The 55,190-nt window shown below is 67.8% G+C and carries 53 protein-coding genes (2 of these 53 cut by a window edge); 18 read left to right on the top strand and 35 right to left on the bottom strand.

The genetic code is table 11. The annotated features are described in order from the left end of the window. From G4D77_RS15400 to G4D77_RS15415, 4 genes are all read right to left on the bottom strand, one after another. A protein-coding gene (locus G4D77_RS15400) for an alpha/beta hydrolase domain-containing protein (protein ID WP_154836259.1) crosses the window boundary here: on the bottom strand, positions 1-1,282 show its 5' portion. It extends 839 nt beyond the left edge of the window; 1,282 of the gene's 2,121 nt are visible here — the first part of the coding sequence; its start codon is at positions 1,280-1,282; its stop codon lies beyond the left edge, outside the window. Positions 1,283-1,390: 108 nt separating this feature from the next. Further along, complete coding sequence (locus G4D77_RS15405) at positions 1,391-2,374, bottom strand: Bug family tripartite tricarboxylate transporter substrate binding protein (RefSeq protein ID WP_154836261.1); 984 nt, start codon at positions 2,372-2,374, stop codon at positions 1,391-1,393. Positions 2,375-2,422: 48 nt separating this feature from the next. Then, complete coding sequence (locus G4D77_RS15410) at positions 2,423-2,794, bottom strand: AtuA-related protein (protein WP_013804720.1); 372 nt, start codon at positions 2,792-2,794, stop codon at positions 2,423-2,425. Then, on the bottom strand, positions 2,791-4,239 hold the full coding sequence (locus G4D77_RS15415; protein WP_154836263.1) for an acyclic terpene utilization AtuA family protein: 1,449 nt from the start codon (positions 4,237-4,239) through the stop codon (positions 2,791-2,793). The genes G4D77_RS15410 and G4D77_RS15415 overlap by 4 nt, the downstream gene beginning before the upstream one ends. 70 nt (positions 4,240-4,309) lie before the next feature. On the opposite strand from G4D77_RS15415, the gene G4D77_RS15420 reads away from it, so the two are divergent. The 5 genes from G4D77_RS15420 (at position 4,310) to G4D77_RS15440 (ending at position 9,073) form a co-directional block, all read left to right on the top strand. After that, positions 4,310-5,209 carry a LysR family transcriptional regulator gene (locus G4D77_RS15420; protein WP_096914574.1) on the top strand — a complete coding sequence of 300 codons (900 nt, stop codon included), beginning with the start codon at positions 4,310-4,312 and terminating at the stop codon, positions 5,207-5,209. A gap of 65 nt (positions 5,210-5,274) precedes the next feature. Then, positions 5,275-6,240 (top strand): thiamine-phosphate kinase, encoded by a 966-nt coding sequence (gene thiL / locus G4D77_RS15425; protein ID WP_154836265.1) that lies wholly within the window; start codon positions 5,275-5,277, stop codon positions 6,238-6,240. Between the two features lie 38 nt (positions 6,241-6,278). Beyond that, positions 6,279-7,940 carry a DUF4139 domain-containing protein gene (locus G4D77_RS15430; RefSeq protein ID WP_016450526.1) on the top strand — a complete coding sequence of 554 codons (1,662 nt, stop codon included), beginning with the start codon at positions 6,279-6,281 and terminating at the stop codon, positions 7,938-7,940. A gap of 130 nt (positions 7,941-8,070) precedes the next feature. Beyond that, the gene (locus G4D77_RS15435; RefSeq protein ID WP_026062211.1) at positions 8,071-8,571 is read left to right on the top strand and encodes a phosphatidylglycerophosphatase A family protein; all 501 of its coding nucleotides are present in this window, start codon (positions 8,071-8,073) and stop codon (positions 8,569-8,571) included. A 10-nt stretch (positions 8,572-8,581) separates the two neighbouring features. Further along, on the top strand, positions 8,582-9,073 hold the full coding sequence (locus G4D77_RS15440) for a CinA family protein (RefSeq protein ID WP_017404770.1): 492 nt from the start codon (positions 8,582-8,584) through the stop codon (positions 9,071-9,073). Here G4D77_RS15440 and G4D77_RS15445 read toward each other — a convergent pair. The 12 genes from G4D77_RS15445 to G4D77_RS15500 form a co-directional block, all read right to left on the bottom strand. After that, positions 9,054-9,368 (bottom strand): helix-turn-helix domain-containing protein, encoded by a 315-nt coding sequence (locus G4D77_RS15445; RefSeq protein WP_012202639.1) that lies wholly within the window; start codon positions 9,366-9,368, stop codon positions 9,054-9,056. The two genes, G4D77_RS15440 and G4D77_RS15445, sit on opposite strands and share 20 nt — an antisense overlap. A 33-nt stretch (positions 9,369-9,401) precedes the next feature. Then, entirely contained in the window at positions 9,402-10,226 is an 825-nt protein-coding gene (locus G4D77_RS15450) for a YecA/YgfB family protein (protein ID WP_013804727.1), read from the bottom strand. 159 nt (positions 10,227-10,385) lie between these two features. Further along, a complete protein-coding gene (locus G4D77_RS15455; protein WP_227740864.1) occupies positions 10,386-10,907 on the bottom strand; it encodes a hypothetical protein in 522 nt (173 codons plus the stop codon). A gap of 12 nt (positions 10,908-10,919) precedes the next feature. Next, a complete protein-coding gene (locus G4D77_RS15460; protein ID WP_227740865.1) occupies positions 10,920-12,014 on the bottom strand; it encodes a type VI immunity family protein in 1,095 nt (364 codons plus the stop codon). A gap of 33 nt (positions 12,015-12,047) precedes the next feature. Next, positions 12,048-13,136: a type VI immunity family protein gene (locus G4D77_RS15465; RefSeq protein WP_193726182.1), complete on the bottom strand. Its 1,089-nt coding sequence runs from the start codon at positions 13,134-13,136 to the stop codon at positions 12,048-12,050. A gap of 38 nt (positions 13,137-13,174) precedes the next feature. After that, positions 13,175-13,930 carry a hypothetical protein gene (locus G4D77_RS15470; RefSeq protein WP_154836269.1) on the bottom strand — a complete coding sequence of 252 codons (756 nt, stop codon included), beginning with the start codon at positions 13,928-13,930 and terminating at the stop codon, positions 13,175-13,177. Continuing rightward, positions 13,927-14,331 carry a hypothetical protein gene (locus G4D77_RS15475; RefSeq protein WP_047219829.1) on the bottom strand — a complete coding sequence of 135 codons (405 nt, stop codon included), beginning with the start codon at positions 14,329-14,331 and terminating at the stop codon, positions 13,927-13,929. Before G4D77_RS15475 ends, G4D77_RS15470 begins: the two co-directional genes overlap by 4 nt. Beyond that, positions 14,328-14,936, bottom strand: coding sequence for a DUF4123 domain-containing protein (locus tag G4D77_RS15480; RefSeq protein WP_017405334.1), 609 nt, complete (start codon positions 14,934-14,936; stop codon positions 14,328-14,330). The genes G4D77_RS15475 and G4D77_RS15480 overlap by 4 nt, the downstream gene beginning before the upstream one ends. Positions 14,937-14,942: 6 nt before the next feature. Continuing rightward, entirely contained in the window at positions 14,943-15,284 is a 342-nt protein-coding gene (locus tag G4D77_RS15485; RefSeq protein ID WP_026062371.1) for a PAAR domain-containing protein, read from the bottom strand. Positions 15,285-15,299: 15 nt separating this feature from the next. Next, positions 15,300-17,678, bottom strand: coding sequence for a type VI secretion system Vgr family protein (locus G4D77_RS15490; protein WP_154836271.1), 2,379 nt, complete (start codon positions 17,676-17,678; stop codon positions 15,300-15,302). A 270-nt stretch (positions 17,679-17,948) separates the two neighbouring features. Then, entirely contained in the window at positions 17,949-19,091 is a 1,143-nt protein-coding gene (locus G4D77_RS15495; RefSeq protein ID WP_016450523.1) for an acyl-CoA dehydrogenase family protein, read from the bottom strand. Between the two features lie 48 nt (positions 19,092-19,139). Continuing rightward, entirely contained in the window at positions 19,140-20,705 is a 1,566-nt protein-coding gene (locus tag G4D77_RS15500) for an AMP-binding protein (protein ID WP_154836273.1), read from the bottom strand. A gap of 161 nt (positions 20,706-20,866) precedes the next feature. Between G4D77_RS15500 and G4D77_RS15505 the strand changes: the two genes are divergently transcribed. The 4 genes from G4D77_RS15505 to G4D77_RS15520 are packed head-to-tail and all read left to right on the top strand — an operon-like array spanning position 20,867 to position 25,005. Continuing rightward, on the top strand, positions 20,867-22,054 hold the full coding sequence (locus G4D77_RS15505) for a thiolase family protein (protein WP_154836274.1): 1,188 nt from the start codon (positions 20,867-20,869) through the stop codon (positions 22,052-22,054). A gap of 22 nt (positions 22,055-22,076) precedes the next feature. Continuing rightward, the gene (locus tag G4D77_RS15510; RefSeq protein WP_154836275.1) at positions 22,077-22,856 is read left to right on the top strand and encodes an SDR family NAD(P)-dependent oxidoreductase; all 780 of its coding nucleotides are present in this window, start codon (positions 22,077-22,079) and stop codon (positions 22,854-22,856) included. Positions 22,857-22,896: 40 nt separating this feature from the next. Next, positions 22,897-23,859 carry a Bug family tripartite tricarboxylate transporter substrate binding protein gene (locus G4D77_RS15515; protein ID WP_154836276.1) on the top strand — a complete coding sequence of 321 codons (963 nt, stop codon included), beginning with the start codon at positions 22,897-22,899 and terminating at the stop codon, positions 23,857-23,859. A 21-nt stretch (positions 23,860-23,880) separates the two neighbouring features. Next, a complete protein-coding gene (locus tag G4D77_RS15520; protein WP_154836277.1) occupies positions 23,881-25,005 on the top strand; it encodes a CaiB/BaiF CoA transferase family protein in 1,125 nt (374 codons plus the stop codon). Between the two features lies 1 nt (position 25,006). Here the strand turns inward: G4D77_RS15520 and G4D77_RS15525 are convergent, their stop codons facing one another. Next, entirely contained in the window at positions 25,007-25,789 is a 783-nt protein-coding gene (locus G4D77_RS15525) for an IclR family transcriptional regulator (protein WP_016450517.1), read from the bottom strand. Between the two features lie 140 nt (positions 25,790-25,929). Here G4D77_RS15525 and G4D77_RS15530 point away from each other — a divergent pair, with 140 nt between their 5' ends. After that, positions 25,930-26,793, top strand: a complete 864-nt coding sequence (locus G4D77_RS15530) for a BUD32 family EKC/KEOPS complex subunit (RefSeq protein WP_126312932.1) — start codon at positions 25,930-25,932, stop codon at positions 26,791-26,793. 30 nt (positions 26,794-26,823) lie between these two features. On the opposite strand, the gene G4D77_RS15535 is transcribed toward G4D77_RS15530, so the two are convergent. Continuing rightward, positions 26,824-27,669 carry an IclR family transcriptional regulator gene (locus G4D77_RS15535; protein ID WP_016450515.1) on the bottom strand — a complete coding sequence of 282 codons (846 nt, stop codon included), beginning with the start codon at positions 27,667-27,669 and terminating at the stop codon, positions 26,824-26,826. Between the two features lie 160 nt (positions 27,670-27,829). On the opposite strand from G4D77_RS15535, the gene G4D77_RS15540 reads away from it, so the two are divergent. The 3 genes from G4D77_RS15540 (at position 27,830) to G4D77_RS15550 (ending at position 32,195) form a co-directional block, all read left to right on the top strand. Further along, positions 27,830-28,810 (top strand): Bug family tripartite tricarboxylate transporter substrate binding protein, encoded by a 981-nt coding sequence (locus G4D77_RS15540; protein ID WP_154836278.1) that lies wholly within the window; start codon positions 27,830-27,832, stop codon positions 28,808-28,810. Positions 28,811-28,844: 34 nt separating this feature from the next. Next, positions 28,845-31,229 (top strand): cytochrome P450/oxidoreductase, encoded by a 2,385-nt coding sequence (locus G4D77_RS15545; RefSeq protein WP_154836279.1) that lies wholly within the window; start codon positions 28,845-28,847, stop codon positions 31,227-31,229. A gap of 414 nt (positions 31,230-31,643) precedes the next feature. Beyond that, positions 31,644-32,195: a GNAT family N-acetyltransferase gene (locus tag G4D77_RS15550; protein ID WP_017406990.1), complete on the top strand. Its 552-nt coding sequence runs from the start codon at positions 31,644-31,646 to the stop codon at positions 32,193-32,195. Positions 32,196-32,208: 13 nt separating this feature from the next. On the opposite strand, the gene sugE is transcribed toward G4D77_RS15550, so the two are convergent. The 3 genes from sugE to G4D77_RS15565 all read right to left on the bottom strand — a co-directional run bounded on the left by sugE (position 32,209) and on the right by G4D77_RS15565 (position 34,482). Beyond that, the gene (sugE, locus tag G4D77_RS15555) at positions 32,209-32,526 is read right to left on the bottom strand and encodes a quaternary ammonium compound efflux SMR transporter SugE (protein WP_013804742.1); all 318 of its coding nucleotides are present in this window, start codon (positions 32,524-32,526) and stop codon (positions 32,209-32,211) included. Positions 32,527-32,716: 190 nt separating this feature from the next. Next, positions 32,717-33,205, bottom strand: coding sequence for a putative toxin-antitoxin system toxin component, PIN family (locus G4D77_RS15560; protein ID WP_016454612.1), 489 nt, complete (start codon positions 33,203-33,205; stop codon positions 32,717-32,719). Then, the gene (locus tag G4D77_RS15565) at positions 33,202-34,482 is read right to left on the bottom strand and encodes a THUMP domain-containing class I SAM-dependent RNA methyltransferase (protein ID WP_126312927.1); all 1,281 of its coding nucleotides are present in this window, start codon (positions 34,480-34,482) and stop codon (positions 33,202-33,204) included. Before G4D77_RS15565 ends, G4D77_RS15560 begins: the two co-directional genes overlap by 4 nt. A gap of 115 nt (positions 34,483-34,597) precedes the next feature. Between G4D77_RS15565 and ocd the strand changes: the two genes are divergently transcribed. Both ocd and rocF read left to right on the top strand, forming a co-directional pair. Continuing rightward, positions 34,598-35,671: an ornithine cyclodeaminase gene (ocd, locus tag G4D77_RS15570; protein WP_154836280.1), complete on the top strand. Its 1,074-nt coding sequence runs from the start codon at positions 34,598-34,600 to the stop codon at positions 35,669-35,671. 17 nt (positions 35,672-35,688) lie between these two features. Then, positions 35,689-36,654, top strand: a complete 966-nt coding sequence (gene rocF, locus G4D77_RS15575; RefSeq protein ID WP_154836281.1) for an arginase — start codon at positions 35,689-35,691, stop codon at positions 36,652-36,654. Positions 36,655-36,660: 6 nt separating this feature from the next. On the opposite strand, the gene rtcA is transcribed toward rocF, so the two are convergent. From rtcA to G4D77_RS15600, 5 genes are read right to left on the bottom strand one after another with little or no spacing between them, the layout of a single operon-like run. Next, a complete protein-coding gene (gene rtcA / locus G4D77_RS15580; protein ID WP_154836282.1) occupies positions 36,661-37,704 on the bottom strand; it encodes an RNA 3'-terminal phosphate cyclase in 1,044 nt (347 codons plus the stop codon). Positions 37,705-37,713: 9 nt separating this feature from the next. Beyond that, the gene (locus G4D77_RS15585) at positions 37,714-38,529 is read right to left on the bottom strand and encodes a nucleotidyltransferase domain-containing protein (protein ID WP_016450506.1); all 816 of its coding nucleotides are present in this window, start codon (positions 38,527-38,529) and stop codon (positions 37,714-37,716) included. 53 nt (positions 38,530-38,582) lie between these two features. Then, a complete protein-coding gene (locus tag G4D77_RS15590) occupies positions 38,583-39,800 on the bottom strand; it encodes an RtcB family protein (RefSeq protein WP_193726183.1) in 1,218 nt (405 codons plus the stop codon). 59 nt (positions 39,801-39,859) lie between these two features. Further along, complete coding sequence (locus tag G4D77_RS15595) at positions 39,860-40,357, bottom strand: hypothetical protein (RefSeq protein WP_154836283.1); 498 nt, start codon at positions 40,355-40,357, stop codon at positions 39,860-39,862. Between the two features lie 56 nt (positions 40,358-40,413). Next, the gene (locus G4D77_RS15600) at positions 40,414-41,553 is read right to left on the bottom strand and encodes a slipin family protein (protein WP_154836284.1); all 1,140 of its coding nucleotides are present in this window, start codon (positions 41,551-41,553) and stop codon (positions 40,414-40,416) included. A gap of 697 nt (positions 41,554-42,250) precedes the next feature. Here G4D77_RS15600 and rtcR point away from each other — a divergent pair. Next, positions 42,251-43,876 (top strand): RNA repair transcriptional activator RtcR, encoded by a 1,626-nt coding sequence (rtcR, locus tag G4D77_RS15605; protein ID WP_213757686.1) that lies wholly within the window; start codon positions 42,251-42,253, stop codon positions 43,874-43,876. Positions 43,877-43,897: 21 nt separating this feature from the next. Here rtcR and G4D77_RS15610 read toward each other — a convergent pair whose 3' ends face one another. The 9 genes from G4D77_RS15610 to G4D77_RS15650 all read right to left on the bottom strand — a co-directional run bounded on the left by G4D77_RS15610 (position 43,898) and on the right by G4D77_RS15650 (position 52,528). Next, positions 43,898-45,514, bottom strand: a complete 1,617-nt coding sequence (locus G4D77_RS15610) for an RNA polymerase factor sigma-54 (RefSeq protein WP_016454603.1) — start codon at positions 45,512-45,514, stop codon at positions 43,898-43,900. A gap of 54 nt (positions 45,515-45,568) precedes the next feature. Further along, positions 45,569-46,366, bottom strand: coding sequence for an LPS export ABC transporter ATP-binding protein (lptB, locus tag G4D77_RS15615; protein ID WP_016450697.1), 798 nt, complete (start codon positions 46,364-46,366; stop codon positions 45,569-45,571). Continuing rightward, a complete protein-coding gene (gene lptA / locus G4D77_RS15620; RefSeq protein ID WP_016454602.1) occupies positions 46,363-47,025 on the bottom strand; it encodes a lipopolysaccharide transport periplasmic protein LptA in 663 nt (220 codons plus the stop codon). Before lptA ends, lptB begins: the two co-directional genes overlap by 4 nt. A gap of 172 nt (positions 47,026-47,197) precedes the next feature. Then, positions 47,198-47,848, bottom strand: a complete 651-nt coding sequence (locus G4D77_RS15625; protein ID WP_016450695.1) for a thiol:disulfide interchange protein DsbA/DsbL — start codon at positions 47,846-47,848, stop codon at positions 47,198-47,200. 81 nt (positions 47,849-47,929) lie between these two features. Further along, positions 47,930-48,610 (bottom strand): SPOR domain-containing protein, encoded by a 681-nt coding sequence (locus G4D77_RS15630; protein ID WP_070080759.1) that lies wholly within the window; start codon positions 48,608-48,610, stop codon positions 47,930-47,932. 20 nt (positions 48,611-48,630) lie between these two features. Beyond that, positions 48,631-50,328 (bottom strand): arginine--tRNA ligase, encoded by a 1,698-nt coding sequence (argS, locus tag G4D77_RS15635; RefSeq protein ID WP_016450693.1) that lies wholly within the window; start codon positions 50,326-50,328, stop codon positions 48,631-48,633. Between the two features lie 54 nt (positions 50,329-50,382). Next, positions 50,383-50,829, bottom strand: coding sequence for a DUF2214 family protein (locus G4D77_RS15640; protein ID WP_154836286.1), 447 nt, complete (start codon positions 50,827-50,829; stop codon positions 50,383-50,385). A gap of 129 nt (positions 50,830-50,958) precedes the next feature. Next, on the bottom strand, positions 50,959-51,564 hold the full coding sequence (locus G4D77_RS15645) for a DUF3016 domain-containing protein (protein WP_154836287.1): 606 nt from the start codon (positions 51,562-51,564) through the stop codon (positions 50,959-50,961). Positions 51,565-51,592: 28 nt separating this feature from the next. Further along, positions 51,593-52,528 carry a LysR family transcriptional regulator gene (locus G4D77_RS15650; protein ID WP_026062476.1) on the bottom strand — a complete coding sequence of 312 codons (936 nt, stop codon included), beginning with the start codon at positions 52,526-52,528 and terminating at the stop codon, positions 51,593-51,595. 304 nt (positions 52,529-52,832) lie between these two features. Between G4D77_RS15650 and G4D77_RS15655 the strand changes: the two genes are divergently transcribed. Together G4D77_RS15655 and G4D77_RS15660 are read left to right on the top strand one after the other, a co-directional pair. Continuing rightward, positions 52,833-55,025, top strand: coding sequence for a malate synthase G (locus G4D77_RS15655; protein ID WP_154836288.1), 2,193 nt, complete (start codon positions 52,833-52,835; stop codon positions 55,023-55,025). Between the two features lie 80 nt (positions 55,026-55,105). Then, positions 55,106-55,190: the 5' portion of a cysteine-rich CWC family protein gene (locus G4D77_RS15660; RefSeq protein ID WP_154836289.1), read on the top strand. 170 nt of this gene lie beyond the right edge of the window; the window shows 85 of its 255 coding nt (coding positions 1-85); it begins with the start codon at positions 55,106-55,108; its stop codon lies beyond the right edge, outside the window.

The raw sequence follows: 55,190 nt of genomic DNA on the forward strand, positions 1-55,190 counted from the left end.
ACTCCGTGCCCGAAAGGCCCAGGAAGAACTTGGGGCAGGTGTTGCTGGCTTCGCAGCGCTTCATCACTCCGCCCTGGCGGCCGCTGACCTCATCGCTGTAGTCCTTGTCCAGGCCGCGCGGCGCGGTCTGGCCGAAGGCCGTGTGGTCGGTGCGCAGGCCGCCGCCGCCGCCGGGCACGGCAAAGCGCGTGTTGATGTTGGTCTGGCGCGCGGCCACGTGGGCATACATGCCGTCGAAGACCTTGCCGCCATCGAGCGCCTGGTTGAAGCCCAGGTGCAGGAAAGTCTTCATGGCATTGCCCGACTGCGAGGTGCCCTGGCCGATGGTGTGCGTGATGCGCCCGGCCAGCGGATTGGCCTTGCCGTCGGCATCGGCCGCCTTGGCGCGGAAGAAGCTCACCGTATCGCGCAGCGCCGCCAGGCCCACGCCCATGACCTTGGGGTCCTTGGCCACATAGACCAGCTCGTAGAGGTACTGCGGATCGAACCCGCCCTTCAGGCAGACATTGGTGGCGCTGGGTGTGCCGGGGAAGGGATTGGCGGCGGCATCGCAGCTGGCGAACTTCCAGTCGCCCGCAGGCACGGTCTGGCGCGCATCGGTTTCGTTGATGCGGCGCGTGAGCGAGTAGCCGGCCTGCGTGTTGTCCAGGCTGGCGGGCTCGTAGGGGATCATGGTCCCGTTGAACACGCCGCCGGGCAGGGTCATGGAGGGCACGGCGGCGGCCGGGACCAGCTCGGTGCGGTAGCTCCCCGTGATGCTGCTGCCGTCCTTGTTGCGGGCCACGGGCACGGTGACCGTCAGGCGCGCTGGCGTGGACTTGGGCACATCGCCCTGCCAGGCCGAGTACAGCAGCACATAGCCGCGCTCCAGGTAGACCGCATCGCCGGGCGTGGCCGTGGGGTTGGGCATGGTCAGGATGTTGCCGCGGTTGGGCGCGTCATAGCGCAGCACGCCGCTGGCCTTGGACATGTCCTTGGGCTTGAGCATGACGAAGTCGGTGCTGTACTCGACCATGCCGCGCGCATTGACGGGCGCCAGCGCCAGGTCCTGGATCACGGCGTTCTTCGGGTCGGCCGGGTCCAGCTCGCCGCGCAGCACGCCGGTGACTTTTTCGTAGGCGCCGACACTGCCGTAGCTGCCGGCAAAGTCCTCGGTGGCGCTGATGCTCAGCTGCATGCGCGGCGCCTGCGAACCGGCGGGCGAGTCACTGCCGCCGCAGGCGGTCAGCAGCCCGGATGCGGCCAGGGCAAGGGCCAGTGGATGGGTGGATCTGATGTGCATGTTGTCTCCTTGGGGTCATGGCACAGGCAAGGCTGCGCCCTGGCCGCCGTGCATTGCGGCGGCCTAGGACGGTTCGGAAAAAAAGGGAACGGGAGAGCGGGGAGCGGCCTACTCGGGCTGGATGCCGGCGGCCTTGATCACCTGGCCCCACTTCTGGGTCTCGGCGGCCTGGAAGGCGGCCAGTTCCTGCGGTGTGGCCGTCCAGCCCTGGGAGCCGGACATGTCGAAGAAGGACTTGGCGCCCGCGCTGTGCACGGCGTCGGACAGAAGGCGGTTCAGGCGGGCCACCACGGCCTCGGGCGTGCCGGCCGGCGCATAGGCGGCGAACCAGTAGCCCATGTCATAGCCCTTGACGCCGGCTTCCTCCAGCGTGGGCACCTCGGGCAGCTGCGGGCTGCGCTGGGTGGTGGAGTAGCCCAGGGCGCGCAGCTTGCCCGACTTGACCTGGGGCACGCCGGTGGAGGTGTCGGTGATCATCAGGTCGATCTGGCCGCCCAGCAGGTCGGTGATGGCCAGCGGATTGCTCTTGTAGGGCACGTGCATCAGGTCCACGCCGGCCAGCTGCTTGAGCATTTCACCGGCCACGCGGCTGGAGGAGCTGCCGCTGCCGAACGACAGCTTGCCCGGCTGCTTCTTCGCCGCCGCCAGCAGATCGCCCACGTTCCTGTACGGCGCATCGGCGCGCACCACCAGCACCTGGCCGCCCTTGCCCAGCCCGGCCACGGGCGCGAAGTCCTTGACCGCGTCATAGGGCAGCTTCTTGTACAGATGCTGGTTGGCCGCATGCGTGGTGTTGGTGGTGATCAGCACCGTGTAGCCATCGGCCGCCGAGCGCGCCACCTGCTGGGCCGCGATCATGCCGCTGGCGCCGCCCTTGTTCTCGACCACCACGGCCTGCTTGGTCGCCGTGGTCACGGCCTGGCCCAGCGCCCGTGCCAGCTGGTCGGTGGCGCTGCCGGCCGCAAACGGCACGACGAAGGTGATGGGCTTGGACGGATAGTCCTGTGCCAGGGCCGGTGCGGCGGCGGCTGCCAGCGCGCAGGCGGCCAGCGCGAGCACATGGCGGCGGGGGAAGTTGTGCGAAAAGTGCATGTCTGTCTCCTTTGTTGTGATGAATGTGTGACGGGCGGGTGCTGCCGGCTACTCCGGCGCCAGGTGGGGCAGCAGCGAAGCCGGTATGTGGACCTGCATCTGCAGCAGCCAGTACGACAGGGCCTTGCCGTGGCTGTCGAGGTTGAGCGCATCGTTGACGCCGCCGTCCAGCACCGCGTCCAGCACCCAGTTCATGGCCTGCAGGCGCTGCAGCACGAAGCGCTGCACGCGCGCCGGGCGCCGGGCGGCGAAGTGCGCGGCCACGCGCTCTTCGGTGATCTGCTCCACCAGCACGGGCCAGCAGGCGGCATTCCAGGCGATGAGGCTGATGTTGGAGCGGTTGCCCTTGTCCCCCGTGCGCCCGTGCGCCAGGCGGTACAGCGGCACGGTGACGGGCATCGTGGTTGGCAGTGTGTTCATGCGGCGTGCTCCCCGGCTTCTTTCTCGACCCCTTTGTCGACCCCTTTATCGATCTCTCCCTCGGCCCACTTCCACCCGGTGGCGATGCTCTGCTGCGCCAGCAGGCAGGACACCGTGCCCAGCCGCGCGCGCAGCGCCGTGCGCACGCCGCCGCCGCCGGCCGGCCCGCAGGTGTACAGCGCATTGACCTCGCGCGGCAGGCGCCGCGCCTGGGCCTGCGTGGGGCGCAGCCAGGCGGCGCGCAGGCGCACGTCCTGGGGGGCGGCTGCGCCGGCCGGCTGCGCGTCGCGCCAGCGGCCGGCGTCGTCGCCCAGCACGCTGGCCACGCCGATCCAGTCCAGGCGCAGGTCGCCGGCGGCCTCGCCGCCCAGGCGCTCGCGCAGCACCTCGCCAGCCAGCCGGGCGCGCTCCAGGGCGCGCGGGCCGGCATAGGAGATCTCGCCCTCGGCCAGCCAGCCCGAGGCATGGCAGACATTGACCTTATAGTGGCCGTTGTGCGCATGGCCGCGCACGCCGCTCAGGCGCACGGCGTCAGGCCCCACCTGGTGCACCTCGGCCTCGGACAGGTCGGCCACCACGTCGGGCGTCAGGTAGGCGGCCGGGTCGTGCACCTCGTACAGCAGCTGTTCCTTGACCGTGCGTTCGCTGACCAGGCCGCCCGTGCCTTCGGGCTTGGTGATGGTGCAGTCGCCCGAGGGCTCGATGATGGCGATGGGATAGCCCAGCCGCGCCAGGCCCTGCACGTCCTTGAAGCCCGGGTCGGCGAAGTAGCCGCCCGTGACCTGCGCGCCGCATTCCAGCAGGTGGCCTGCCATGGTGGCGCGCGCCAGGCGGTCCCAGTCGTCCCAGGCCCAGCCGAAATGCGCCATGGCCGGCCCCAGGGTCAGCGAGGGGTCGGACACGCGGCCGGCCACCACGATCTCGGCGCCGGCCTGCAGGGCCTCGGCAATCGCGCGGGCACCGATGTAGGCGTTGGCACTGACCAGCGAATCCTCGGGAAACTCCGCGCCCAGCGCGGCCCGCAGCGCCCCGCGGTACGCCGGGCCGCTGACATCGTCGCCATGCACCACGGCGATGCGCGGCACGCGCAGGCCCAGGCGCTGCGCCAGCCGCTGGATGCAGCGCGCCGCGCCTTCGGGGTTGGCGGCACCGAAATTGCTGACGATGCGTATGCCATGCGCCAGGCAGTCGGCCAGCACGGGCTCCAGCAGGTCCTCCAGCAGGGGTTCATAGCCCGCGTCGGGCTGCTCGCGCCGCGCGAGCTGGGCCAGCGCCAGCGTGCGCTCGGCCAGGGTCTCGAAGATCAGGCAGGCGCTCTGGCCGCTGGCCGCCAGGGCGCGCACCACGGGCGCGGCGGCATCGGTGCGGTCGCCCGAGAAGCCGGCTGCGCAGCCCACCCACAGCGGGGGCCTGTCCGGGGCAAGAGAGGGTTCCAGGTTGTCCATGAGAGCCAATGTAGGCAGCCGCTGCTAATCTGTGAAATCGATTGTTCGGATCGACTTATCCAAAAACCCGATGAATATCTCCTCCCGCCAGCTCGATGCCTTCATCGCCCTGGCCCAGCTCAGCAGCTTCACCCTGGCCGCACAGCGCTGCCATCTGTCGCAGCCGGCCTTCAGCGCCCTGATCAAGGGTCTGGAAGACGGCGTGGGCGTGCGCCTGTTCGACCGCAGCACGCGCCACGTGGCGCTGACGCAGGAGGGGGCGCAGTTCCTCGATGCCGCGCAGCGCATTCGCGCCGACCTGGGCGATGCCGTGCAGGGCCTGCGCGAGGCGGCGGCGCTGCAGCGCGGGCGCGTGTCCATCGCCCTGCTGCCTTCGCTGGCGGCGGCCTGGCTGCCGCCCGTGCTGGCGCTGTTCCATGCGCGCCATCCGGGCATACAGCTGCAGGTGTCGGACCTGCTGTCCGAATCGTGCATCGCCCAGGTGGCCTCGGGCCAGGCCGACCTGGCGCTGGCCGCCATCCGCGCCGACACCGAGGAGCTGCAGGCCGAATGGTTCTGCGCCGACAGGCTGCACCTGGTCTGCCGCGCCGACCATGCGCTGGCGGCCCTGCCCGCGCCAACCATGGCCGACCTGCGGGACCAGCCCTTCATCCAGCTCGCGCGCCACAGCAGCGTGCGCCAGTACCTGGAATCGCAGGAGCAGGCCCCGCCCCTCAACACCTTGCTGGAGGTGGAGCACCTGGCCACCGTGATGGGCATGGTGCGCGCGGGCCTGGGCATCAGCGTGGTGCCGGCCCTGGCGCTGTTCCACTTCGTGCAGCCTGGCCTGGTGACGCGCCCGCTGGCCGATGCCGACCGCCGGCGCGACCTGTACCTGGTGCGCAGGCGCCAGCGCAGCCTGTCGCCGGCCGCCCAGGCCTTCCACGCGCTGGCGCTGGAGCATCGGCCCGGTGCGGGCGAGACCACCTGATACGGCGCAGCACGAACCTCGCAGCACAATAGCCTGATCGCCAAACGCATCCGAAAGCCGCCACCGTGGGTGAATTCGACCTGATCCGCCGCTTCTTCCAGCGCCCCGTGCGCCGCGCCGCCCTGGGCGTGGGCGATGACTGCGCCCTGCTCGCCCCGGCGCCGGGCATGCAGCTGGCCGTCTCCAGCGACATGCTGGTCGAGGGCCGGCATTTCTTCGCCGACGTGGACCCGCGCCTGCTGGGCCACAAATCCCTGGCCGTGAACCTGTCCGACCTGGCGGCCTGCGGCGCGCGTCCGCTGGCCTTCACCCTGGCCCTGTCCCTGCCGCGCGCCGATGCGGCCTGGACCGAGGCGTTTGCGGCCGGCCTGCTGGCCCTGGCCGACGCCCACGGCTGCGAGCTGGTCGGCGGCGACACCACCCAGGGGCCCTTGAACATCTGCATCACCGTCTTCGGCGAAGTGCCGCCCGGCCAGGCCCTGCTGCGCAGCGGCGCGCGCGCGGGCGACGACATCTGGGTCAGCGGCAGCCTGGGCGATGCCCGCCTGGCGCTGGAAGCCCTGCTGGGCCACACCACCCTGCCACCCGGCACGCTGGCCGCCGCGCGCCAGCGCCTGGAAGCGCCCACGCCGCGCGTGGCCCTGGGCCAGGCGCTGCGCGGCATTGCCAGCAGCGCGCTGGATGTGAGCGACGGCCTGCTGGGCGACCTGGGCCACATCCTCGAGCAATCCCGCGTGGGAGCCAGCCTGGACACGCGCCTGATCACGCCGCTGCTCGATGCCGGCCGGCACACGCCCCTGGCCATCGACCTGCTGCACCAGTGCACCCTGTCCGGCGGCGACGACTACGAGCTGTGCTTCACGGCCCCGGCCGACCGGCGCGATGCCGTGCAGTTCGCAGGCCGCGACAGCGCCACGCGCGTCACGCGCATCGGCTGCATCGAGGAGCAGCCCGGCCTGCGGCTGATCGGCCCGGACGGAACGGCCATGGCGCCCCGGTGGACCTCATTCGACCACTTCGCTGCGGCCTGACGCCGCGCCAAACCACTTTCATCCGAGAAGGACTGCCCATGGTTCAACGCTCCGCCCTGCCCGCCCTGCCCGCCCTCTCGGCCCTGGCCGCCGCCTGCTTCCTGCTGGCAGGCACCCCGGTCCAGGCCCAGGCACAAGCCCAGGAAGCCACCATCGCCCGCGCCCCCATCGCGCGCGTCACCCTGTATGCGGGCGTGGCCTCGGTGGAGCGCACGGCGCGCATCACGGCCGCCACGCGCCAGCTGGTGTTCGAGTGCCTGCCGGGCTCCATCGACCCGCAGAGCCTGCAGGTCAGCGCCGATGCCGGCGTGCGCCTGGGCGACTACAAGCTGCAGTCGCAGCCGCGCGAACTGGCCTCCAAGGCCTGCGCCAGCCCGCTGGAGCAGCAGATCCGCACGTTGGAAGACCAGCTGGCCGCGCTGGAGGCCGACGAGTCCGCCGCCAAGCTCGTGGGCGACTACCTGCAGGGCCTGGCCAAGCCCGGCGATGACGCCAAAGCCCCCGCCCTGCCCGCCGCCAGCCAGCTGGGCGCCGCCACCGAGGCGCTGCGCAGCACCAGCCGCGGCAACACGCTGCGCGCCCACCAGATCCTGCGGCAAAAGCAGGCGCTGCAGGAGCAGCTCAGGCCGCTGCAGCTCGAACGCGACCGCACGGGCGCAGGCAACGCCCAGGTGATGAAGGTCACCGTGCAACTGGCCAGCCCGGCCGATGCCAATGTGCAGCTCACCTACCAGGTGCGCGGCCCGAGCTGGCAGCCCACCTACCGCGCCCAGCTGGACCCGGCCAAGGGCACGGTGGCCATCGAACGCCTGGCCCTGGTGGCCCAGAACAGCGGCGAGGACTGGAGCCAGGTGCAGCTGCTGCTATCCACCGGCCAGCCTTCGCGCAGCACGCAGGCACGCCTGCCCAATCCCTGGACGCTGGATGTGGAACGGCCCCGCCCCGTGGCCGCCATGGCCCCTGCGCCAGCGCCGGCCCCGGCGGCCCCTGCGATGATGCTGGAGCGCGCCCGCAAGCCCGGGGCGGCCGGCGAGGCCGCCGAACTGCCGGTGCTCGATGTCGCCAGCCTCAACACCGCCTACGCCACGCAGTTCTCCGTGCCCTACCGCATCAGCGTGCCCTCCAGCAGCGAGCGCGTGACCCTGGCCCTGGGCTCGCAGAACCTGCCGGCCACCCTGCTCACGCGCACGGCGCCCGCCGTGGAAGAGGCAGCCTACCTGGTGGCCCAGCTGGCCGTGCCGGCCGGTGTCTGGCCCGCAGGCCCCGTGGCCCTGTTCCGCGACGGCGCCTTCGCCGGCCAGGGCCGGCTGGACTTCGGCAACGCCGCCGCGCTGGCCCAGGGCCTGTCCTTCGGCCGTGACGACAAGGTGGTGGTGCGCAACCTGCCCGTGGACTCGGCCACGGGCAGCGGCGGCCTGCTCAGCAGCAGCACCGAACGCCAGGTCACGCGGCGCTTCCAGGTGGACAACCGCCATGACCGCGCCATCGAGCTGCAGGTGGTGGACGCCGCACCCGTCTCGCGCAACGAGCAGATCCGCGTGCAGTCCCAATACAACCCGCAGCCGTCCACCACGCGCTGGAACGACCGCAACGGCATGATCGCCTGGCAGCAGCCGCTGGCCGCTGGCGCCAGCGCCAGCTTCGAGGCCCGCCACCAGATCCGCCATCCGCAGGATCTGGCGGTCGAAGAGCGTCAGTGAAGCACCAGGGCCGCGCTTATGATCTCGCCCCATGAGTGACGCGCCGCTGCGGCCGGAGGTTTCCGGCGATCCTGCTACCCCCACCTTTGCCTCTGCGGCGCGCCCACCGGAAGGCCCGCCGCAGGGCGGCATGGCACGCCCCACGCTGGAATTCATGATGTCCCACCCGGCCCACTTCATAGCCATGGGGCTGGGCTCGGGGCTGGGGCGCATCGCGCCCGGCACCGTGGGCACGCTGTGGGCCTGGCTGTCCTTCCTGCTGCTGCAGCACTGGTTCACGCCCCAGCAGATCGGCCTGCTGATCGCGGGCAGCATTCCCCTGGGCTGGTGGGCCTGCACGGTCACGGCGCGCCACATGCGTGTGGCCGATCCCGGCAACCTGGTCTGGGACGAGATCGTGGCCTTCTGGCTGGTGCTGTGGCTGGTCATGCCCACGGGCTTCTGGGGCCAGCTCATCGCCTTTGGGCTGTTTCGCTTCTTCGACGCCGCCAAGCCCCAGCCCGTCAAATGGGCGGACCGGTGCTTCAAGGGCTTCGGCTGGCGCGGCGGCTGGGGGATCATGTTCGATGACCTGGTGGCCGCCTTCTGCACGCTGCTGGTCATCGCCCTGTGGCGCCATTTCATCGGCTGAAGGAGCTGGCATGAGCGCATCCAACGAACTCGTCGAAACCCTGGCAGGCCTGCTGCTGCAGCGCGGCTGGATGCTGGCCACGGCCGAGAGCTGCACGGGCGGCATGATCGCTGCGGCCTGCACGGACCGCGCCGGCTCCAGCGAATGGTTCGAGCGCGGCCTTGTCAGCTACTCCAACGCGGCCAAGCACGACCTGCTGGGCGTGCCCGAGGCGCTGATCGCCGAACACGGCGCAGTGAGCGAGCCCGTGGCGCGCGCCATGGCCGAAGGCGCCATCGCCCACTCACGCGCGCAGTGCAGCGTGGCCGTGACAGGCGTGGCCGGGCCGGGCGGCGGCAGCGCCGCCAAGCCCGTGGGCACGGTCTGGTTCGGCTGGAACGTATACGGCACCACGCACAGCGAATGCCTGCGCTTTGACGGCGACCGCGCCGCCGTGCGCCAGGCCACCGCGGTCCATGCCTTGCAGCGCCTCAATGCGCTGATCAGCGCAAGGCTTTTATGAGCCTGTGCGCGATCTCCTGCAGCGGTGCAGGCAGGGCGCGGTAGCTTTCCAGCAGGCGCTGCTCGTCCACGGGCAGCGGCGCGTTGTCGTCTTCAAGCCCCGCCGTCAGCTCCAGCGCCGTGGTCTGCAGCGCCAGGGCCACGCGGGCCAGGGTGTCGTTCTTGAGGGTGCGGATGGCCCCCGATTCGATCTGCGACACGGCCGAGGCCGTGATGCCTGCGGCCTCGGCCAGCCGGCCCTGGGTCATGCCCAGTTCGGCGCGGCGGGCGCGTATGCGTTCACCGATATGTCTCATGGCCCGTGCATCCAAAGCCTGTGGCGCGGGCGCTCAGGCGCCGTGGCACTTCTTGAACTTCTTGCCGCTGCCGCAGGGGCAGGGGTCGTTGCGGCCCGGCTGCTCGCCCTTGACGATGGTTTCCTGGCGCGGACCCATGCTCTTCCAGATCTGGCGCAGGTCGTACAGCGCCCAGATGGCCTCGCCGAACTGCTCCACGCGCTCCTGGCTGGTGCTGGCGGGGCCGTCCTCGTCGTACATGCAGACTTCGGGCTTGCCGGTGTCGTCCTCGGTCAGGGCCACGACGGCGTTGAGCGCCTCGTTGAGCCAGCCGGCGGCTTCCTTGTCGCGCGGGGCGGCCCATTCCTCGGCCCAGTTCTCGACCACGAACATGAAGCCCAGCGCCCAGATCTGGCCGAACGAAGGAATCTCGCCGTCATCGGGACGCTCTTCCTCGGGCAGCGACAGGATGGCGCCGCGCATGTCCATGGCCTCGGGCTGGAAGGTGCGGTCGTCTTCCAGCGTCTTCACGTCGGCGTCCAGCTGGGTGCGGATCTCGTCCATGCGCAGGCCCACCAGCTCCAGAAAGCGCGCCTGCTGCGCCGCGTCCTTGAACACTTCCATCAGCGGCAGCGGCTGGCCCTCGGCCACCTCCAGCGTGCCGCCGTCGCCTAGCAGCATGGGCAGCCACTCGGCGGCCGGCACCTCGCGGCGCGTGCAGATCAGCGCCGTCAGGAAACCGTCGCAGAACTCCCACTGCGGAATCTCCTCGCCGCGCGTGCGCAGCTCGTCGAGCAGATCGTCAAGCTCCTCCAGCGCCTCGGGCGTCAGGGCAGGCTCGTCGGGCAGGGCGGTGGCTTCGTGGGCGTCGTTGGACATGGCGGAAATCTCTAGGGAAAACAGGGAGAAGGAACCGGCCACGGCCAGCCCCTCGAATGAATGGCCCGCAGTGTAGCCGCGCCGCCATGTCCGTGGCGCCCGGTCGGAACTGGCGCCCACGGGGCCCTATCGCCCCACATGGCCCACGTGGCCCACCCGCTACCCGGCTCCCTGCCAGGCCGGGAGCATGGAAAGCCCCACCCATTCCCCGACCCGGCTCATCGTCAAATTCTGCAAAGCGCCGCTGGCGCCGCCAAAGACTGCCACCAGTGCCCATGTCTGCTCGTCGAAACCGCGGGTCGTGCAGCAGGCCATCTGGGGCAGGCACAGCGCCTCGGACTGGTCCTGGGCCAGCAGGCTGACGAATTCCTGCGCGGTCACGGTCTCCGGATCCAGGCCCATGGGCCAAGTCCCCTTCCAGCGCTGCGCATCCAGGGTCACGCTGTGCACGCCCCATGTCGGAGCGCCTGGCATGTCGCCCCAGGCCAGGCGTTGAAGGACCAGGCCCAGCCCCGTCTCCGCCCATGTCACCGGGTAAGGCGGGGCGTGATCGATCTTCAGCAGCTGCGTATCGCTCAATCCCGCCTGGCGCAGGGCCAGGCGCAGGTAGTCCTGCCGGCTGTGCCGTCCCAGCGTGCGCAACACGGCATCCATCAACGGGGCGATGGGCTGTGGCTTCATGGTGCTTTCCATTCAGAATTCATCAAAGCGACGCATATAGGCGTCGCATGCCAATTGCCACGCGTCTTCGTCGTCGGATCCGGAAGGCGGCGGTCCGATGAAGTTGTTGAGCCGGGATTTGGCACGAATCGGCTTGAGCAGGCGCGCTGCCTCGCCAAAGGCTGGCAGTGTCAGTCCCTTATCCATGTCCCCCAACCCCGGAAAATCTCCTGCCCGAATCCCCAGGCAGTTGCCCACATCCCCGGCGGAAAGGTATTGGCTGGCCTGCACCTGCTTGCGCACCGCTTCCCGCCCGCCCAGTTTTTCCAGCAAGGCATCGCTGACAAAACTCAGCCAGTTGATGCTGTACATGGCGTTGTTGAAGTCATGGCTCATCAACGCAAGGCTGCCCAGGGCATTCAAGCCTGGAAAACGCTGCAGGTAGGGATACAGTATTTGCTGCCCTTTACCATCGGGTCCGATATTGCGTTCTTCCACTGCGGGCATGACACCCCAGCCTGCAATGGCCCAGAAGGGCTGCATCAACTCCACCATCTGGGTGGTGAGGCGGCCCACATTGCGCTCGGGCGGTTGATCCAGAATCCACCATGCGGGAAATGCCATGCGAATGAAAGACATGGAAGGCCCTATTCCAGGTGTTGTATGGCGATCATGCAGCCAGATGCCTTCATTGTTTTTTATCCGGCAATAAATTCGAAATTCTTGTGCATTTTCCACCCAATCATCTGGAGGTTTTGGACTTCCCGAAGCCAGATCAAACATCATTGCAAAGCCCTTCGGATTATTGAGCGTACTCGGCTTGTGCTTTTCCATTCTCGCTTTCCCTTTCTCGCTGACCATAGCAACAGGAGCCATCCCCCACCATATTGCAAGCTTCTCAGCACCAACGGTTTCAATGAATAGATCTATCACCTTCCAAGCGCGCTCGCGTACAGCCAATGAATCCCCTTCATGGAATACCATCTCGACGGTCCAGCCAGCTCTTGCGCAAATATTGCCAAAACCATTCCGCAATACCAGTGCCTTGAGAATATCCAATGTCGCCGCCATGGCAGCATCCGCTTCCCGATTGCCTGAGGGCCAATTGAAATCATGTTCCGCAGCCATCGTCATCTCCCTGTACCTTCAGAATCCCATAAATCAGAACAGATCAAACCGGCTCATATAGGCATCGCATGCCAGTAGCCACGCATGTTCATCATTCGAGCCAGAAGGCGGCGGTCCGATGAAGCTGTTGAGCCGGGATCTGGCGCGCAAAGGCTTGAGCAGGCGTGCCACCTCGCCAAAGGCGGGCAGCGTCAGCCCCTGGTCCATATCCCCCAGTCCTGGGAAATCTCCTGCACGGATTCCCAGGCAGTTGCCGACATCACCGGCCGAAAGATACTGGCTGGCCTCCACCTGCTTGCGCACCGCTTCCCGCCCACCCAGTTTTTCCAGCAATGCATCGCTGACAAAACTCAGCCAGTTGATGCTGTACATAGCGTTGTTGAAGTCATGACTCTGCAAGGCGTGGCTACCTAAAGCATTCAATCCTGGAAATCGCTGAAGATAAGGATAGAGTATTTGCTGACCTTTTCCGTCGGGATCGATATTGCGCTCTTCCACAGCAGACATGATGCCCCAACCCGCCGTAGCCCAGAAAGGCTGCATCAATTCCACCACTTGAGAGGTGATCCAACCGACATTGCGCTCGGACGGTTGATTCAAAACCCACCATGCAGGAAATGCCATGCGGATGAAAGACATGGCAGGCCCTATTCCAGGTGATTGATAGCGATCCTTCATCCAAAGCCCTTCGTCGTTGTTGATACAACAGTAAAGGCGAAAGTCTTGTGCATTGTTTTCCCACAGTTCAGGCGGCTTTGGCTTTCCGGAAGCCATATGAAAAATCAGTGCATAACCTTTAGGATTGTCTAGGCTCTTCTGCTTCTTCGCGGTCAACTTCTTTTGTGCCATTGCGCTGGTCAGCATGGCAGGCATTCCGTCATACCAATAAACCAATTTCTCCTTCCCTACGGCCTCACAAAAAAGATCAACCACTTTCCATGCACGTTCACGCACAGCCAAGGAATCTCCCTCATGGAACACCATTTCAATGGTCCAGCCGGCTCTTGCACAGACATCACCGAACTGATTGCACAGTACCAGCGCCTTGAGAATATCCATCGTCGCCACGGTGGCTTTTTGCAGCTCTCTGGTGCTCAAAGGTTTTTTGAAATCTTTTGCCATATTCATCCTCCATATCTCACCGTACCGAAGCCATCGTTTCAGAATGACAACCCAAGGACTCTTGCCAGTGCAGTCCCTACCGCGCCTACACCTCGAAGTACCCGCCCCAGTGCGGACGCACCGGCCGCAGCCCCCACCGCAGCCGACGTATCCGCATTCACCCGCTCTGCCAAAGAGATGGCCTTTTCCCTGTTGGCCTGCCATCGCGCTGCCTGGTTCAACACACTTTCGTTCGACTTTTCTCCATCGCTGTCGCAAGCGCAGCTTCCGGCGTCCAAGGCCTTCTGGAGAAACTTGTCTTCGAAAATTTCTCGGTACGCATGAAACTGACTCTTGCCGTCTGGCCCTTCAGCATTGGAAAAGCCATCCCCCGGAAACTTCATCTCATAGACCCGCTGCACGTTGTCCAGCACAGGCGGAAGGCGCGGGTTCTTCACCACGACCACATCCGGGATGCGCGAGCCCGCAGGCCGGCTGCGCGTGGGTCGTACGGGCTCCCTGCGCGACATGACGGGGGCCTTGTTCAGGTACGGCACTTCCTGCTTGTAGTAGCCCCGGTAGCCTTCAAACCCGTCGGCCTGCATGACCACGCCGGCCACGCAGCGCTGGCCCAGGCCGCCGGTCATGCAGCAGCAAAACAGCTCGCACAGCGCCCTGCGGTCCAGTTCGTTGTCGAAGTCCCGGGTGCCGCATACCTTGTTGAAGCCCACAAGCACGACGGCCTTGCACAGGTCCCTGGACCGCTTCAGGCGATTGAGGGCAATGAAGGCGGGGACCAGTTGTTCGCAGCTCATGCGCCAGGCCCGCCGAGGGGCGAGGAGGACTCGCCCACAGGCGTGCGCCGCCGCACCACGTCCCAGATGCCCATCGGCAGTTCAAGCATCATCAACTGGATGCGTCCGTCAGGCGGCAGGTCGGTGCGCGAGAGAAACTTGCGCACGGCGGGAAATTCGTCGAAGCGCTCGCCAAACTGGTGGCGCAAGGCCAGGAAGCCGATGACATCGTCCGGCGTCGACAGGCCCCAGCCCACCGCGCGGTCAAGGCCTCGCCGGGTATGGGCCAGCAGCCTGTCATGCGGCCAATCCTGCTCGCTGAGATGGCAGGTCTGCCGCACGATGGCGGCAATCCCTTCTTCGCTGGGCACGAGGTTGCGGCGCAGCGTGCGCTGCATTTCCAGGGTTGAAATTTCCATCATGGCGAAGACACCTCCCATTGCCTGTTGTCCAGGCGCGCCAGGCCTGTGACGTGGTCCAGAAACTTGCGTTGCGCCATGCCGACCCAGATCCCCTCGGGATGCGGTGCCAGGCAGGCGAGGATGCTGTGGCCGCGGAACCAGTCCCCCAGATGCGCCGGGTCGAACTGCGCCAGCAGGCGAGGCAGCACGCGCGGGTCGTAAAAGCGCAGCCACAGCCGCTGGCCGCCGTCTCCCCTGGCCTGCAGAAACCGCTTGAGATGGCGCTTGAGCGCAGGGGCCGGCAACCGGCTGATCAGGAAAATGCCCCAGTGCGCCTGCCAGCCTTCATGCGGCCAGCGCTGGAACAGCGGACTGCCTGCATGCACCCGCATGAGATAGGGCGCGTAGCGCGCATAGCGGGCGGCGGGCATGCCGTCATACAGGCAGGTGATGCCGGACTGCGGCGGCTCGGCCAGGATGGCGTCATGCAGGTGCTCATCCGCCGCCGCGTCCACGATGGCGTAGAGCAGGCCGTCATAGGTCGCCGCCACCTTTTCGAGCACGGCCTGGCGTGCCATCTGGAGTTCGTCCGGCGTGCCGGGGCCTGGGGGGATCAAGGTGGACATGGCGATTCAGTCCTCCATGGCCGACACGAAGGCGGCCCCCGATTGCGCGGCTTCGGCCAGGCACCGGCCCGCATTCGCACCGATCCAGACGGTGGTGCAGCCCGAGACGACCACGCCGCCGTGCACGGTCCTGTCCCCCATGCGGGCTGCGGGCCTGCCGCCGATCAGTACCGTGGCTTCGCCTTCGGCAATGGCGTCGGGCGGCGAACGGGGGCACAGCGCCTGGTCCGTGACCCTGGCCGCCGGCATGCCGCCGATGAGCACATCGGCCTGGCCGGAGAGAATGGCGCCGCCCCCGTGGGCGGGGCAGGCATGCATGTCGCCCACTCTTGCTGCAGGTTGTCCCATGCGAGTGTCCCGGGTTCAGCAGTTGATCTTCACCAGCGGCGACTTGATCTCGACCATGGCCGGAGAGATCTCGATGGAGCTCGCCCCCGATTGCAGCCGGATGCTTCGGGTGCCGGTGACGATGACCTGTTGCCCATCGACCGTCAGCGTGGTGCCCGCCGCCAGGGCCAGCTGTCCGCCCGCATCGACCAGGCTGTTGGCGCCCACCCGCAGCGCGTGGTCGTTGCCGACGTTGACCGCCTGGTCCTGCCCTACCTCGGTGCTGTCGTTGTTCTGGATGGTGCTGCAGCGGTTGTTGCCCACGATGAGGCCTTCATCGCTTCCAACCTGCGCGCTGCGGTTGCGCCCCACGGTCCGGCTCCAGTCCATCCCCACGCTGTCGCTTCGCAGGACACCCACGTTGCTCATCAGCACCGCGCCTACGTTGAGGTTGTAGGCACACCCCACGGTGACCATCTTGAACAGGCCCGTGCCCTGGGTGTAGCCGATGCCCACGGTTTCGGATTTCATGCGCCCCGTGGCCAGGGTCCAGTTGCGGCCGATGCTGTCGCGTCCATTGGCATCCACGGTTTTCGTGCGGTTCTTGCAGATGCGGATGCTTTCATCCAGGTCCACCGTGCGCGTGCGGTTCTGGTGGACGGTGAGGGTCTCGTCCAGGTCCACCACCTCCGTGCGCCAGCCGTGGACATCGATCTTCTCATTGCGGTCCACGGTCTCGGTGCGGTCGCGGTGGATGACGCTGGTCTCGTCCCGGTCGATGGTCTTGCGCCGGTCGTTGCCCACCCATTTGTCCTCGTCGTTCTCGACCTCGGTGAGCTGGTCCTTTTGCGCATGCAGCCACAGCTGTTCTTGCCCGGCCTTGTCCTCGAAGCGGATGGCGTTGGCGTCGCCCGGGCCGTTCTTCATGCCCGCGCCTGCGGCACCGCCCTTGCTCGACCGGGTCTTGATGCCCGATTGCGTGGCGTTGGCCGGCAGCGCCCAGGGCGGCATGTTGGCCGCGTTGTAGACGCAGCCCGTGACGATGGGATAGTCCGGGTCGCCGTTGAGGAAGTCCACCACCACCTCGTGCCCTATGCGTGGGATCGAGATGGCGCCAAAGCCCGGGCCTGCCCAGTTGGTGGCCACGCGGATCCAGCAGCTGGAGTTCTGGTCCTTCTTGCCCAGCCGGTCCCAGTGGAACTGCACCTTGATGCGGCCGTATTCGTCGGTCCAGATTTCCTGCCTGGCCGGGCCCACGACAATGGCCGTCTGCGGCCCCGTGGTGCGCGGCTTGGGCGTGGTGCGCGGTGGCTTGAAGGCAAGATCCGTGGGCTGGGCCTGCAGCTCGTAGCGCTGGAAGGAGCCTTCTTCCTTGGCGCCGTCCCGGGTACTCGGTGCGGATGGGACGCCACGTACGCTGGAGATCGCGCTGACGCGAGGGTTTTCTTTCAGGTGGTAGCTCAGGCCCGTGATCAGGTACTGCCGGTTCTGGTCACCACGCGGGTAGTTGTAGAGGCTGAAGGTGTAGCCCGTGGCCAGCGCCCGGTGGCACGACTGGCCCCGCACCCGGCTGTGGCCCGTGAGGCCTTGCTTCAGGCGCACGCGGATGTAGGCATCTCCGTCGCCGTACTCCGTGTAGCCGCCCGGCCATTCGTAGGTTTCATGGCCGTCGTGCGCATGGCCCGGTGGATCGCGGCGCATGTGGGACAGTTCGGCCCGGGGCTTTTTGAAGTCGTAGTCGTCGATGTAATGGCGGCCCGGCTTGATTTCCTGCTCCAGCTGCCAGGCGTGGATGTTTTCCTGATCGCCTGCGGCGGCTTTTTCCGGGGGATAGAAGGGAATGGATTCACCACCGGGCAATGCGCCGTGCGAGGCAATGATGTCGTCGCACAGCACCAGGGTGTGCTGGCCCGATGCGTGCTCGAAGAAATAGTAGATGCCTTCGTGTTCCATCAATCGCGAGACGAAGTCGCAATCGCTTTCGTTGTATTGCACGCAGTAATCCCAACTGCGATAGGCGCGCGTGAGTTTCCTTTGCATTGGATGGCCATAGACGCCCAATACCTGCTCAATGATGTCGGGCACGTTGAGGTTCTGGAAGATGCGAAAGTCGCTCTTGCGCGTGGCCAGCCACAGCCAGGGGCTCAGGCGCGCCTTGTAGGCGTAGTGGCGGTGGTCCTGGCCCTGCATGCCAAAGCGGGTGACGATGCCGTCGATGAAGCGCCTGCCGCCGCCCTGGGTTTCAATTTCTATGGTGGCGTTTTTTCCCAATAGGGCCTTGGGATCGATGCTTTCGTTTTCGCTGAGCATTTCCACATCGAGGCTGAAGAGCTGGCTGATGTTTTCCTGGCCGCGCAATTCACGGAAATGCAGTTCATCGCCCAATGGCGTATGGATGGTGACTCGGCGTGTCATTGGTGCTCTCGCCCTGTGGGGGCGCCCTCCCGATCTTTCGATACGGAAAGATCATGGAAGAATGAGCCGCTCTATGGAAATTCCAATTTCTGCCAAAAAATAGGATTGCCAAAAGGAAAATTGCCGCTTCTCCCACTCGGATCGGGCTTGGGAAAAGCCTAGGACAAGCGGCCGGAGCAAGGGCCTTCATGATGTGCAGCCGCTACACATCGCCCCGCTTGGCCGTCCCCCGGATCAGGGCGCCGCACGCCCGCGCAGCCGCTCAGGGGTTCAAAGAGTCCTTCCGATGATCTCCTTCATGATCTCGTCGCTGCCCCCGTAGATCCGCCCTATGCGCGCATCGGTCCAGGCGCGGCCGATCTGGTATTCGGTCATGTAGCCGTAGCCGCCGTGCAGTTGCAGGAATTCGTCGAGCAGGCGGTTTTGCAGCGCCGTGGCATTGAGCTTGACCATGGCCGCCCGGTCGGGCGCGAGCGCGCGGCGCAGGTGCAGGGCGATGCAGTCGTCCACGAAGACGCGCAGCATGGTGGCCTGGGCCTTGGCCTCGGCCAGCTTGAAGCGCGTGTTCTGGAAGTCGAACACCGGCTGGCCGAAGGCCTTGCGCTCGCGCGTGTAGGCAATGGTCTTGTGCAAAAAGGCCTCGATGGAGGCGGCGGCGCGCACGGCCACCACCAGGCGTTCCTGGGCCAGTTCGTGCATGAGGTACCTGAAGCCCGCGTTCTCCTCGCCCAGCAGGTGGTCGGCCGGCACGCGCACGTTGTCGAAGAACAGCTCCGAGGTGTCCTGCGCCATGAGGCCGATCTTCTCGAGCTTGCGGCCCTTGGAGAAGCCGGGCATGCCGTCCTCGACCACGATCAGGGACACGCCCTTGGCACCCATCTCGGGCGCGGTCTTGGCGACGACGATGACCAGTTCCGAGTTGATGCCGTTGGTGATGAAGGTCTTCTGGCCGTTGAGCACGTAGTGGTCGCCCTCGCGCCGCGCCGTGGTGCGCACGGACTTGAGGTCGCTGCCCGCGCCGGGCTCGGTCATGGCGATGGCGCCGATCAGCTCGCCCGCGGCCATGCGCGGCAGCCAGCGGTCCTTCTGCACCTTGCTGCCATAGGCATGGATGTAGGGCGCGACGATGTCCGAATGCAGCGGAAAGCCCAACCCGCTGGCGCCCGTGCGCGCGATCTCCTCCAGCAGCACGGCCGCATGGCCGAAGTCGCCGCCGCCGCCATAGGGCTCGGGCAGCATGGGGTTGAGCAGGCCTTCGCGCCCGGCCTTGCGCCAGACCTCCTTGGGCACGATGCCCTGGCGCTCCCATTCGGCATGGTGGGGCACGATCTCGCGCTCGAAGAAGCGGCGGGCCTGCTCGCGGAACTGTTCATGGTCTTCGCGGTAGACGGAGCGCTCGGTCAGGTCTTGCATGGGTCGGTATCCGGTGGTTGTCGGTGAGGAAAGACGGGGAAGGGCCGTTCAGGCGCTGCGCAGGTTGAAGCCCGCGTGCGGCTGCTCGCGCAGCCTGTCCTTGAGCACGCGGCGCAGCAGCTTGCCCGTGGGCAGGCGCGGCAGCTCGTCCACGAACTGCAGGCGCTGCGGGCGCTTGAGGCGCGACAGCGTGGCGCCGGCCTCGGCGACGATGGCGCGTGCCATCTCGGCGCTGGCCGCGTGGCCCTGGCGCAGCACGACCACGGCCATGGGCTGCTCGCCGAAGTCGGGCTCGGGCACGCCGACCACGGCCACCTCCTGCACGGCCGGGTGCGTGGCCAGCGCGTTCTCTATCTCCTGCGGATAGAGGTTGACGCCGCCCGACAGGATGAGGTCGGCCCGCCGGTCGCTGAGAAAGAGGTAGCCCTCCTCGTCCACATGGCCCAGGTCGCCATAGGTGGCCCAGCCGCGCTCGTCGATGGCCTCGCGGGTCTTGGCGGGGTCGTTGAGGTAGGCGAAGGGCGCCACGTCCGAGAAGAACACGCGGCCGATCTGGCCCGCAGGCAGCTCCTGCCCGTCGTCGCCCACGATGCGCAGCCGACCGTAGCTGGCGCGGCCCACGGAGCCTGGACGCCGGCGCCATTCGGCGGAGTTGATCAGGGTGATGCCGCAGCCTTCGGAGCCTGCGTAGTACTCCAGCAGGATGTCGCCCCACCAGTCCAGCAGCGCCTGCTTGACGGCCACCGGGCAGGGCGCGGCCGCATGGATGGCGCAGCGGTGGCTGGACAGGTCATAGCCGTGCCGCACCTCCTCGGGCAGCTGCAGCAGGCGGCCCAGCATGGTCGGCACCCATTGGCTGTGGGTGATGCGGTAGCGCTCGATCATCGCCAGCGCCTGCTGTGCGTCGAAGCGCGCCGTGATCACCACCGCGCCGCCGCCGTCCAGCGTGCGCAGGCAGTAGCGCAGCGGCGCTGCGTGGTACAGCGGTGCGGGCGAGAGGTAGACCGTGTCGGCGTCAAAGCCCATGTTGCGCTGCCAGGCCAGGAATTCGGGGTCGGCCTGCGTGCGGTAGAGCGCCGCCGGCAGCGCCTTCTTGATCCCCTTGGGCCGGCCCGTGGTGCCCGAGGAGTACAGCAGGTCGCGCCCCAGCGGACGGCCCGACAGGTCGATGGGCGCGGGCGCCTGCGCACGCCAGGCGGCCAGGGCATCGGCCAGCGACGGCAGGCCCGTGGATGCGCAGTCTCCGTCCACCGAATGCACGGAGGCGGCCAGTTCGGCCGGCAGCTGCGCCGCCGTGGCGGCCGAGGCAAAGACATGGCGCGCCCCGCTGTCGCCCAGGATGTAGGCCACCTCGGGCGCCGTCAGGTGGGTGCTGATGACCACCGTGTACAGGCCCGCCAGGCGCGCGGCCAGCACCAGCTCCAGGATCTCCACGCGGTTTTCCATCAGCACGGCCACCGTGTCCCCGGCCGCCAGGCCCTGCCCCGCCATCCACTGCGCCACTTCGCGCGAGCGCTGCGCCAGCGCGCCCGCCGTGTGTTGCTGGCCGCTGTCGCCCATGGTCAGCGCAACGCGGTCGGGCCGGGCATCGGCCCAGCTGTGAAAGTCATGCACGCCTGTCTCCTTTGCTTTTTTGAATCCGTCGTCTCGAATTCACCGGGTTTCAGCAAGTATTTTTGTTTGCGCGCGGTTTTTCATCCGGGAAAACGCTTTGTTCAATGCAAATTTCGAGACTTATCATTCATTTCGTGAACCTCCAGTCTCATTAAATCAGCATGAACACTCCCGTCATCGTCGATGCCATCCGCAGTCCCATGGCCCGGGCCAAGCCCGATGGCGCCCTGGCCCAACTCCACCCCGTCGATCTGCTCAGCCAGGTGCTGGAGCAGCTCGTGCAGCGCAACCGCATCGACCCCGGCGCGGTGGACGATGTGATCACCGGCTGCGTGAGCCAGGCCGGCGAGCAGGCCGGCACGCCGGGCCGCCTGGCCTGGCTGGCCGCAGGCCTGCCGGCCCATGTGCCGTCCACCACCATCGACCGCAAGTGCGGCTCCAGCCAGCAGGCCGTGCACTTTGCCGTGCAGGCCATCATGTCGGGCACGCAGGACATGGTGATCGCCTGCGGCGTGGAGTCCATGAGCCGCGTGCCCATGGGCAGCTCGCGCATGGGGCAGAACACCACGGGCGCACGCTTCGATGCGCGCTTTGCGCCGGGGCTGGTGGGCCAGGGCGTGTCGGCCGACCTCGTGGCCGCGCGCTGGGGCCTGGGCCGCGAGGAACTGGATGCCTATGCCGCGCGATCGCACCAGCGCGCCCATGCGGCCCAGTCGGCCGGGCACTTCGAGCGCGAGATCGTGGGCATCACCACGCCTGCCGGCCTCGTCAAGGCCGACGAGACCATCCGCCCGGGCACCACGGCGCAGAAGCTGGGCGCGCTCAAGGCCGTGTTCCAGAACGACGAGCTGTCGGCGCGCTTTCCGCAGATCCGCTGGCACACCACGGCGGGCAATGCCTCGCAGATGACCGACGGCGCCAGCGCCATGCTGCTGATGAGCGAGAAGCGCGCCCAGCAGCTGGGCCTGCGCCCGCGAGCGCGCTTCGTGGCGCTGGACGTGGTGGGCGACGATCCGCTGTACATGCTCACGGCCCCCATTCCCGCCACGCGGCGCGTGCTGGCCAAGGCCGGCATGCGGCTGGAGCAGATGGACCACTGCGAGATCAACGAGGCCTTTGCCTCCGTGCCGCTGGCCTGGCTGAAAGAGCTGAGGGAACTGGGCGCCGACCCCGAGCGGCTGAATCCGCGCGGCGGCGCCATCGCCCTGGGCCATCCGCTGGGGGCCTCGGGCATCCGCCTGATGACCACCATGCTGCACGCGCTGGAGGACAGCGGCGCGCGCTACGGCCTGCAATCCATGTGCGAGGCCGGCGGCATGGCCAATGCCACCATCATCGAACGCCTGTGAGCCAGGCACGGGAGACACATCCATGCAACTGCAAGAGAACATGACGGCCCTGGTGACGGGCGGCGTATCGGGCCTGGGCGAGGCATCGGCCCTGGCGCTGCTGGAGCGCGGCCTGAACGTGGTGGTGGTGGACCTGAACGAGGACCGCGGCGCGGCCATGGTGGACGCAGCCCGCCAGCGCTACGGCAGCCGCCTGCGCTTCGTGAAGGCCGACGTGGCCGACGCCGACCAGATGGCCGCCGCCATTGCCGCCGCCGAGGACTTCGGCGAGTTCCGCGCCCTGGTGCACTGTGCGGGCGTGGGCGGGCCGCTGCGGCTGGTGGAAAAGGACGGCAGCCCGGGCTCGCTGGACAAATACACGGGCATCGTGCGCGTGAACCTGATCGGCACCTTCAACACGCTGCGCCTGGCCGCCGCCAGCATGGCGCGCAACGAGCCCGTGCAAGGCGAGCGCGGCGCCTGCGTGCTCACGGCCTCGGTGGCGGGCTACGAGGGGCAGATCGGCCAGATTCCCTACGCCTCGGCCAAGGCCGGCATCATCGGCATGACCATCGTCGCCGCGCGCGACCTGGCCACGCGCATGATCCGCGTGTGCACCATTGCGCCGGGCCTGTTCGACACGCCCATCCTGGCCAAGCTGCCCGACAACATCCGCCAATCGCTGGCCGCCTCCGTGCCCAACCCCGCACGCCTGGGCCACCCGTCCGAGTACGCGCTGACCGCGCTGCACATTCTTGAAAATCCCATGCTCAATGGCGAGACGATTCGCCTGGACGGTGCCATTCGGATGAGTCCTCGCTGAGAAGCGCCCCGGCCCAGCACACGCGCGGAGAAGAAACACCATGTTCAAACGTCTCACGCTGGCGGCGGCTGCCTTGCTGTGCGCCACGGCCGCCATTGCAGCCGATGCCTGGCCCACCCGGCCCATCACCCTGGTCGTGCCGGGCGCGGCCGGGGGCTCCACCGACATTCCCGCGCGGCTGCTGGCGCTCAAGCTGGGCGAGCGGCTGGGCCAGCCCGTCATCGTGGACAACAAGCCGGGCGCGGGCGGCTCCATCGGTGCCAGCCAGGTGGCACGCGCGCAGCCGGACGGCTATACGGTGCTGGTGGGCAACACGGGCTCCAACGCCATCAACTACACGGCCTACAAGAAGCTGCCCTACAGGCCCGAGGACTTCGTGGCGCTGACGGACATGATCTCGTTTTCCAACGTGCTGGTCGTGCCGCAGGCATCGCCGGTGCGCTCGCTGGAGGACCTGCTCAAGGCCGCGCGGCAGGCGCCGGGCAAGTTGTCGTTCTCCTCGGCCGGCGTGGGCCAGACCACGCACCTCATGGGCGAGCTGCTGCGCGAGCGCACAGGCGTGGACGTGGTGCATGTGCCCTACCGCGGCTCGGCACCGGCGACGGCGGCCATCGTCTCGGGAGAGACGCAGTTCATGTTCGACAACCTCACGGCCTCGCTGGTGCACATCAAGGCGGGCAAGCTGCATCCCATCGCCGTGACGGGCGCGCAGCGCGAGCCCGAGCTGCCCAACGTGCCCACCACCACCGAGCTGGGCCTGCAGGACTTCGACAAGGTCGGCTGGATGGGTTTCTTCCTGCCCGCGCAGACGCCGCCCGCCGTGGTGCGCAAGCTCACCGACGGCCTGGTCGCCGTGCTCCGGGACCCCGAGGTGGCGCGCCGCTACCGCGAGCTCGGCGGCCGCCCGGGCGGCATGCCGCAGGCGCAGTTCACCCAGCTGGTGGACAACGACCGCAAGAGTTGGGGCGCGCTGATCACCAGCCGCCAACTGCAACTCGACTGAACCGATTTCGACGGAGACGCCATGAAGGTGCTGGACAGCGTGCGCGTGCTGGAGATTGGCGGCATCGGCCCGGGGCCGTTCTGCGCCATGCATCTGGCGGACCTGGGAGCCGATGTGGTGTCCATCGTGCGGCCCGAGGCGGAACCCGCCGCCACCTCAGCCGCCTCCGCGCTGTCGCGCGGCAAGCGCTCGGTGTTCGCCGATCTCAAGTCACCCGAAGGGCGTGACCTGGTGCTGGCCCTGATGCGCGATGCCGATGCGCTGATCGAGGGCATGCGGCCCGGCGCCATGGAGCGCCTGGGCCTGGGACCCGAGGCCTGCCAGGCCCTCAACCCGCGCCTGGTCTATGGCCGCATGACGGGCTGGGGCCAGGACGGCCCGCTGGCCCAGGCAGCCGGCCACGACAACAACTATGCGGCCGTCTCAGGCGCGCTGTGGGGATGCGCGCCGGCCGATGCCCGGCCGGTCTCGCCGTTTGCCACGCTGGGCGACATCGGCGGCGGCGCCATGTACCTGATGACGGGGCTGCTGGCCGGCATCGTGCAGGCGCGCGCCACGGGGCGCGGCACGGTGGTGGACGCGGCCATCGTCGATGGTGCGGCGCACATGCTCAACCTCATGCTGCACGCGCGCCAGCGCGGTCTGGTGGCCGACGAGCGCGGCCACAGCATCCACGACAGTGCACCGTTCTACGAAACCTATGCCTGTGCCGATGGCGGCTTCATCACCGTGGGCGCCATCGAGCCGCAGTTCCATGCCCTGCTGCTGGACAGGCTGGGCCTGGCCGGTGCCGCAGCGTTCCAGGGCCCCCAGTGGGACCGCGCCGCCTGGCCCGCGCGGCGCGCGCAGCTGCAGGTGCTGTTCGCCTCCCGGCCCCGCGCGCACTGGCAGCAATTGCTGGAGGGCAGCGATGCCTGCTTCGGCGCCGTGCTCAGCCCTGTGGAAGCCGCCAGCCACCCGCACCTGCAGGCGCGTGGCGTCTATCTGCAGCCCGAAGGCGGCGCCCTGCAGGCCAGCCCCGCGCCACGCTTTGACGGCCAGGCCTATGCGCCGGGTCCTGCAAATGCTGCAGGCTCAGACACCGCCAGCGTGCGGGAGAAGGTGAGCGCAGGCCGCGCGCAGGAAGTCTGGCGCAGCGCCCGCTGATTCACGAGAGGCTGGAGGCGCCCAGCATGCCTTCGACCAGGCGCACCAGCGTGATCAGGCGCGGCCCGGCATCGCTTTCCAGCGCGCGGCTTTGCGGGCTGTAGATGGGCAGGGAGACCGAGAACACCCAGTACTCGCCGTCCTGGGCCGTGGACATGGGCACGGCAATGGACTGGATCTCGCGGTGCAGGTCGCCGTGGCTGCGGCAAAAGCCGTGCTCGGCCAGGTCGCGCCGCGCATCGTCGAGCCGCTCGCGCAGTTGCTGGGCGCGTGCGGGATCGTCGGCCTGCAGCTCGGCGATGAAGGCCTCGCGCTCGGCCTCGGGCAGGCTCAGCAGGTAGGCGCGGCCCGTGGCGGTGCGCGACAGCGAGATGTGCACGCCGATCTCGGGCAGGAAGACCTTGTTGGTCAGGCCGTTGGCCAGCTCCACCAGGCACAGCTGGCGGCCGTGGCCCACGGCCAGCTGGATCTGGCCCTCCAGGTGATTGGCCAGCTCCTGCATGTGCGGCCGCGCGAACTGGCGCATGTGCATGCGCGCCAGCACGGGTGAGGACAGGTTCAGCAGCCCCACGCCCGGCACGTACTTGGACAGGCGCTCGGAGTAGCGCATCAGGTTCAGTTCGCACAGGGTGTCGATCAGGCGGAACAGCGTGGGCTTGGGCAGGCCCGTCATGTCCATCAGTTCACGGGCGCTGAGTTCCTGGTGCTTGTTGGAAAAGCACTGCAGTACGGAGATGCCGCGCACCAGGGCGGCCACCAGCTTGCCACTGTCTTCGGAATTCATGGATTGATGAGGGCTGAAAAGATGAAACGATTGTCTCAATTTTCAGGGTGCCGCCGCACAGATTTCCAGCGCCATGCGCAGTGCAAACCCGTAAACAGGCCTTGCCCCGCGCAACGGACATGACACGGCACAATCGGTCCATGCTTGGCGCCCTGCGCCTCCCACCAGAAAAGCCTGCCGTGTCCGAACCGTTTGCCGCCGTCCCGCCTTCCGAATCGCCAGACTACGACGCCTTCCTGCGCGCCCATGTGCTGAGCCAGCCTTTGAGCATCCAGCGCTATGACCGCGGCGACGAAACCATCTGGGTCAAGCGCGCGGGCGCGAGCAACCCGGCGTGGCGCTATCGCGCCCTGGCCCTGCTGGCCGCCGGCCTGCGCCTGCCCGTGCTGCGGCCCGTGCCCAACCCCGGCGGACACGAAGCCATCCGCACCGAGGTACGCCGCCTGCGCCAGCTCGCGCAGCGCGGCCTGCGTGTGCCTGCCGTGCTGGCCGAGTGCGAGGACGGCTTTGCCATGCGCCACCTGGGCAGCCCCGGCGTGGAGGCGCCCTCGCTGGGCAATGCCATGGAAGCCGCCCTGCCCCGGGGGGATGGCAGCACGCTGGCGCTGTGGCTGCAGGGCCTGCAGACCCTGCAGCAGGTGCATGGCAGCGGCGACTGCCTGAGCCAGGCCTTTGCGCGCAACATGGTCTGCTGTGCCGACGGCGTGATCGGCTTCATCGACTTCGAGGACGACCCCGCCGCCCACCTGCCCCTGGCGCTGTGCCGCGTGCGCGATGCCCTGTGCTACGCCCACTCCACGGCCTGGATACTGGAGCAGGCCGGCGCCATGCCGGCCGCACGCGCGGCCTGGCGGGACTTCGTGCAGTCCATGGAGCCCGAGACCCGCGCCCTGATGGCGCGCACCGTGAAACAGCTGGCCTGGGTGCGCCGCCTGCCTGAGAGCCGCCGCCTGGGCCGCGACATGCAGCGCGTGCGCATGGCCTACACGCTGGTGACGCCGTAGCGGCAGCGGGCTGCACGCCTCAACCGGGCCTCAGCCGGGCTTCAGCCGGGCCTCACCGGGCAGATGGCCCAGCGAGGCGCTGACGCGCGCCGCTTCGGCGCGCAGGGCCCGGGCCACAGCGCCCTGCGGGTCCGGGTCGAAGCCGCCGCTGGCGCCCAGCGCGCACAGCACGCCCACCACATGGCCCGTGTAGTCGTGCAGCGGCGCCGCCACGGCGCTGATGCCCGGCAGGTTGACATCGCGCACCGAGGCGCAGCCCGCAGCGCGGATCTCGCGGCGCAGCGTGCCCAGCGGGTCCGCGCCATCGAGCAGCGCGCGCCGCGCGGCCGGCGCCTCGGCCAGCTCCCGGGCCAGCAGCGCATCCACGCGGGCATCGTCGTCCATGAAGGCGAAGAAGGCGCGTCCCGTGGCCGACCACAGCAGCGACATCACCGAGCCCACGCGCACATTGACGGTGACCGGCAGGCCCGGCTCCTCGAAGCGCACGATGGTCGGCCCCAGGTTGCCCATCACGGCCACGAAGCTGGTGACCTGCAAGGCCTCGCGCAGGTGCAGCAGGGCCGGCTCGGCCAGGCGGATGGGGTCGGACTGCCGCATGGCGGCCAGGCCCACGCGCATGGCCTCGGCCGCCAGCGCGTACTGCGTGCCGCCACGGTCCTGCTCCACCAGCCCCTCGGCCATCAGGCTGGCCAGGTAGCGGTGGACCTTGGCCGGGCTTTCCTCCACCGCGCCCGCGATGGCCGTGAGGCTGGCGCGTCCGCCCAGCGTGGCCAGGGCCTTGAGCACGGCCAGGCAGGTCTCGGCGGCCTGCACGCGCTGGCGCCTTTCGCGCGGCGGCGCGGGCTCGTCAATCTCGGAGGCAACAGTGGAAGTCATGGCGGCAGGACGGGTCTGGAAAGGCCTGTTTTAAGGGCTGGCGGGGCATTGTGCCGCAGCTTGCGGGTAATCCCGGGCGGTGTTTTTACGCAATGCGTAGAAAAATTACGCAAAACAAGATTCCATGGATTCCACCCAGGCCTCACCGGAGACAAGCCCCATGCACAAGCGCCTCTTTCTCACCACACTGGCCGCAGGCCTGCTATCGGCCACCGCCCTGCCCGGCGCGCTGGCCCAGGACGGATTCCCCAGCAGGAACGTGCGCTGGATCGTTCCCTACGCGGCCGGCGGCGGCTCGGACTTCCTGGCCCGCACCATAGGCCAGGCCTGGGGCGGCCAGGTGCACCAGCCCATCGTGGTGGACAACCGCCCGGGCGGCAACACGGCCATAGGCGCCTCGGAAACCGCGCGCGCCGCCGCCGATGGCTACACCGTGCTGTCGGCCGACAACGGCACCCTGGTCTTCAATCCCGTGCTCTACAAGAGCCTCAGCTACAACCCCGCCAGGGACCTCGCGCCGGTCACGCTGATGGGCCGCTTCCCGATGATCCTGGTGGCCGGCCCCGGCATGGCAGCGGCCACGGCCAAAGACTTCCTGGCCCAGGCGCGCACCAGCAAGGACGGCGTGAACTACGCCTCGGCCGGTGCCGGCAGTCCGCACCACCTGGCCATGGAACTGCTCAGGGTGGAGGCCGGCCTGAAGCTGGTGCACGCGCCCTACAAGGGCGCGGCGCCGGCCCTGGGCGACGTGGCTGGCGGCCAGGTGCCCGTGATGATGGTGGACCTGGCCGCGGGCGCAGGCTTCATCAAGGCCGGCAAGGTCCGCCCGCTGGCCGTGGCCAACGCCACGCGCCTGCCCCAGTTGCCCGACGTGCCCACCTTCGCCGAGCTGGGCCTGCCCAAGGTGCAGGCCGCCGCCCTGGTAGGACTGGTGGCGCCCGCCAGGACCCCGGCCCCGGTCATCGCGGCCCTGCACAGGCAGGTCGTGGCCGCGATCAACGAGCCCGCCGTGCGCCAGAAGCTCGTGGATTTCGGCGTGGAGCCCGTGGGCAACACGCCCGAGCAGTTCGCCGCGCTGCTGGCCAGCGAAAGCACGCGCTGGCACCAGCTGATCCGCGACCAGAACATCACTTTGGATTGACCCTCCGCGCCTACTGTCTGCCTGCGAACCTGCCATGACTGCCTCCGCCGCCTCTGACACCGCCCCGTCCGCCTCTGCGCCAGCATTTGCGCCCGCCTCCGCGCGCTGCCCCTTCGACCACCGCCAGCCCAGCGGCCAGACCGGCCCCACGGGCTGCCCCGTCAGCGCGGGTGCCGCAGCCTTCGACCCGTTCAGCGACGGCTACCAGCAGGACCCGCCCGAATATGTGCGCTGGGCGCGCGAGCAGGAGCCGGTGTTCTACAGCCCGCAACTGGGCTACTGGGTGGTCACGCGCTTCGACGACATCAAGGCGGTGTTCCGCGACAACATCGCCTTCAGTCCCTCGATCGCGCTGGAGAAGATCACGCCCACGGGCGAGGAGGCCAATGCCGTGCTGGCCTCCTACGGCTTCGCGCTGAACCGCACCCTGGTCAACGAAGACGAGCCCGCCCACATGCCGCGCCGCCGCGCGCTGATGGACCCGTTCACGCCCGAGGAGCTGCGCCACCACGAGCCCATGGTGCGCGAGCTGGCGCGCGCCTATGTGGACCGCTTCATCGACGACGGCCGCGCCGACCTTGTGGACCAGATGCTGTGGGAGGTGCCGCTGACCGTGGCCCTGCACTTCCTCGGCGTGCCCGAGGAGGACATGGACAGGCTGCGCGAGTACTCCATCGCCCACACCGTCAACACCTGGGGCCGGCCCCGGCCCGAGCAGCAGGTGGCCGTGGCCCATGCGGTGGGCAACTTCTGGCAGCTGGCCGGCAAGGTGCTGGCCAAGATGCGCGAGAACCCCGATGCGCCGGGCTGGATGCAATACGGCATACGCAAGCAAAAGGAGCTTCCCGAGGTCGTCACCGACTCCTACCTGCACTCCATGATGATGGCCGGCATCGTGGCCGCGCACGAGACCACGGCCAATGCCACGGCCAACGCCGTCAAGCTGCTGCTGCAGCATCCCGGCGCCTGGAAGCAGATCTGCGAGAACCCCGCGCTGATCCCCAATGCCGTGGAGGAATGCCTGCGCCACAACGGCTCGGTGGCCGCCTGGCGGCGCCTGGCCACGCGCGACGTGGTGATCGGCGGCGTGGCCGTGCCGGCGGGCTCGAAGCTGCTCATCGTGACCTCGTCGGCCAACCACGACGAGCGGCATTTCGCCGATGCCGACTTCTTCGACATCCACCGCGACAACGCTGGCGACCACCTGACCTTCGGCTATGGCTCGCACCAGTGCATGGGCAAGAACCTGGCGCGCATGGAGATACAGATCTTCCTGGAGGAGTTCACGCGCCGCCTTCCCCACATGCGGCTGGCCGAGCAGCGGTTCACCTACGTGCCCAACACCTCGTTCCGGGGCCCCGAGCACCTGTGGGTGGAGTGGGACCCGGCCCTCAACCCCGAGCGCGCCCGTCCCGCCCTGCTGCAGGCGCGCCAGCCCGTGCGCATTGGCGAATCCCTGCAGGGCGGCGCCAGCCGGCCCATGGTCGTGGCCGAGGCCGAGGCTGCCGCCGAAGGCGTGCTGCGCCTGCGCCTGAAGGCCGCCGATGGACATGCCCTGCCGCGCTGGACGCCGGGCTCGCACATCGACCTGCAATGCGGCGACACGGGCCTGTCACGCCAGTACTCGCTGTGCGGCGACCCGCAGGACACCGGCAGCTACGAGATTGCCGTGCTGCGCGAGGCCAACGGCCGTGGCGGCTCGGCCTGGGTGCATGAGCATCTGCACCGCGGCGCCACCGTACAGGTGCGGGGCCCGCGCAACCATTTCCCGCTGGACGAAGGCGCCAGCCACCTGATCCTGGTGGCCGGCGGCATCGGCATCACGCCCATCTCGGCCATGGCACGGCGCGCCAGGGCGCTGGGCTTGTCCTATGAAATCCACTACAGCGGCCGGCGCCGCGCGGGCATGGCGCTGCTGGCGCCGCTGCTGGCCGAGCATGGCGCCCGGCTGCACCTGTACGTGGCGGAGGAAGGCCGGCGCGCCGACTACGCCGCCCTGCTGGCCACGCCGCGCGCCGGAGCCCGCATCCATGCCTGCGGACCGGCGCGCCTGCTGGACGGCCTGGAGGCCGCCAGCCGCCACTGGCCCGAGGACAGCCTGCGCGTGGAGCATTTCGTCTCCACCGTGGGGGCGCTGGACCCTGCCAGGGAGCAGGGCTTCGAGGTGGAACTGCGCGCCTCGGGCCTTGTGCTGCAGGTGCGCAACGACCAGACGCTGCTGGACGCCCTGCGCAGCGCGAAGATCGAAGTGCAAAGCGACTGCCGGGAAGGGCTGTGCGGGTCCTGCGAAGTGCCCGTGCTCGACGGCGAGGTGGACCACCGAGACATGGTGCTCACGCGCGGCGAGCGTGCGGCCTGCACCAAGATGATGAGCTGCTGCTCGCGCGCCAGGAGCGGCAGGCTGGTGCTGGGCCTGTAGTCAGGACTCCGCTGCCCTGTGCCCGCAAGCCCGGCGCCCAGAAACACAAAAGCCCCAAGGCCATCATCGGCAATGGGGCGATCGCATCGGTGGGCGCGCTTCAGGGCGCACCTGCCTCCAACCGGATTACTGGTTGGCGATTTCGAGCTCGGCGTTGCGGGCTTGCTGGATGAAATCGATCAGGGAATAGATTGCTTGGCGCATGGTGAACTTCCTTACTGAGACGCTCAACAATCACTGGCGGCATGCATCTCAAGTGCCGCGAATGCCGGGAAAACCCTCTAAGAGTTTACCCTAGGAATAAGTATAAACCACTAGATCTCGGCATGCAAACGCACAGTTGTAAGCGCACGTCAAGATTCCGCAGAGGCGCCCAACTGCGTCCCAATGTCAGGCATGGGATGATTCAGGCTTATGACCGCGCCTTCCGTTTCCCTCGCACCCTGGCACATAGAGCCGCTGAACCCGGCCGAGGCGCCATGGCCGCTGCTGCTGTCGGCGGACCCGTCGCGGGAAAAGGTGCGCGGCTATCTGGCGGGCTCCACCTGTTTTGCCGCGCGCGAGTCCTTCCAGCGCGAAGGCCAGCCGCCGCGTCCCGGCGGGCGCGGCGAGGTATTGGGCATGTGCGTGCTGGTGCCGCTGCGCGCCAGCGGCGACGAGGCCTCAGGCCCACCCGCCTGGGAGCTGATGAACATCGCGGTCGCGGAATCGCTGCACCACCGGGGCCTGGGCACCGCCCTGCTGCGCCAGGCCATCGCCTGGGCGCGCTCGCAAGGTGCTCCCCGCATCGAGGTCGGCACCGGCAGCTTCGGCGACCAGCTGGTCTTCTACCAGCGCGCGGGTTTTCGCGTGACGGGCATCGTGCGTGACTTCTTCCTGAAGCACTACACCACCCAGCTGTGGGAGCGCGGCGTGCAGCACCGCGACATGCTGCGCCTGACGCTGGAGCTGGGCACGGGCCGCTGAACGGCCGCCCCGCTCAGTCCGAAGACATCTTCATCAGCACCAGGCCCGAGACGATGAGCACGGCCGCGCCGATGCGCATGGCGCTGACCTGCTCGCCCAGGACCGTGATGCCGACCAGGAAGGCGCCCACGGCGCCGATGCCGGTCCAGATCGTGTAGGCCGTGCCCAGCGGCAGGCTGCGCATGGCCACGGCCAGCAGGCCGAAGCTGGCGATCATGGTGACGATGGTGATGGCGCTGGGCACCAGCCGCGTGAAGCCGTGCGATTGCTTCATCGAAAACGCCCAGACCACTTCGAGCAGCCCCGCCACCAACAGATAGACCCATGCCATGGAAAACTCCTTGTGAAGCCGGGTCGTCCCGGCGCATGCATGTCCCGATGTGGGGGAGGCCGTCCTCCTGGCAGAAGGGCTTGTGCCTCCTGCATGGCCGCCAGTTTAGGAGAAAGCCTTCAAGCCGGCCGCACCCAGCCTGTTGCCCCATTGCCGCCTGGGTGGTTGCTGCACAACAGCATCCAGGGCGTCAGGCGGCCAGTGCCTCTTCCTGTTCAGCCAGCAGGATGTTGCCCACGGTGGCGCCCAGGCCGGCCACGCGCTTGCGCAGCTTGAGCACGGCCTTGTCCTTGCTGATCAGCAGCGCCTGGTGCTGGCTGGCCAGGTCCAGGAAATGCTGGTCGTCGGGGTCGGTGCAGGCAAAGCGGATGCGCGGCGCATCGGCCACGTATTCGACGGCTCCGTCGAAGGCCGAGAGCACGCCTTCGGCCGTCTTGCCGTAGAAGGCCACGCGCGGCGCGATCTGGCTGTAGTGCAGCACGCGTTCGAGCTCGATGCGCTGGGCCTGGTCGGCGATCCAGCGCATCTGCCCCTGCTCCACCAGCTCGCGGATCGGCGGAACATGCGGATCGTCGAAGATCAGCATGTCAAGGACCACATTGGTATCGAGCACCACGGGCCGGGGCAGGGGACCTTCGTAGCCGTCGTTGCACTGCGGCCAGCGCAGCACGATCTTCATGGCGCGGCGCCCTCTGCCGGGCCTTCGGCGGCCTTTCTGGGCTTGACAGCGCCACGGACCATGTCGAAGCGGAACAGCCGGCATTCGATGGGGCCGTTCCACATGGGCGTGCGGCGCGCCTCTTTCAGGCGCATCTTGCCGGGCAGCTTGAGGTCGGGCGTGAGCATCCAGGCGCTCCAGCCGCTGTAGTTCTTCTTCCAGTGGGTGGCCAGCTGGCTGAAGAATTCCACACCGTCCTCGGTCTGGGCCGTCTCGCGGCCCGCGCGCTCGACCACGGCCATGCGCTCGCCGGCGCTGCGGCCGGCCGAGCCGGCTGCGGCAATGCGCTCGCCATAGGGCGGATTCAGCAGCATCAGGCCGGGCTGCTCGCAAGGCGGCATGCGCTGCAGCGCGTCACCGCCGCGCAACTGCACGGTCTGGCCCACGCCCGCGCGCTCGGCGTTGCGCTGGGCGAAGTCCACCATGCGGTGGGACACGTCGGAGCCATAGATGCCCACGGGGCTGTCGGGCAGGATGGCGGCCTCTGCCTCGTCCAGCATGGCTTCCCACACATGCCTCTGGAAGGGCACGAGCTTTTCGAACGCGAAGCGCCGCAGGATGCCGGCCGGAATGCGCCGGGCGATCTGCGCGGCCTCGATCAGCACCGTGCCGCTGCCGCAGCAGGGGTCGTACAGCGGCTGGGGATCGTCGCCGTGCGGGTCCCAGCCCGTGGCGGCGATCATGGCCGCGGCCAGGGTTTCCTTGAGCGGCGCATCGCCCTTGTCCTCGCGCCAGCCGCGCTTGAACAGCGCCTCGCCCGAGGTGTCGATGTAGATGGTGGCCTCGTCGGTCGTCAGGTGCAGGTGCACGCGCACGTCGGGGTGGCGCGTTTCCACGTCGGGGCGCACGCCCTTCCTGTCGCGGAAGCGGTCGGCAATGGCGTCCTTGACGCGCAGCGCCGCAAAGTTGAGGCTGGTCAGCGGGCTGTGCTGGGCCGTGACTTCGATCTTGAAGCTCTCGCGCGGGGAGAACCAGATCTCCCAGGCCACTTCGCTGGCGGCGCGGTACAGGTCGTTTTCGTTGCGGTACAGGGTCTGCGACAGCTGCACCAGCACGCGCTGGGCCAGACGGCTGTGCAGGTTCAGCAGCAGGGCGTCGCGCCACAGGCCGCGCACCATCACGCCGCCACGGCCGACCAGGAGGTCGTGGCCGCTCAGGCCGGTGATCGCGTGGACCTCGTCGGCCAGAAATCCCTCGACGCCGGCGGCGCAGGGCAAAAACAGATGCAGTTGGTTCATAGCTTGGGTGCCGAGCATACGCGCACCGCGATTCCCCGCGCAGGCGCCAGCCGAAACCCGCTTGCCTGCGCTTCGGCCCGGGCCTACAGTGGAAGCAACCGCGAGGGAGAGCACCATGAAGACTCGAACCACGCCCGTCCACACGGATTTCCTCGGCGCCACGCAGGCCGCACGCCTGGTGGCGCAGGTCGGCGTCGCCGCCTGCCTGGCCGGCCTGGCCGATGCCATCGAGCAAGACTTCGCGCGCTGGCCCGATTTCGAGAAATCGGCCCGCCTCGCCCACCATTCGCCCGGCGGCGTGATCGAGCTCATGCCCGTGTCCGATGCGCTGGACTACGCCTTCAAGTACGTCAATGGCCATCCAGACAACGCCGACCGGGACCTGCCCACGGTGATGGCATTCGGCGCCCTGGCCGACGTGGCCACGGGCCTGCCGGTCTTCCTGTCCGACCTGACGCTGGCCACGGCGCTGCGCACCGCCGCCACCTCGGCGCTGGCCGCGCGCCGGCTGGCGCGACAGGGCTGCCGCAGCATGGCGCTGATCGGCGCAGGATCGCAGTCCGAATTCCAGGCCCTGGCCTTCACCCACCTGCTGGGCGTGGAGCGGCTGCGCATCTTCGACATCGACGTCCAGGCCATGCGCAAGCTGGTGGACAACCTGGGCCATGCAGGCATTGCCGCCCAGCGCATCACCTGCTGCACCAGCAGCGCCCAGGCGCTGGAAGGCGCCGACATCGTCACCACGGTCACGGCCGCCAAGCGCCGCGCCTGCGTGATCGCCGATGCCGATGTGCGCCCCGGCACCCACATCAATGCCGTCGGCGGCGATTGCCCCGGCAAGACCGAACTGCCCGTGGAGTTGCTGCGGCGCGCGCGCATCTTCGTGGAGTTCACGCCCCAGACGCGCGTGGAAGGCGAGCTGCAGCAGCTGCCCGCCGACGCGCCCGTGACCGAGCTGTGGCAGGTCATCAATGGCCTGGCGCCGGGACGCGGGCACGACACCGAGATCACGCTGTTCGACTCCGTGGGCTTTGCGCTGGAAGACTATTCGGCCCTGCGCTGGTTGCGCGCGCTGGCCCACGACACCGGGCTGATGCAGTCGATCGACCTGGTGCCTTCGCTGGCCGACCCCCGCGACCTGTACCGGCTGGTGCGCGAGGCCGGGCAGGCAGAACGCGGCTTTGGCTGACACGGGGACTGCATACCATGGGTCCCATGAGCATGAACACCCATACGACCCCGCAGACCGCACGCGCCCTGAGACTCATAGGCGTGCCCACCGACATCGGCGCCAGCCGCCTGGGCAGCGCCATGGGGCCGGACGCGCTGCGCGTGGCCGGCCTGGCCCCGGCGCTGCGCCAGCTGGGCTGCCAGGTGCGCGACATCGGCAACCTGGCCGGTCCACCCAATCCCCAGACACCGCCCGAGCAGGGGCTGCGCCACCTCGCACCGGCCCGCGCCTGGATGGACGCCGTGCACCAGGCCGTGGGCCAGGCGCTGGACGATGGCGAGCTGCCGCTGATGCTGGGCGGCGACCACAGCCTGGCCATGGGCTCGATCAGTGCCGTGGCCGCCCACTGCCGCCGACGAGGCCGCGCGCTGCGCGTGATCTGGCTGGACGCCCACGCCGACTGCAACACGCCCGATATCTCGCCCAGCGGCAACCTGCACGGCATGCCCGTGGCCAGCCTGTGCGGCCTGGGGCCCGCGGCGCTCACCGCGCTGTCCCAGGGCGGCGATCCGGCGCTAGATGCCGCCTCGCTGTGCCAGATCGGCCTGCGCAGCGTGGATGACCAGGAAAAGCGCCTGCTGCATTCGCTGAACATCGAGGTGTACGACATGCGCGCCATCGACGAGTTGGGCATGCGCGAGGTCATGCGCCGCGCGCTCGACGGCCTCGCCGGCAGCGACACCCACCTGCACCTGAGCTTCGACGTGGACTACCTCGATCCCGACATCGCGCCCGGCACCGGCACCCCCGTGCGCGGCGGCCCCAGCTACCGCGAGGCCCAGCTGTGCATGGAGATGCTGGCCGATACCGGACGCCTGGGCTCGATGGATCTGGTGGAGCTCAATCCCGCGCTGGATGTGCGCAACCAGACGGCCGAACTGGTGGTGGACCTGCTGGAGAGCCTGTTCGGCAAGAGCACGCTGGTGCGGGCCGATCGCTGAGGCCGCTCAGGCAGGCGAGAGCGAAACACGCCAGCCGTCGCCCGTTGCGTCCGTGGTAAAGCGCACAGGCACAAAGCGCTCGATCACCTCGAAATTGCTGCGCGCATGCGGCGTCAGTTCCGTGCAGGTGTAGCTGGCACCGCGCCCGCTGCGCCAGACGGCCAGCGCCAGCGGCAGGGCCCATTGGTCGGCCAGGTACGGGCCCAGCGCGGCCCGGCTGCCCTGGTGGCGGCGCACCTCGCGCGCCAGGTCATGCGCCACCTTTTCGGCGCTGACGCCCTTCATGCCGAACTGCGTGAACACTTCGCACAGGTGCTCATAGGCCAGCGTGGCCAGCAGCGCGTTGCCCGGCCCCTCGTTCTGGCGCACGGCAGCCACCTGCAGCTGCTCGCCAGACCAGCCCAGGGCCTGACCCAGATGGTCCAGTTCGCGCTGGGCCACCGCGCGTGGCAGCGCGGGCGCAAAGCATTCGGCATGGCTGGCCACGGGGGCGCCGCGTTCGGTGATATCGAAAGGCACCAGCCCATTGGTTGCCGGCGTGATCGTCACGTCCATCTCGCCGCCACCGGCCGGATAAAAGCCCAGCCGGCGCAGCCGCAGTTCGCAGCGCGCGCCCAGCCTGTGCAGCAGCGGCGCATAGCTGCGCTCCAGGAAGTGGAAGGGCGGCGCGGCCGGGTTGTGGGTGCCGCCGCCCAGGGTCAGGCGGCTTTCGCCGTTAGCCATCATCAGCGCGGGCCACAGCGTCTGCAGCAGCAGGGTGCAACTGCCCGCCGAGGCGATCACGAAGCGGTACTCGCCCGCACGCACCGGCCCCGGTGTGAATTGCAGCGCCTGCGAATTCATCTCGGCGCCCTGCATCTGCGCGCCGCAGATTTCGGCGGCGGCATTGACGCAGGCCAGGTGCTGGCGCATCAGACCCGGCTTGGCGCGCCCGGCACGGATGCGCTGCATGGCAAAAGGCTGGCCCGTGCACATGGACAGCGCCAGCGCGCTGCGCAGCATCTGGCCTCCGCCCTCCCCGGCGGAGCCGTCGATCTCGATCACTTTCATTTTTCTCTTTCATTCATTGCCGCCAAAGCGCGCCACGGCATCCCGCAGATAGCGGTCCAGCGGCGCCGCATCGGCCTGGTCCCCCGGATCGGGCGCATGGGCCATGGCATGGGCCAGCTCGCGCTCCAGGAAATCATGGACCCGCACCCGGCGCGGCCCCTTGGCGGCCTCGCCCAGGCGCATCTTGAGCTCCAGCAGCTCGTTGAGCTCGGCCAGCAGGCCTGCATCCTCCAGCGTGCCCGCCGCCAGCTGCGCAAAGCGCATGGGCGGCGCACCACGCCCCTCGCGTATCCAGCGCGCGGCCAGCAGTGGACGCAGTACGTAGAAGTATTTCTTGTAGCGCACCACATCGCCCTGCAGGTGGGCGCGCAGGTTCTTGCGCGCCATGGCCACGTAGTGGTGGTAGCCGCGCACCGGCGAAAAGCCCTGCTCGGCCAGCAGATGCAGGCGCTCGGCCCAGGGCTGCTCCTGCCGGTAGACCACGGGCGAGCGCAGCCATTCGAGCAGCGTGGGGTTGGAGGCGCGCAGCAGCCCCAGCGCCTTGCGCAGCTCCCAGCCGCTGACATCGAGCTCGCCGCTGAGCGGCTGCTCTATGACATCGCGGCCCGGCGCCACCGTCAGATACCAGGGCAGGCGGTGGACGTAGATGAAGCGCACGTCATAGTCGCTGTCGGGCGAGGCAAAGCCCCAGCCGCGGCTGCCCGACTCGCAGGCAAACAGCACCGTGACCTCGTGCCTGCGCTCCACCTCGGCCAGGTTGGCCAGCACCGTGGCGCGCATGGCGTCGGAGACCGGATGCGCGCTCAATACCTTCTCTTCCCTCATGCTCTCATCCTGCTTTCTGTTCCGGAGGATGAGAGCCCGGGGCCCTCATCCACTCACCCTTTCACGCACACCACTTGCTTCAGGGTGTGCACCACCTCCACCAGATCCTGCTGCGCGTCCATGACCGCATCGATGTCCTTGTAGGCCATGGGAATCTCGTCCACCACATTGGCATCCTTGCGGCATTCCACGCCCTCGGTGGCCTTGATGTGGTCCGCCACGCTGAACATCTTCTTGGCCTTGGTCCGGCTCATCACGCGGCCCGCACCGTGGCTGCAGCTCTCGAAGCTCTCCGGGTTGCCCAGGCCGCGCACGATATAGCTGCGCGCGCCCATGCTGCCCGGGATGATGCCCAGCTCGCCGCGCCGCGCGCTCACCGCGCCCTTGCGGGTGATGAACACGTCCTGGCCGAAATGGCGCTCCTGCTGCACGTAGTTGTGGTGGCAGTTCACCGCCTCCACATGCGACTCGAAGGGCTTGGCGATCACCTTGCGCACCGTGGCGATGAGGTTGGCCATCATCACCTCGCGGTTGCGCATGGCGAACTTCTGCGCCCAGGACACGCCGCGCACATAGTCGCCAAAGTAGCGGGCCCCTTCCTCGAAATAGGCCAGGTCCTTGTCGGGCAGGTTGCGCTGATGCAGTTCTGCGTCCTTCTTGGCCAGCTCGATGAAATGGGTGCCGATGGCATTGCCCACGCCGCGCGAGCCCGAGTGCAGCATGAACCACACGAAGCCCGCCTCGTCCAGGCAGATCTCGATGAAGTGGTTGCCGCTGCCCAGCGTTCCCAGGTGCTTGCGGTTGTTGGTGTTGGCCAGGCGCGGATGCAGCTCGCACAGCAGGTGGAACTCCTCGGCCAGCGTGGCCCAGACCTGGTCCACCGACACGGGCGGGTTCTCCCAGCTGCCCGGATCGCGGCCCCGGTGGCGCGGCACCGAGCCATGCGGCACGGCCTGCTCTATCGCCGAGCGCAGCGGGCCCAGGTTGTCGGGCAGGTCCTCGGCGCGCAGCGTGGTCTTGGCGGCCATCATTCCGCAGCCGATGTCCACGCCCACGGCCGCCGGGATGATGGCCTTGATGGTGGGGATCACCGAGCCCACGGTGGCGCCTATGCCCAGGTGCACATCGGGCATGGCCGCGACATGCTTGAACACCACGGGCAGGCGCGCGGCGTTCTCCAGCTGCTTGCGCGCCTCGTCCTCGACGGGCACGCCCTTGGTCCACATCTTGATGGGGACGCCGTTTTCCACGTTGTGTTGCAGGTAGTTCATTGCGTTGTCCTTCAGTCTTCTTGTCTGTTCGTCTTGTTCAGGTCTTGCTGCCGCGCGGCTCATCCACGCATCAGGCGAGACAGGTCCCGCTTGCGGATGGCGCTGCCCAGGCTTTGATAGTCCCGCAGCGGGAATTCATGCTCCAGCCAGCGCTTTCGGTATTCCTCGACGCCCATGCCGCAATAAATACCGTCCAGCACGCGGTACACGATGCGCACCACGTCCTCGCGGGCCACCTGCCCACGGGCCAGCACTTCATAGTCATCCATGGCGGTGATGCCCCAGCTGGCCCAGTCCGCGTACTGCCGCAGCTCGTAGGAAAGGGTGTCGCGGTCCCCCTCCATGCTCAGGTGCACTTCGCCGGGCTCGTCCATGAACACGGCGGCAGCGCGGTGCGCGCCCTTGGCCAAGGCCAGCGCCATGGCGGCCAGATCACCCAGCGAATCATGCAGGTAGGACACGGCACACACCAGTTCCTCCTCGGACGTGCTGAACTTCAACGTCGCCCAGCCCGCCTTGCCCACCTCATAGCTCCATAGTTCTTCGAATGCGGCCATGGCGGTACCTCTCTTTTGTTTCTTCGTTGTCCGTTGTGTGCCGACCAGCCTGCCGGTCAACGCATCTTCACCAGCCCGTTGAGCACCTGGTCCAACCCGCCGAACACGGAGATCTTGTCGATGCGCTCGGCCACACGTTCCAGCGTCTCCAGCTCCTTCATGCGCAGGGCCACGGGGTTGTCCTCCATGACCTTGGCGGTGTTGAGCAGCGAGCGCGTGGCCGCCGTTTCCTCGCGGCGGCGGATCACGTTGGCCTGGGCCTGCTTTTCGGCCTGCACCACCTGGGTCAGGATGGCCTTCATCTCGCCGGGCAGCACGATGTCCTTCACGCCCACGCTCTCCACCACCATGCCGAAGGGCTGCAGCTTGGCCGCCATGTGCGCGGTCACCACGTCGTCGATCACCGTCTTGTTCTCCAGCAGCTCATCGAGCGTGCGGGTGCCCACGGCGGCGCGCAGCGCGAACTGCAGCTCCCGGTACAGGTGCTCGGCGGGCTTTTGCAGCTGGGCAAAGGCGCGCAGAACGTCGGTGTGGCGATAGGTGGCGCTCAGGTTCAGGCGCAGGCTCACCTTGTCGCGGGTCATGATGTCCTGGCCCGAGACCTCGACGGCCTGCAGGCGCAGATCCACCAGCTCCACGGCAATGCTGCGGCCGAACTTCCAGAACGCATGGCTGCCGGCCTGCAGCAGGCGGTCCACCTTTCCGTCGATGGTCAGCAGCGCGCACTGGCCTGCGGGCACCTGCACCTGCAGCACGCCGTTGAGGCCGGACACGCTGCGCAGGCGCAGCTGCGTCTGGGTCAGGCGCGCCGCCAGGGCGGCGGGCAGCTCGGCGCCGGCCTGCAGGTCGACCACCTGCACGCTCACATCCACCAGTCCCTTCCAGTACAGGCGGCGCGTGCCGGGCGGCAGGATCTCGACCAGCACGCCGTTTTCGCTGCGCAGGCCCGCCTCGGTTTCGGACAGTTCCACGCGCAGGAATTCGGCGGCCACCACGGCGGGCTCCTGGGCCATCAGGTAGTCGGCCAGGCCGTGCGTGAAGGCGGGCAGCTCCAGGGCAAAGGTTTCCACGCGCAGCTGGTCGGTGCCGGCAAACAGCCAGTGCCGGCCGCTGTGCAGCACGCGCTCGAAATCGCCATTGCGCAGCAGCAGGGCCCGTTCGTTCTTCTTGATGGTGATGCGTTGGATCTTCAGCATTTCTTCTTCTCCTCGTTCGGCGTCTTCGCCGCAATCAATAGGGGTGCCGTTACAGCAGCGGCGGGGTTCCAGGGGGCACGGCCCGGGCCTTGCAGTGCGCCGTGGCGGCAACCCTGGAAACAGGTTGCAGCGTGGCTGGCTGCGGGCGCGGACCGTGCCGGGACCTGGCACAGCCGCCGCCGCTGACGGGGGGCGGCCTGGGGCTGCATCGCAACCCGGCGGCCACCTCCCGCGTTCGGCGGGTGGTCTTTCGACCGTTTCAATAGCCCGGCCTTGCGGCCGGAAGAGTGGACAGGAATCGAACCTGCGACAGTCCTCTTGCGAGGGTGCTCTACCAGACTGAGCTACCAGTGGCTGGCAAGCCTGGAGTCGAACCAGGAGTCCCTTGCGGGACGGTTTCCACAACCTTGCCGTCACCCAGCGCCTGCGGCGTGCGGCATGCGGGAAATCGACAGGCCCCTGGGGGCCCGGACTTCCCGCACCGGCGGGGCGGGCGTTTGCCCCAACCCCGGCCTGTGAGCGGTCACCGCCTGCACTGGATGCCTTGCTTATTGCGAGATGCGTGCCAGCCCGGCATCTGGTGCCAAAAATTTCTTCAACCCCTTGATTTATTTGGATAAATCTCAAATCACACTTTTCTTGATTTCTTCTTCAATCCAAAGAAACTAGAATTTCAGCTATCCAACTAGACAAAAACATGGAAAAGAAAAAGGTCGTCATCGGTTTTCTGGGTACGCAGCTGGACTCCGGCAGGGGCGCGGGGCGCTGGGAAAAATGGCGGCCGACCCTCTCCCTCATGCAGCACGAGGATCTGGTGGTGGAGCGGCTGGAGCTGCTCTACACGCCGCCCCATCTGGCCCTGGCGCAGCTGCTGCAAGGCGACATCGCCACGGCATCGCCCGAGACCCGGGTGAACCTCGTGCCCATGGACATTGCCGATCCCTGGGATTTCGGCGAGGTCTATGCGCGGCTGTTCGACTGGACGCAGGCCTATCGCTTCGACCCCGAGCGCGAGGAGTACTGGACCCACATCACCACGGGCACGCACGTGGCACAGATCTGCCTGTTCCTGCTGGTGGAGTCGCGCCGCATTCCCGGCGTGCTGGCCCAGACTTCGCCGCCCCGGCGCCAGCGCATGGGCGACCCGGGCAGCTATGCGCTGATCGACCTGGACCTGTCGCGCTACGACGTGATCGCCCAGCGCTTCGGCGCCGAGCAGAGCGAGGCCGTGCAATTTCTCAAGAGCGGCATTGCCACGCGCAATGCAGGCTTCAACGCGCTGATCGACGAGATCGAGCGCGTGGCCGTGCGCTCGCGAGCGCCCATCCTGCTCACGGGTCCCACGGGTGCGGGCAAATCGCATCTGGCGCGGCGCATGTACGAGTTGAAGAAGGCCAGGCACCAGGTGCAGGGCGAGTTCGTCGAGGTCAATTGCGCCACGCTGCGCGGCGATGGCGCGGCCTCGGTGCTGTTCGGCCACAAGAAGGGCGCGTTCACGGGCGCTGCGGCCGACCGCGCCGGCCTGCTGCGCAGCGCGCACCAGGGCGTGCTGTTCCTGGACGAAATCGGCGAGCTGGGCCTGGACGAACAGGCCATGCTGCTCAAGGCCGTGGAGGAAAAGCGCTTCTATCCCATGGGCAGCGACCGCGAGGTCAGCAGCGATTTCCAGCTGGTCGCCGGCACGCACCGCGACCTGCGCATCGACGTGGCGCAGGGGCGCTTTCGCGAGGATCTGTTCGCGCGCATCAACCTGTGGTCCTACGCGCTGCCGGGCCTGGCCGGGCGCCCCGAGGACATAGAACCCAACATGGACCACCTGCTCGCGCGCTCGGCCGACGAGACCGGCCAGATGGTGCGCTTCAACGTGGAGGCCCGCGAGCGCTATCTGCGCTTTGCGCGCTCGCCCGAGGCGCTGTGGAGCGGCAACTTCCGCGACCTGTCGGCCAGCATGACGCGCCTGGCCACGCTGGCTGACGGAGGGCGCATCTCCACGGCCCTGGTCGATGCCGAGATCCAGCGCATGCAGTGGCTGTGGCAACGGGGCGAGGCAGCGCAGCCCGCCCCCGCCGGCGCCGGCTGCGGCCTTGATGCGCTGTTGCCCGCCGAGAGGCTGGAGCAGATGGATCTGTTCGACCGCATGCAGCTCGAAGCGGTGCTGCGCGTGTGCAGGCAATCGCCCTCGCTGTCCGATGCGGGGCGCCGCCTGTTCGACCAGTCACGCACCCAGCGCAGCGTGGTCAACGATGCCGACCGCCTGCGCAAGTACCTGCTGAAATTCGGCCTCAAATGGGATGACGTGGCCGGCCGCGCGCCTGCGGCCTGAGAGCGTGCGCGCCCTGCGCGGCTACAGGGCCTTGCGCAGCGTGGTCGGGGGGATCTTGAGCAGTTCGCGGTACTTGGCCACGGTGCGCCGTGCGCATTCGATGCCCTGCTCCTTGAGCATGTCGGCCAGCTGGTTGTCCGACAGCGGCTTCCTGGGGTCCTCGGCTGCGACGAACTGCTTGATGAGCGCGCGCACGGCCGTGCTCGACGCGTTGCCGCCCGCCTCGGTGCCCAGCCCCGAGCCGAAGAAATACTTGAGTTCGTAGGTGCCCTGCGGCGTGGCCATGTACTTGGCCGTGGTCACGCGGCTGATGGTGGATTCATGCAGGCCCAGCGCATCGGCAATGTCGCGCAGCACCAGCGGGCGCATGGCCAGCTCGCCATGCACGAAGAAGTTCTTCTGGCGCTCCACGATGGCCTGCGACACGCGCAGGATGGTGTCGAAGCGCTGCTGGATGTTCTTGATGAACCAGCGCGCCTCCTGCAGCCGCTGCTGCAACGCCGCATGCCCTTCGCTGCCCCGGTGGCTGCGCAGCGCGCTGGCATAGATGTCGTGCACGCGCAGCTTGGGCATGACATCGGGGTTGAGTTGCACGCTGAACTCCATGCGTCCCGCACCCATGCGCACCGGGCGCACGATGACATCGGGCACGACGATCTGGCGCTGCACGTCGGCGAAGCGCCGGCCCGGGCGCGGCTCCAGCCGGGCGATCAGGACCATCGCCTCGCGCAGCCGCTCCTCGCGCGCGCCGCACAGGCTGGCGAGCTTGCGCAGGTCACGCCGCGCCAGCAGGTCCATGGGCTGGGCGCAGATGTCCAGCGCGGTGCGCAGCACGGCCTGCCGATCTTCGTCCTCGGCACTGCCGTCGCCTTCGCGCTCGGCATCGGCCAGCTGGTCGCGCAGCTGCAGCGTCAGGCATTCGGCCAGGTCGCGCGCGCCCACGCCCACCGGCTCCAGGCTTTGCAACAGGCGCAGCGCCACGGTGAAGCGGTGCACCAGTTCCTCGCACTCCTCGAGATCGTCGCCCGCCAGGCCCTGTGCCAGCTCGTCGAGCGGGTCTTCCAGGTAGCCGTCGTCGTTGAGGTTCTCGATCAGAAAGCGCAGCGCGGCGCGGTCCACCTCGCCCAGGCGCAGGCTCAGGGCCTGGCGGTGCAGGTGGTCGGTCAGGCTTTCTGCGCTGCGTGCCAGCTCGGTGGCATCGGTCTCGTCATCGTCACCCTGGCCGCGCGTGCGGCTGGAAGGCGCATCGCTGCCCCAGTCGCGGTCGTCGTTGCCCGAGTTGGTCTGGCCATCGCCTTCCCAGCTCAGGGACTCGGCCGTGCCGGAGGTCTCGACGGCATCGCCGGAGGATGTGTCCGACGGCGCCTCCCATTCCACCGCAGCCGATGGCTGGTCCGCACGGCTTTCCTGGAAGGAGTCCGCGGCGTCGGCGCCGGGCGCCGCAGGCTCCGGGGCGCTGCTTGCCGCTTCGTGGTCGCCGTCGTCGTTCGCCAGCTCCAGGAAGGGGTTGTCGCCCAGCATCTGCTCCACTTCCTGCGCCAGCTCCAGCGTGGACAGCTGCAGCAGCTGTATCGACTGCTGCAGTTGCGGGGTGAGCGAAAGATGCTGGGAGACGCGCAGCGACAGTCCGGGCTTCAAGCGGCAGCTCCTTCGCGCAGGCAATCTCGCAGACGGGCCAGGCAGGGCATGGCGCTACATCCGGAAGTGTTCGCCGAGGTAGACGCGCCGCACTTCGGCGTTGTCCACGATCTCCTCGGGTGTGCCTTGGGCCAGCACATGGCCGTCGCTGATGATGAAGGCATGGTCGCAGATGCCCAGCGTCTCGCGCACGTTGTGGTCGGTGATGAGCACGCCGATGCCGCGCGCCTTGAGAAAGCCGATGATGCGCTGGATCTCGATCACGGCGATGGGGTCGATGCCGGCGAAGGGCTCGTCCAGCAGGATGAAACGCGGCTGCGTGGCCAGGGCACGTGCAATCTCGACGCGGCGGCGTTCGCCGCCCGACAGCGCCAGCGCGGGCGATGCGCGCAGATGGTCCACGCGCAGTTCCTGCAGCAGCGCCGTCAGGCGCTCCTCGATGACGCTGCGCGCCAGCGGCCGGCCCTGCTCATCCCTTTGCAGCTCCAGCACGGCGCGCACGTTGTCCTCGACGCTGAGCTTGCGAAAGATCGATGCCTCTTGCGGCAGGTAGGACAGGCCCAGGCGCGAGCGCTGGTGGATGGGCATGTTTCCCACGGCCTGTCCGTCGATGAAGATGTCGCCGCCGTCGCTGCGCACCAGGCCCACGATCATGTAGAACGAGGTGGTCTTGCCCGCGCCGTTGGGGCCCAGCAGGCCCACGACCTCGCCCTTCTTCACGGACAGCGACACGTCCTTGACCACCTTGCGGCTGCCGTAGGACTTGGCCAGATGGCGCGCCTGCAGGCTGCTGCCCTGTTCGGCGCGTGGGGAGGAAGCGTGGGCAGCGGGGGCTGAGGCCTCGGTACTCATCGCTTGGTACCACCAAGGCTGTCCAGGGTGTTGCTGGGCTGCAGGGATGTGCCCGGCGCGCCTGCGGCGGGAGCGCGCGGCTGCGAGCCCGGTGTGCCCTCCTTGGGCGCCAGCACGGCGCGCACGCGCCCGCCCTGGCCGGCGGTGGAGCTGGGCTGGCCGCCGCTGGTCTTTTGCCCATCGACGGTGAACACGTCGGTGAGGTTGTTGTAGACGATGATGGAGCCCGTGATCTCGTCGCTGAGCTGGCCGCCGCGATAGCGCCGCAGTTCGCCGCGGCGAATGAACTTCACGAGGTCGGCCTTGCCGTCGTATTCGATGACCTCGCCCTCGCCTTCCACGAATTCCTCGGGCTGGCCGGGAACGGTGTCGCGCTTTTGGCGGAAGAAGGCGCGCTTGCCCGCTTCGGCCGTGACCACGCCGTACTGAAAGCCTTCGGGGTCCTGGCGCACATCGAGCTGGGCACCGCGCAGCACGATGGTGCCCTTGGTCATCACCACGTTGCCGGTGAAGACGCTGGTCTGCTTGAGTTCGTCATGGCGCAGCGCGTCAGCCTCGATGTTCATGGGCTTGGTGCTGTCGGCCTTTTCGGCCTGGGCCAAACCGGCGAAAGCCGCCAGGGCGGCTGCGAGCAGGAGGGGGGAAAGTCGTTGTTTCATGGAGGGCACGCTTCTTGCATCCATTGTAGGGGGTGTCGCGCGCAACCGTTCCTGGCGTCTTTCAAGCCGGGGGGCAAAGCGCTGACACGAAGGCACAAAAAGAGGTTTCCAAAAGCGACAGGCCCGCTCAATGGCGGGCCTGTCACGGTTGGTCTGGGCCGAGGCCCGGACCTCAGCCCTTGCGGCTGGTGGCGATCAGCTGATCGACCACGCGCAGCACATTGGTCATGTTCCCGGCCTTGGTGCCATCGGTGTAGTAGCGGCCCGCCACGCCCATGGCCGGCACGCCTTCCACGTCATAGTCCTGCTGCAGCTGGGTGGCCTTGCGCACCTGGTTGGAGACCGTGAAGGAGTTGTAGACCTCCTTGAACTTGGCCACGTCCACGCCCTGCTTGCCCACCCAGGCGAAGATCTCGTCGTCCTTGGCCAGGCGGTTGCGTTCCACATGGATGGCGTGGAAGGCGCGCGCATGCATGGTGTCCAGCAGGTTCATGCCTTCAAAGGCGTAGTACAGCTTTTGCTGGGGCACGAAGCTGGCGTTGAATGCCACGGGCACGCGGTGCACGACCACGTCGGCCGGCGCCTGGTTCTTCCAGGCGGCAAAGGTGGGCTCGAATGCATTGCAGTGCGGGCAGCTGTACCAGAAGAACTCGACCACCTCGACCTTGCCGGCGCCGGCGCTGGTGGGTGCGGGCTTGGCCAGCTTGATGTAGTCCTTGCCCTCCTTGGGCGCTGCCGCCTGGGCCTGTGCGGCGGAGGTGCCCAGCGTCAGCGCGCTGGCAGCGGCTGCCGAGGCAGCCAGGGAAAAGTCGCGGCGATTCATCAAAACAAACTCCTCGTTCAATGCTGCAGATTAGGAGGCTGGGGTTTGCCAAAAAGTTCAGCGCTCTTGCTCAACGCTGTTTCAGCGTGCGGCGCGCACCAGCGTGGACTCGACCCCGGCGCCATCGAGCTTTTGCTTGAGTTGCTCGGCATCGTCGCGCTTGGTGAACGGACCCACGCGCACGCGGAAGATGGTGATGCCGTTTTGCTCTCGCTCGCTCACGCGCGCCTCCCATCCCAGCATGGCCAGCTTGGCCCGCTGCGCATCGGCATCGCCCTGGCTGCGGAAGGCGCCGGCCTGCACGAAGTAGTTGAAGGCAGCCTCGGCCTTTTCCGTCTTCTCGGCAGCGGCGGAACGCGCCTTCACCAGATCACCCAGCGGGTCGGCGGAGGTCTTGCCATCGGCCTTGGTGTCGGGCTTGGCGGGCGGCTTGGCCGGGTCCACGGGCGCGGGCGGCGGCGTCACGCCGCCGGCCACGGCGGGCGGGGTGGGCGCTGCTGGCGTGGTGCTGCCGGGGAGGCTGGGCGTGACGGCAGCCGGTGGTGGCGGCGCCGGGTTCTTGCCCTGCAGCGGTGCGTTGGGGTCCCAGTTCTTGTTGCGCTGGGCCTCTGCCGCGTCCTGGTCGGCCGTCTTGCCGCCCTTGGAGAGAAAGGGCACGGGCACCTTGGTCACATAGACGGCGACGGCCAGGGCTGCTGCCAGCCCGACGATCATGCCGATGATGAGACCGATGACGGTGCCCCCACGTTGCTGTGTCTTCATAGATGGCTTGTCGCTCGAAGTTACATGCGTTGCGGGGCCGAGACGCCCAGCACTGCCAGGCCATTGTGCAATACCTGGCGCGTGGCCGAGATCAGCGCCAGGCGGGCGAGCTTGACCTTTTCATCGTCCACCAGGATGCGTTCCGCGTCGTAGTAGCTGTGGTACAGCGAGGCCAGTTCACGCAGGTAGAAGGTCACGTCGTGGGGCGCATTGCCTTCTGCGGCCGAAGTCAGCATGGCCGGGTACTTGGCCAGCTGCAGCATCAGCGCCTGGGCCTGCGGGCCTTCCAGCGCCGACAGGTCCACGTCCTTGAGCGTGTCCGCATCGCCGCCCCAGGCTGCCAGCACCGAGCAGATGCGCGCATGGGCGTACTGCACGTAGTACACGGGGTTGTCATTGTTCTGGGCCACGGCCAGGTCCACGTCGAAGGTGTACTCGGTGTCGGGCTTGCGCGACAGCAGGAAGAAGCGCACCGCATCCTTGCTGGTCCACTCGATCAGGTCGCGCAGCGTGACGTAGGAGCCGGCGCGCTTGCTGATCTTGACTTCCTCGCCGCCACGCACCACGCGCACCATGGTGTGCAGCACATAGTCGGGATAGCCGGCCGGAATGCCCACGTCGGCGGCCTGCAGGCCGGCGCGCACGCGTGCGATGGTGCCGTGGTGGTCCGTGCCCTGGATGTTGACGACCTTGGAGTAGCCGCGCTTGAACTTCTGGATGTGGTAGGCGACATCGGGCACGAAGTACGTGTAGTTGCCGTCCTGCTTGCGCATCACGCGGTCCTTGTCGTCACCGTAGTCGGTGGACTTGAGCCAGAGCGCGCCGTCGAGTTCGTAGGTGTGCCCGCCCGCGATCAGGCGCTGCACCGCGTCCTCGACATGGCCGTTGGTGTAGAGGCTGGATTCGAGGTAGTACTCGTCAAAGTGCAGGTTGAAGGCCTGCAGGTCCTTGTCCTGCTCGTTGCGCAGATAGGCGACGGCGAACTGGCGGATGTTGTCGTAGTCCTCGACATCGCCGTTGGCCGTGAATTCGCGGTCATCGGCCTTGACGGTCTTGCAGGCCTTGAAATCGTCTGCGATGTCCTGGATGTAGGAGCCGTTGTAGAAGGCCTTGCTTTCCGGATTCTCGGGATCGATGGGCCAGCATTCGTCGCCGGGCTTGAAGCCCTTGGCGCGCAGCTGCGTGCTCTTGGTCAGCGTGTCGATCTGCACGCCCGCATCGTTGTAGTAGAACTCGCGGTGCACGCCCCAGCCCTGGGTGGCATAGAGGTTGCAGATGGCATCGCCCAGCGCGGCCTGGCGGCCATGGCCCACGTGCAGCGGGCCGGTGGGGTTGGCGGAGACGAACTCGACCAGCATCTTGGCGCCACGGTCGGCCTGCCAGCCGAATTTCTCGGCCTGTCCCAGCACTTCGCGGATGATCTGCTGCTTGGCGGCGGGCTTGAGACGGATGTTCAGAAAGCCGGGGCCGGCGATCTCGATGGCATCGACCCAGCGCTGGAAAGCCGGCGTGGCCTCCAGCGCAGCCTTGAGCTGTTCACCGAGCGCGCGCGGATTGAGCTTGAGTGGCTTGGCCAGTTGCATGGCGGCCGTGCAGGCGAAATCGCCATGGGCAGCCACCTTGGGGGATTCGAAAGCGGCACGGGCACCGGCGCCGGGCGACAAAGTTTCAAGCTCGCCGGCCAGAGCCGCGAGCAGTTCCTGTTTGACGGAGAGCATCGGCGGATTCTACGTGGCAGGCCCGCCCCATGCCGCCAGACAGGAAAACCGGGCCTACATGCCCCGCGCCCAGAACACCGCCACCACCGCGATCACAGGCACCACATGCGCCTGCCACATCACCCAGCGGCGCGTGCTGGCCACCTCGGCAGGCTGGGGCAGGCCCTGGCCGGCATCCAGCGCGCGGCGCCAGCGGCGGAAGGCCAGCGTGGGCTTGATCGACAACACGGCGCCGACCACGAACAAAGTCATCTTCAGATGAAACAGTGGCTGCGAGACGTACCAGGACATGCCCTTGACGCCCCACACCAGGCGCGCAATGCCGGTGAGCACCAGGAACACCACCGCCAGCCCGTAGATCATGTCCAGCCGCGCCAGGCGCTGGACCACGGCGGCACTCATCCACTCGCTGCGGCACAGCGCTGCCTGGCTGGACACGAACACCACGAAGGTGAGGATGGCCAGCAGGTGAAGGCTGGCCAGAATGGCTTCTATCGTCATGGGGAATCCGTATAGAAATTGAGCCTCTTGGGCCATGCTGCATTACGCCAGAAACGGCGACCGCCATCGGGATGCCCGAGGCAATCGGTAGACCACTGCGGTCCTCCCGTCGCGCCGGCTCTTGCGTCGCTACTTCGGCAGTTCCGCGCGCAACCAGTCATCCAGCAGCGTCTTCTCATAGCGCAGGGGATCGTTGGGATACAGGTCGGGGCGCATCATGAAGGTCGCATCGCGCAGTTGGCGGCTGCCCTCGCGCAGCAGCTTTCCGTCGGCATCCAGCAGCTTGAAACGCAGGTCGATGCGCGGTGGATAGATATCGCGGACGATGCGCACATCGGCGGCCTGGGGTCCGCGCCAGGGCTCGAAACTGCCGGCACGCTGCACATCGGTGAGGTGGACTTCAAGCCGCTGGCCCTGGGACAGCCTGGGCGCGGCACGCTCGGCCAGGAACTGGGCCAGCGCATCGACCCAGGCGCGGCGCGCCTTCTCGGACTCCTGGGTTCCATTGCGCCCGGCATCGAACCGCGAGGGATCGTCAAAGGTCACGCTCACGATGCCGGCAGGCACCGCGCCCTGCCGCATCCCGTCCGGCCGGCCCTGCCCCGGCCCCTGGACGGCGCAGCCTGCCAACATGCCCAGGCAGGCGGCGCCCAGCGCCATGCGCATCCAGCGCCGCCGTCCTGGGGCCGCGCCCTGCGTTGCGGATACCGCTTCCGTCGCGATCGACACTGCCATGCTCATTCCTCCTTGCTGGGCGGCCCGATCAGGCCGCGTGGGTTCGACGCCAGAATTCCGGCTGCTCGTAATGGTGCTTGAGATAGTCGATCCACAGCCGCACGCGCAGCGGCATGTGCTTGCGCTGGGGAAAGACCACGAAGATGCCGTTCGGTGGGGCCGCAAATTCCTCCAGCACCGCCACCAGGCGCCCGGCGGCGATCTCGGCCTCCACCTCCCAGGTGCTGCGCCAGGCAATGCCCCAGCCGCCCAGGCACCAGTCGTGCAGCACCTGGCCGTCGGAGCAGTCCAGCGGACCGCCCGGCTTGAAATGCACGACTTCGCTGGTACCGCTGTCCGGGTGCGGAATGCGAAAGGCCCAGCCGCGCGTCTGCGAGGCATCGCTGGACAGCGTCAGGCAGTCATGCTGGGTCAGCTCGCTGGGGTGACGCGGCGTGCCGCGGCGCTCCAGATAGGAGGGCGTGGCCACGCACTGGCGCCGGTTGTCGGCGATGCGCACGCTGACCAGGGCCGAGTCGGGCAGGTCGCCTACCCGCACCGCGCAGTCAAAGCCCTCACCGGCCAGATCGACCACGCGGTCGCTCAGATTCAGGGAAATCGTCACATCGGGGTGCAGGTCCCGAAAACGCGGCACCAGAGGCGCCACATGCCGCCGACCAAAGCCTGCCGGCGCCGTGATGCGCAGATGTCCTGTGGCCTTGACCCCGCCCGCACTGACGCTGGCCTCGGCGTTGGACACATCGGACAAGAGGCGCTGGCAATCCTCGAGAAAAGCGCTGCCCTCGTGCGTGAGCGAGATGCGGCGTGTGGTCCGCACCATGAGCTTGACGCCCAGGTGCTCTTCCAAGGCATCCAGCCGCCGCCCCATGATGGCTGGCGCCACGCCTTCCGCCTTGGCCGCTGCCGTAAGGCTGCCGCGCGTGGCCACCGATACGAATGACTCGAATGCCTTGAGCTTGTCCATGACTGCTGTCCGTTTCTTTTCCGTGTTCTTGTGGGGCATGCGCATGCATGCCTGTCTCCTGGGGTCCGCCTTTTTGCGCAGTAGGCACTGGCTGTCTGCCATTTGCCCTTCGCACCGGGCTGCATGCCAATTTCCGATGGTTTTGGCAGGCGCATAACCTTCCCACATTTTTGCGTAAAAGTCACGAGTTTTAAGATTTATGGTCTATTTATGTACGCAAATAAATCTAATAAAGTATTCCTTATAGTCAGGCCCGTAAAGGGTCCAGGCCAGTCTTTCCATCCATCCAACCGGGGTTCCCACCATGACCGATCGCACCCAAGCCCACAGCCTGCAGGTGGCCACAGAGCTGCACCGCTTCATCAATGAACAAGTGCTCCCGGGCACGGGTGTCGCGCCCGAGGCATTCTGGAAAGGCTTCGACGAGATCGTCAACGACCTCGCCCCCCGCAATGCTGCCCTGCTGGCCGAACGCGACCGCCTGCAGGCCGAGCTGGACACCTGGCACAAGGCCCATCCCGGCCCCATCACCGACATGGCCGGCTACCAGCAGTTCCTGACGCAGATCGGCTATCTGGTCGAGCAGCCCAAGGATGCCAAGGCGACCACCACCAACGTGGATGCAGAACTGGCCATCCAGGCCGGCCCCCAGCTGGTCGTGCCCATTCTCAATGCCCGCTATGCGCTCAACGCCGCCAACGCGCGCTGGGGTTCGCTGTATGACGCGCTGTACGGCACGGATGCCATCGGCGAGGACGGCGGCGCGGAAAAGGGCAAGGGCTACAACCCCGTTCGCGGCGCCAAGGTCATCGCCTTCGCACGCGACTTCCTGGACCAGGCCGCCCCGCTGGCCTCGGGCTCGCACAAGGATTCCGCCGGCTACCGCGTGGAAGGCGGCCAGCTCGTCGTCGCGCTCAAGAACGGCGGCACCACGGGCCTGAAGAACACCGCCCAGCTCGTCGGCTACCAGGGTGATGCCGCAGCGCCCTCTTCCGTGCTGCTGCTCAACAACGGCCTGCATATCGACATCCGCATCGACAAGACCACGGCCATCGGCCAGACCGATGCCGCCGGCGTGGCCGACGTGGTGGTCGAGGCGGCCCTGTCCACCATCCTGGACCTGGAAGACTCCGTGGCGGCCGTGGATGCCGAGGACAAGGTGGTGGGCTATGCCAACTGGCTGGGCATCCTCAAGGGCACGCTGACCGAGACCTTCGACAAGGGCGGAAAGAGCATGACGCGCGGCCTGAATGCAGACCGCGAGTACACCGGCGCCGACGGCAAGCCCGTCAGGCTGCATGGCCGTTCGCTGATGTTCGTTCGCAACGTCGGCCACCTGATGACCAACCCGGCCATCCTCTGGGGCAACGGCAAGGAAATCCCCGAAGGCATCCTGGACGCCATGGTCACCACGGCCATCGCCGTCCATGACATCAAGGGTCTGGGCGCCAACGGCATCCGCAACTCGCGCACGGGCAGCGTCTACATCGTCAAGCCCAAGATGCACGGCCCTGCGGAAGCCGCCTTCGCCAGCGAGCTGTTCGGCCGCGTGGAAAAGGTGCTCGGCCTGCCCGAGAACACCGTCAAGCTGGGCATCATGGACGAGGAGCGCCGCACCAGCGTCAACCTCAAGGCCTGCATCGCCGCTGCCGCATCGCGCGTGGCCTTCATCAACACCGGCTTCCTGGACCGCACGGGCGACGAAATGCACACCGCCATGTATGCCGGCCCCATGGTCCGCAAGGCCGACATGAAGGGAAGCGCCTGGCTGGCCGCCTATGAGCGCAGCAACGTGCTCGTGGGCCTGGGCCTGGGCCTGCGCGGCAAGGCGCAGATCGGCAAGGGCATGTGGGCCATGCCCGACCTGATGAAGGCCATGCTGGAGCAAAAGATCGGCCACCCCAAGGCCGGCGCCAATACCGCCTGGGTGCCCTCGCCCACGGCCGCCACGCTGCACGCCCTGCACTACCACCAGGTCAACGTGGCCGAGGTGCAAAAGCAGCTGGAGCAGACCAATGCCGACGCCGAGCGCGCCAACATCCTGGCCGACCTGCTGCAGGTGCCCGTGGTCAAGGAAGACAAGTGGAGCGCGGCTGAAAAGCAGCAGGAGCTGGACAACAACGTCCAGGGCATCCTCGGCTATGTGGTGCGCTGGGTGGACCAGGGCGTGGGCTGCTCCAAGGTGCCCGACATCCACAACGTGGGCCTGATGGAAGACCGCGCCACGCTGCGCATCTCCAGCCAGCACATCGCCAACTGGCTGCAGCACGGCATCGTGACCGAGGCGCAGGTGCGCGAGACCTTCGAGCGCATGGCCGCCGTGGTCGACCAGCAGAACGCGGGCGATGCGCTGTACAAGCCCATGGCCGGCCACTTCGACACCTCGATGGCCTACCAGGCCGCCTGTGACCTGGTCTTCAAGGGCAAGGAGCAACCCAGCGGCTACACCGAGCCCCTGCTGCATGCCTGGCGCCTGAAGGTCAAGGCCGCCGCCTGACGCGGGCGGCGCCCGGCGCTTGAAAAAGCACCCAGGCTTGCCTGAGGTGCTTTTTTCATGGATCTACACTCAGAACCACGATGAGTGCCCATCCCCCCGATGCCAGCCTGTGTCCGCTGTGCGGCCGCAGCAATCAGTGCGCCATTCTTGCGGGCGTGGATCCGC

Source organism: Delftia sp. WY8 (genome assembly GCF_018437695.1).
Lineage (GTDB): Bacteria > Pseudomonadota > Gammaproteobacteria > Burkholderiales > Burkholderiaceae_C > Comamonas > Comamonas tsuruhatensis.

Bases quoted from the DNA above. Each gene is read 5' to 3' on its own strand.
- G4D77_RS15405 (WP_154836261.1), bottom strand. From the start codon at position 2,374: ATGCACTTTTCGCACAACTTCCCCCGCCGCCATGTGCTCGCGCTGGCC.
- G4D77_RS15410 (WP_013804720.1), bottom strand. From the start codon at position 2,794: ATGAACACACTGCCAACCACGATGCCCGTCACCGTGCCGCTGTACCGC.
- G4D77_RS15415 (WP_154836263.1), bottom strand. From the start codon at position 4,239: ATGGACAACCTGGAACCCTCTCTTGCCCCGGACAGGCCCCCGCTGTGG.
- G4D77_RS15420 (WP_096914574.1), top strand. From the start codon at position 4,310: ATGAATATCTCCTCCCGCCAGCTCGATGCCTTCATCGCCCTGGCCCAG.
- G4D77_RS15430 (WP_016450526.1), top strand. From the start codon at position 6,279: ATGGTTCAACGCTCCGCCCTGCCCGCCCTGCCCGCCCTCTCGGCCCTG.
- G4D77_RS15435 (WP_026062211.1), top strand. From the start codon at position 8,071: ATGGCACGCCCCACGCTGGAATTCATGATGTCCCACCCGGCCCACTTC.
- G4D77_RS15440 (WP_017404770.1), top strand. From the start codon at position 8,582: ATGAGCGCATCCAACGAACTCGTCGAAACCCTGGCAGGCCTGCTGCTG.
- G4D77_RS15445 (WP_012202639.1), bottom strand. From the start codon at position 9,368: ATGAGACATATCGGTGAACGCATACGCGCCCGCCGCGCCGAACTGGGC.
- G4D77_RS15450 (WP_013804727.1), bottom strand. From the start codon at position 10,226: ATGTCCAACGACGCCCACGAAGCCACCGCCCTGCCCGACGAGCCTGCC.
- G4D77_RS15455 (WP_227740864.1), bottom strand. From the start codon at position 10,907: ATGAAGCCACAGCCCATCGCCCCGTTGATGGATGCCGTGTTGCGCACG.
- G4D77_RS15460 (WP_227740865.1), bottom strand. From the start codon at position 12,014: ATGGCTGCGGAACATGATTTCAATTGGCCCTCAGGCAATCGGGAAGCG.
- G4D77_RS15465 (WP_193726182.1), bottom strand. From the start codon at position 13,136: ATGGCAAAAGATTTCAAAAAACCTTTGAGCACCAGAGAGCTGCAAAAA.
- G4D77_RS15470 (WP_154836269.1), bottom strand. From the start codon at position 13,930: ATGAGCTGCGAACAACTGGTCCCCGCCTTCATTGCCCTCAATCGCCTG.
- G4D77_RS15475 (WP_047219829.1), bottom strand. From the start codon at position 14,331: ATGATGGAAATTTCAACCCTGGAAATGCAGCGCACGCTGCGCCGCAAC.
- G4D77_RS15480 (WP_017405334.1), bottom strand. From the start codon at position 14,936: ATGTCCACCTTGATCCCCCCAGGCCCCGGCACGCCGGACGAACTCCAG.
- G4D77_RS15485 (WP_026062371.1), bottom strand. From the start codon at position 15,284: ATGGGACAACCTGCAGCAAGAGTGGGCGACATGCATGCCTGCCCCGCC.
- G4D77_RS15490 (WP_154836271.1), bottom strand. From the start codon at position 17,678: ATGACACGCCGAGTCACCATCCATACGCCATTGGGCGATGAACTGCAT.
- G4D77_RS15495 (WP_016450523.1), bottom strand. From the start codon at position 19,091: ATGCAAGACCTGACCGAGCGCTCCGTCTACCGCGAAGACCATGAACAG.
- G4D77_RS15505 (WP_154836274.1), top strand. From the start codon at position 20,867: ATGAACACTCCCGTCATCGTCGATGCCATCCGCAGTCCCATGGCCCGG.
- G4D77_RS15510 (WP_154836275.1), top strand. From the start codon at position 22,077: ATGCAACTGCAAGAGAACATGACGGCCCTGGTGACGGGCGGCGTATCG.
- G4D77_RS15515 (WP_154836276.1), top strand. From the start codon at position 22,897: ATGTTCAAACGTCTCACGCTGGCGGCGGCTGCCTTGCTGTGCGCCACG.
- G4D77_RS15520 (WP_154836277.1), top strand. From the start codon at position 23,881: ATGAAGGTGCTGGACAGCGTGCGCGTGCTGGAGATTGGCGGCATCGGC.
- G4D77_RS15525 (WP_016450517.1), bottom strand. From the start codon at position 25,789: ATGAATTCCGAAGACAGTGGCAAGCTGGTGGCCGCCCTGGTGCGCGGC.
- G4D77_RS15530 (WP_126312932.1), top strand. From the start codon at position 25,930: ATGCTTGGCGCCCTGCGCCTCCCACCAGAAAAGCCTGCCGTGTCCGAA.
- G4D77_RS15535 (WP_016450515.1), bottom strand. From the start codon at position 27,669: ATGACTTCCACTGTTGCCTCCGAGATTGACGAGCCCGCGCCGCCGCGC.
- G4D77_RS15540 (WP_154836278.1), top strand. From the start codon at position 27,830: ATGCACAAGCGCCTCTTTCTCACCACACTGGCCGCAGGCCTGCTATCG.
- G4D77_RS15545 (WP_154836279.1), top strand. From the start codon at position 28,845: ATGACTGCCTCCGCCGCCTCTGACACCGCCCCGTCCGCCTCTGCGCCA.
- G4D77_RS15550 (WP_017406990.1), top strand. From the start codon at position 31,644: ATGACCGCGCCTTCCGTTTCCCTCGCACCCTGGCACATAGAGCCGCTG.
- sugE (WP_013804742.1), bottom strand. From the start codon at position 32,526: ATGGCATGGGTCTATCTGTTGGTGGCGGGGCTGCTCGAAGTGGTCTGG.
- G4D77_RS15560 (WP_016454612.1), bottom strand. From the start codon at position 33,205: ATGAAGATCGTGCTGCGCTGGCCGCAGTGCAACGACGGCTACGAAGGT.
- G4D77_RS15565 (WP_126312927.1), bottom strand. From the start codon at position 34,482: ATGAACCAACTGCATCTGTTTTTGCCCTGCGCCGCCGGCGTCGAGGGA.
- ocd (WP_154836280.1), top strand. From the start codon at position 34,598: ATGAAGACTCGAACCACGCCCGTCCACACGGATTTCCTCGGCGCCACG.
- rocF (WP_154836281.1), top strand. From the start codon at position 35,689: ATGGGTCCCATGAGCATGAACACCCATACGACCCCGCAGACCGCACGC.
- rtcA (WP_154836282.1), bottom strand. From the start codon at position 37,704: ATGAAAGTGATCGAGATCGACGGCTCCGCCGGGGAGGGCGGAGGCCAG.
- G4D77_RS15585 (WP_016450506.1), bottom strand. From the start codon at position 38,529: ATGAGGGAAGAGAAGGTATTGAGCGCGCATCCGGTCTCCGACGCCATG.
- G4D77_RS15590 (WP_193726183.1), bottom strand. From the start codon at position 39,800: ATGAACTACCTGCAACACAACGTGGAAAACGGCGTCCCCATCAAGATG.
- G4D77_RS15595 (WP_154836283.1), bottom strand. From the start codon at position 40,357: ATGGCCGCATTCGAAGAACTATGGAGCTATGAGGTGGGCAAGGCGGGC.
- G4D77_RS15600 (WP_154836284.1), bottom strand. From the start codon at position 41,553: ATGCTGAAGATCCAACGCATCACCATCAAGAAGAACGAACGGGCCCTG.
- rtcR (WP_213757686.1), top strand. From the start codon at position 42,251: ATGGAAAAGAAAAAGGTCGTCATCGGTTTTCTGGGTACGCAGCTGGAC.
- lptB (WP_016450697.1), bottom strand. From the start codon at position 46,366: ATGAGTACCGAGGCCTCAGCCCCCGCTGCCCACGCTTCCTCCCCACGC.
- lptA (WP_016454602.1), bottom strand. From the start codon at position 47,025: ATGAAACAACGACTTTCCCCCCTCCTGCTCGCAGCCGCCCTGGCGGCT.
- G4D77_RS15625 (WP_016450695.1), bottom strand. From the start codon at position 47,848: ATGAATCGCCGCGACTTTTCCCTGGCTGCCTCGGCAGCCGCTGCCAGC.
- G4D77_RS15630 (WP_070080759.1), bottom strand. From the start codon at position 48,610: ATGAAGACACAGCAACGTGGGGGCACCGTCATCGGTCTCATCATCGGC.
- argS (WP_016450693.1), bottom strand. From the start codon at position 50,328: ATGCTCTCCGTCAAACAGGAACTGCTCGCGGCTCTGGCCGGCGAGCTT.
- G4D77_RS15640 (WP_154836286.1), bottom strand. From the start codon at position 50,829: ATGACGATAGAAGCCATTCTGGCCAGCCTTCACCTGCTGGCCATCCTC.
- G4D77_RS15645 (WP_154836287.1), bottom strand. From the start codon at position 51,564: ATGGCAGTGTCGATCGCGACGGAAGCGGTATCCGCAACGCAGGGCGCG.
- G4D77_RS15650 (WP_026062476.1), bottom strand. From the start codon at position 52,528: ATGGACAAGCTCAAGGCATTCGAGTCATTCGTATCGGTGGCCACGCGC.
- G4D77_RS15655 (WP_154836288.1), top strand. From the start codon at position 52,833: ATGACCGATCGCACCCAAGCCCACAGCCTGCAGGTGGCCACAGAGCTG.